This is a genomic window from Oceanobacillus alkalisoli (assembly GCF_021556485.1).
Lineage (GTDB): Bacteria > Bacillota > Bacilli > Bacillales > Amphibacillaceae > Oceanobacillus > Oceanobacillus alkalisoli.
Genome location: NZ_JAKGBW010000012.1, coordinates 57,220 through 114,516 on the forward strand (window position 1 = coordinate 57,220; position 57,297 = coordinate 114,516).

Annotated in this window: 60 protein-coding genes, 3 pseudogenes and 1 riboswitch (1 of these 64 only partly in view); of the genes and pseudogenes, 49 read left to right on the top strand and 14 right to left on the bottom strand. The window is 38.9% G+C overall.

Going from position 1 to position 57,297, the window contains the following annotated elements; genetic code table 11:
- The 9 genes and pseudogenes from LZD48_RS12290 to LZD48_RS12330 all read left to right on the top strand — a co-directional run.
- Positions 1-90, top strand: the 3' end of a protein-coding gene (locus LZD48_RS12290; RefSeq protein ID WP_200411717.1) for a hypothetical protein. Its footprint begins 120 nt before the window's first position; the window shows 90 of its 210 coding nt (coding positions 121-210); its start codon lies off the left edge, out of view; the stop codon is at positions 88-90.
- Positions 91-134: 44 nt separating this feature from the next.
- Positions 135-938: a phage replisome organizer N-terminal domain-containing protein gene (locus LZD48_RS12295; protein ID WP_235763029.1), complete on the top strand. Its 804-nt coding sequence runs from the start codon at positions 135-137 to the stop codon at positions 936-938.
- Positions 939-950: 12 nt separating this feature from the next.
- Positions 951-1,475 (top strand): hypothetical protein, encoded by a 525-nt coding sequence (locus tag LZD48_RS12300; RefSeq protein ID WP_235763030.1) that lies wholly within the window; start codon positions 951-953, stop codon positions 1,473-1,475.
- 175 nt (positions 1,476-1,650) lie between these two features.
- A complete protein-coding gene (locus LZD48_RS12305) occupies positions 1,651-2,376 on the top strand; it encodes a hypothetical protein (RefSeq protein ID WP_235763031.1) in 726 nt (241 codons plus the stop codon).
- A pseudogene (locus LZD48_RS12310) lies at positions 2,376-2,671 on the top strand (DUF4176 domain-containing protein). The gene LZD48_RS12305 and the pseudogene LZD48_RS12310 overlap by 1 nt, the downstream one beginning before the upstream one ends.
- Positions 2,672-2,795: 124 nt before the next feature.
- Positions 2,796-3,083 (top strand): hypothetical protein, encoded by a 288-nt coding sequence (locus tag LZD48_RS12315; protein WP_235763032.1) that lies wholly within the window; start codon positions 2,796-2,798, stop codon positions 3,081-3,083.
- A gap of 475 nt (positions 3,084-3,558) precedes the next feature.
- Complete coding sequence (locus LZD48_RS12320; RefSeq protein WP_310739830.1) at positions 3,559-3,936, top strand: RDD family protein; 378 nt, start codon at positions 3,559-3,561, stop codon at positions 3,934-3,936.
- 63 nt (positions 3,937-3,999) lie between these two features.
- On the top strand, positions 4,000-4,995 hold the full coding sequence (gene sppA / locus LZD48_RS12325) for a signal peptide peptidase SppA (protein WP_235763033.1): 996 nt from the start codon (positions 4,000-4,002) through the stop codon (positions 4,993-4,995).
- Positions 4,996-5,010: 15 nt separating this feature from the next.
- A complete protein-coding gene (locus LZD48_RS12330; RefSeq protein ID WP_235763034.1) occupies positions 5,011-5,472 on the top strand; it encodes an RDD family protein in 462 nt (153 codons plus the stop codon).
- A 217-nt stretch (positions 5,473-5,689) separates the two neighbouring features.
- Here the strand turns inward: LZD48_RS12330 and LZD48_RS12335 are convergent, their stop codons facing one another.
- On the bottom strand, positions 5,690-6,709 hold the full coding sequence (locus tag LZD48_RS12335) for an AI-2E family transporter (RefSeq protein ID WP_235763035.1): 1,020 nt from the start codon (positions 6,707-6,709) through the stop codon (positions 5,690-5,692).
- Positions 6,710-7,179: 470 nt separating this feature from the next.
- A riboswitch (cobalamin riboswitch) is annotated at positions 7,180-7,372 on the top strand.
- A gap of 150 nt (positions 7,373-7,522) precedes the next feature.
- On the opposite strand from LZD48_RS12335, the gene LZD48_RS12340 reads away from it, so the two are divergent.
- From LZD48_RS12340 to LZD48_RS12350, 3 genes are all read left to right on the top strand, one after another.
- On the top strand, positions 7,523-9,748 hold the full coding sequence (locus tag LZD48_RS12340) for a ribonucleoside-diphosphate reductase subunit alpha (protein WP_235763086.1): 2,226 nt from the start codon (positions 7,523-7,525) through the stop codon (positions 9,746-9,748).
- Positions 9,749-9,838: 90 nt separating this feature from the next.
- Complete coding sequence (locus LZD48_RS12345; RefSeq protein ID WP_235763036.1) at positions 9,839-10,306, top strand: flavodoxin; 468 nt, start codon at positions 9,839-9,841, stop codon at positions 10,304-10,306.
- Between the two features lie 43 nt (positions 10,307-10,349).
- Positions 10,350-11,390 (top strand): ribonucleotide-diphosphate reductase subunit beta, encoded by a 1,041-nt coding sequence (locus tag LZD48_RS12350; RefSeq protein ID WP_235763037.1) that lies wholly within the window; start codon positions 10,350-10,352, stop codon positions 11,388-11,390.
- A 269-nt stretch (positions 11,391-11,659) separates the two neighbouring features.
- Here the strand turns inward: LZD48_RS12350 and LZD48_RS12360 are convergent, their stop codons facing one another.
- The 3 genes and pseudogenes from LZD48_RS12360 to LZD48_RS12370 form a co-directional block, all read right to left on the bottom strand.
- Positions 11,660-12,577 carry an EamA family transporter gene (locus LZD48_RS12360; RefSeq protein ID WP_235763038.1) on the bottom strand — a complete coding sequence of 306 codons (918 nt, stop codon included), beginning with the start codon at positions 12,575-12,577 and terminating at the stop codon, positions 11,660-11,662.
- A 31-nt stretch (positions 12,578-12,608) separates the two neighbouring features.
- On the bottom strand, positions 12,609-12,983 hold the full coding sequence (locus tag LZD48_RS12365) for a hotdog fold thioesterase (RefSeq protein WP_235763039.1): 375 nt from the start codon (positions 12,981-12,983) through the stop codon (positions 12,609-12,611).
- A 171-nt stretch (positions 12,984-13,154) separates the two neighbouring features.
- A pseudogene (locus LZD48_RS12370) lies at positions 13,155-13,494 on the bottom strand (winged helix-turn-helix transcriptional regulator).
- A 128-nt stretch (positions 13,495-13,622) separates the two neighbouring features.
- Here LZD48_RS12370 and LZD48_RS12375 point away from each other — a divergent pair.
- From LZD48_RS12375 to LZD48_RS12425, 12 genes and pseudogenes are all read left to right on the top strand, one after another.
- Positions 13,623-13,895 carry a hypothetical protein gene (locus LZD48_RS12375; protein ID WP_235763040.1) on the top strand — a complete coding sequence of 91 codons (273 nt, stop codon included), beginning with the start codon at positions 13,623-13,625 and terminating at the stop codon, positions 13,893-13,895.
- A 272-nt stretch (positions 13,896-14,167) separates the two neighbouring features.
- A complete protein-coding gene (locus tag LZD48_RS12380) occupies positions 14,168-15,628 on the top strand; it encodes a nicotinate phosphoribosyltransferase (RefSeq protein ID WP_235763041.1) in 1,461 nt (486 codons plus the stop codon).
- Positions 15,629-15,641: 13 nt separating this feature from the next.
- On the top strand, positions 15,642-16,184 hold the full coding sequence (locus LZD48_RS12385; RefSeq protein ID WP_235763042.1) for a cysteine hydrolase family protein: 543 nt from the start codon (positions 15,642-15,644) through the stop codon (positions 16,182-16,184).
- A gap of 190 nt (positions 16,185-16,374) precedes the next feature.
- Positions 16,375-16,925 (top strand): annotated as a pseudogene (locus LZD48_RS12390) (aminomethyltransferase beta-barrel domain-containing protein); the annotation flags it as partial.
- Positions 16,926-16,961: 36 nt separating this feature from the next.
- Positions 16,962-17,096: a hypothetical protein gene (locus tag LZD48_RS18785; protein ID WP_255771021.1), complete on the top strand. Its 135-nt coding sequence runs from the start codon at positions 16,962-16,964 to the stop codon at positions 17,094-17,096.
- A 20-nt stretch (positions 17,097-17,116) separates the two neighbouring features.
- Positions 17,117-17,839, top strand: a complete 723-nt coding sequence (locus LZD48_RS12395) for a cytochrome c biogenesis CcdA family protein (protein WP_310739828.1) — start codon at positions 17,117-17,119, stop codon at positions 17,837-17,839.
- A 62-nt stretch (positions 17,840-17,901) separates the two neighbouring features.
- The gene (gene murI / locus LZD48_RS12400; protein WP_235763043.1) at positions 17,902-18,681 is read left to right on the top strand and encodes a glutamate racemase; all 780 of its coding nucleotides are present in this window, start codon (positions 17,902-17,904) and stop codon (positions 18,679-18,681) included.
- Between the two features lie 177 nt (positions 18,682-18,858).
- Positions 18,859-19,560: a response regulator transcription factor gene (locus LZD48_RS12405; RefSeq protein ID WP_235763044.1), complete on the top strand. Its 702-nt coding sequence runs from the start codon at positions 18,859-18,861 to the stop codon at positions 19,558-19,560.
- Entirely contained in the window at positions 19,557-20,534 is a 978-nt protein-coding gene (locus LZD48_RS12410) for a sensor histidine kinase (RefSeq protein ID WP_235763045.1), read from the top strand. Before LZD48_RS12405 ends, LZD48_RS12410 begins: the two co-directional genes overlap by 4 nt.
- A gap of 97 nt (positions 20,535-20,631) precedes the next feature.
- Positions 20,632-21,402: an ABC transporter ATP-binding protein gene (locus LZD48_RS12415; RefSeq protein WP_235763046.1), complete on the top strand. Its 771-nt coding sequence runs from the start codon at positions 20,632-20,634 to the stop codon at positions 21,400-21,402.
- Entirely contained in the window at positions 21,377-23,281 is a 1,905-nt protein-coding gene (locus tag LZD48_RS12420) for an ABC transporter permease (RefSeq protein ID WP_235763047.1), read from the top strand. The genes LZD48_RS12415 and LZD48_RS12420 overlap by 26 nt, the downstream gene beginning before the upstream one ends.
- A gap of 127 nt (positions 23,282-23,408) precedes the next feature.
- Positions 23,409-24,401 carry an LLM class flavin-dependent oxidoreductase gene (locus LZD48_RS12425; RefSeq protein WP_235763048.1) on the top strand — a complete coding sequence of 331 codons (993 nt, stop codon included), beginning with the start codon at positions 23,409-23,411 and terminating at the stop codon, positions 24,399-24,401.
- On the opposite strand, the gene LZD48_RS12430 is transcribed toward LZD48_RS12425, so the two are convergent.
- Positions 24,396-24,785, bottom strand: a complete 390-nt coding sequence (locus LZD48_RS12430) for a thiol-disulfide oxidoreductase DCC family protein (RefSeq protein WP_235763049.1) — start codon at positions 24,783-24,785, stop codon at positions 24,396-24,398. The two genes, LZD48_RS12425 and LZD48_RS12430, sit on opposite strands and share 6 nt — an antisense overlap.
- A 79-nt stretch (positions 24,786-24,864) precedes the next feature.
- The gene (locus tag LZD48_RS12435; RefSeq protein WP_235763050.1) at positions 24,865-25,860 is read right to left on the bottom strand and encodes a LacI family DNA-binding transcriptional regulator; all 996 of its coding nucleotides are present in this window, start codon (positions 25,858-25,860) and stop codon (positions 24,865-24,867) included.
- Positions 25,861-26,694: 834 nt separating this feature from the next.
- On the opposite strand from LZD48_RS12435, the gene LZD48_RS12440 reads away from it, so the two are divergent.
- From LZD48_RS12440 to gnd, 7 genes are all read left to right on the top strand, one after another.
- Positions 26,695-27,714, top strand: coding sequence for a C4-dicarboxylate TRAP transporter substrate-binding protein (locus LZD48_RS12440; RefSeq protein WP_235763051.1), 1,020 nt, complete (start codon positions 26,695-26,697; stop codon positions 27,712-27,714).
- Between the two features lie 42 nt (positions 27,715-27,756).
- Complete coding sequence (locus LZD48_RS12445; protein ID WP_235763052.1) at positions 27,757-28,236, top strand: TRAP transporter small permease; 480 nt, start codon at positions 27,757-27,759, stop codon at positions 28,234-28,236.
- Positions 28,237-29,517 carry a TRAP transporter large permease gene (locus LZD48_RS12450; RefSeq protein WP_235763053.1) on the top strand — a complete coding sequence of 427 codons (1,281 nt, stop codon included), beginning with the start codon at positions 28,237-28,239 and terminating at the stop codon, positions 29,515-29,517.
- Between the two features lie 36 nt (positions 29,518-29,553).
- On the top strand, positions 29,554-31,038 hold the full coding sequence (locus tag LZD48_RS12455; RefSeq protein WP_235763054.1) for a tagaturonate reductase: 1,485 nt from the start codon (positions 29,554-29,556) through the stop codon (positions 31,036-31,038).
- A gap of 3 nt (positions 31,039-31,041) precedes the next feature.
- The gene (locus LZD48_RS12460) at positions 31,042-32,046 is read left to right on the top strand and encodes a zinc-binding alcohol dehydrogenase family protein (RefSeq protein ID WP_235763055.1); all 1,005 of its coding nucleotides are present in this window, start codon (positions 31,042-31,044) and stop codon (positions 32,044-32,046) included.
- A gap of 28 nt (positions 32,047-32,074) precedes the next feature.
- Complete coding sequence (locus LZD48_RS12465) at positions 32,075-33,568, top strand: tagaturonate epimerase family protein (protein ID WP_438822765.1); 1,494 nt, start codon at positions 32,075-32,077, stop codon at positions 33,566-33,568.
- Between the two features lie 549 nt (positions 33,569-34,117).
- Positions 34,118-35,524, top strand: a complete 1,407-nt coding sequence (gene gnd, locus LZD48_RS12470) for an NADP-dependent phosphogluconate dehydrogenase (RefSeq protein WP_235763056.1) — start codon at positions 34,118-34,120, stop codon at positions 35,522-35,524.
- Between the two features lie 60 nt (positions 35,525-35,584).
- On the opposite strand, the gene LZD48_RS12475 is transcribed toward gnd, so the two are convergent.
- Positions 35,585-36,757, bottom strand: coding sequence for an ROK family transcriptional regulator (locus tag LZD48_RS12475; protein ID WP_235763057.1), 1,173 nt, complete (start codon positions 36,755-36,757; stop codon positions 35,585-35,587).
- Between the two features lie 522 nt (positions 36,758-37,279).
- Here LZD48_RS12475 and uxaC point away from each other — a divergent pair.
- The 6 genes from uxaC to LZD48_RS12505 all read left to right on the top strand — a co-directional run bounded on the left by uxaC (position 37,280) and on the right by LZD48_RS12505 (position 45,028).
- Complete coding sequence (gene uxaC, locus LZD48_RS12480; RefSeq protein ID WP_235763058.1) at positions 37,280-38,677, top strand: glucuronate isomerase; 1,398 nt, start codon at positions 37,280-37,282, stop codon at positions 38,675-38,677.
- Positions 38,678-38,955: 278 nt separating this feature from the next.
- Positions 38,956-40,224 (top strand): nickel pincer cofactor-dependent isomerase, group 22, encoded by a 1,269-nt coding sequence (locus tag LZD48_RS12485; protein ID WP_235763059.1) that lies wholly within the window; start codon positions 38,956-38,958, stop codon positions 40,222-40,224.
- A 32-nt stretch (positions 40,225-40,256) separates the two neighbouring features.
- Positions 40,257-41,027 (top strand): SDR family oxidoreductase, encoded by a 771-nt coding sequence (locus LZD48_RS12490; protein WP_235763060.1) that lies wholly within the window; start codon positions 40,257-40,259, stop codon positions 41,025-41,027.
- Between the two features lie 217 nt (positions 41,028-41,244).
- Complete coding sequence (locus LZD48_RS12495) at positions 41,245-42,729, top strand: gluconokinase (RefSeq protein WP_235763061.1); 1,485 nt, start codon at positions 41,245-41,247, stop codon at positions 42,727-42,729.
- Positions 42,730-43,067: 338 nt separating this feature from the next.
- Positions 43,068-43,742 carry a hypothetical protein gene (locus tag LZD48_RS12500; protein WP_235763062.1) on the top strand — a complete coding sequence of 225 codons (675 nt, stop codon included), beginning with the start codon at positions 43,068-43,070 and terminating at the stop codon, positions 43,740-43,742.
- Complete coding sequence (locus LZD48_RS12505; RefSeq protein ID WP_235763063.1) at positions 43,739-45,028, top strand: efflux RND transporter periplasmic adaptor subunit; 1,290 nt, start codon at positions 43,739-43,741, stop codon at positions 45,026-45,028. Before LZD48_RS12500 ends, LZD48_RS12505 begins: the two co-directional genes overlap by 4 nt.
- A gap of 480 nt (positions 45,029-45,508) precedes the next feature.
- On the opposite strand, the gene LZD48_RS12510 is transcribed toward LZD48_RS12505, so the two are convergent.
- Together LZD48_RS12510 and LZD48_RS12515 are read right to left on the bottom strand one after the other, a co-directional pair.
- Positions 45,509-45,706 (bottom strand): hypothetical protein, encoded by a 198-nt coding sequence (locus LZD48_RS12510; RefSeq protein ID WP_235763064.1) that lies wholly within the window; start codon positions 45,704-45,706, stop codon positions 45,509-45,511.
- Positions 45,707-45,888: 182 nt separating this feature from the next.
- Entirely contained in the window at positions 45,889-46,056 is a 168-nt protein-coding gene (locus tag LZD48_RS12515; RefSeq protein ID WP_235763065.1) for a hypothetical protein, read from the bottom strand.
- A gap of 217 nt (positions 46,057-46,273) precedes the next feature.
- Here LZD48_RS12515 and LZD48_RS12520 point away from each other — a divergent pair, with 217 nt between their 5' ends.
- On the top strand, positions 46,274-46,483 hold the full coding sequence (locus LZD48_RS12520) for a helix-turn-helix transcriptional regulator (RefSeq protein WP_235763066.1): 210 nt from the start codon (positions 46,274-46,276) through the stop codon (positions 46,481-46,483).
- Positions 46,480-46,872, top strand: coding sequence for a hypothetical protein (locus LZD48_RS12525; RefSeq protein ID WP_235763067.1), 393 nt, complete (start codon positions 46,480-46,482; stop codon positions 46,870-46,872). Before LZD48_RS12520 ends, LZD48_RS12525 begins: the two co-directional genes overlap by 4 nt.
- A 140-nt stretch (positions 46,873-47,012) precedes the next feature.
- Here LZD48_RS12525 and LZD48_RS12530 read toward each other — a convergent pair whose 3' ends face one another.
- Complete coding sequence (locus tag LZD48_RS12530) at positions 47,013-47,864, bottom strand: YihY/virulence factor BrkB family protein (protein WP_235763068.1); 852 nt, start codon at positions 47,862-47,864, stop codon at positions 47,013-47,015.
- Between the two features lie 318 nt (positions 47,865-48,182).
- Here LZD48_RS12530 and LZD48_RS12535 point away from each other — a divergent pair, with 318 nt between their 5' ends.
- From LZD48_RS12535 to LZD48_RS12545, 3 genes are read left to right on the top strand one after another with little or no spacing between them, the layout of a single operon-like run.
- Positions 48,183-48,680: a DUF948 domain-containing protein gene (locus LZD48_RS12535; RefSeq protein WP_235763069.1), complete on the top strand. Its 498-nt coding sequence runs from the start codon at positions 48,183-48,185 to the stop codon at positions 48,678-48,680.
- A 2-nt stretch (positions 48,681-48,682) separates the two neighbouring features.
- Positions 48,683-49,141: a DUF948 domain-containing protein gene (locus tag LZD48_RS12540; RefSeq protein ID WP_235763070.1), complete on the top strand. Its 459-nt coding sequence runs from the start codon at positions 48,683-48,685 to the stop codon at positions 49,139-49,141.
- Entirely contained in the window at positions 49,131-49,346 is a 216-nt protein-coding gene (locus tag LZD48_RS12545) for a hypothetical protein (protein ID WP_235763071.1), read from the top strand. Before LZD48_RS12540 ends, LZD48_RS12545 begins: the two co-directional genes overlap by 11 nt.
- 51 nt (positions 49,347-49,397) lie before the next feature.
- On the opposite strand, the gene LZD48_RS12550 is transcribed toward LZD48_RS12545, so the two are convergent.
- A complete protein-coding gene (locus tag LZD48_RS12550) occupies positions 49,398-49,916 on the bottom strand; it encodes a DUF948 domain-containing protein (RefSeq protein WP_235763072.1) in 519 nt (172 codons plus the stop codon).
- A 635-nt stretch (positions 49,917-50,551) separates the two neighbouring features.
- Between LZD48_RS12550 and cwlD the strand changes: the two genes are divergently transcribed.
- Together cwlD and salA are read left to right on the top strand one after the other, a co-directional pair.
- Complete coding sequence (cwlD, locus tag LZD48_RS12555) at positions 50,552-51,271, top strand: N-acetylmuramoyl-L-alanine amidase CwlD (RefSeq protein WP_235763073.1); 720 nt, start codon at positions 50,552-50,554, stop codon at positions 51,269-51,271.
- A gap of 91 nt (positions 51,272-51,362) precedes the next feature.
- Positions 51,363-52,415 carry an iron-sulfur carrier protein/transcriptional regulator SalA gene (gene salA, locus LZD48_RS12560; RefSeq protein ID WP_235763089.1) on the top strand — a complete coding sequence of 351 codons (1,053 nt, stop codon included), beginning with the start codon at positions 51,363-51,365 and terminating at the stop codon, positions 52,413-52,415.
- A 34-nt stretch (positions 52,416-52,449) separates the two neighbouring features.
- Here salA and gerD read toward each other — a convergent pair whose 3' ends face one another.
- Positions 52,450-53,100: a spore germination lipoprotein GerD gene (gene gerD, locus LZD48_RS12565; protein WP_235763074.1), complete on the bottom strand. Its 651-nt coding sequence runs from the start codon at positions 53,098-53,100 to the stop codon at positions 52,450-52,452.
- Between the two features lie 130 nt (positions 53,101-53,230).
- On the opposite strand from gerD, the gene LZD48_RS12570 reads away from it, so the two are divergent.
- The 3 genes from LZD48_RS12570 (at position 53,231) to LZD48_RS12580 (ending at position 54,870) form a co-directional block, all read left to right on the top strand.
- Complete coding sequence (locus LZD48_RS12570) at positions 53,231-53,902, top strand: KinB-signaling pathway activation protein (protein ID WP_235763075.1); 672 nt, start codon at positions 53,231-53,233, stop codon at positions 53,900-53,902.
- 256 nt (positions 53,903-54,158) lie between these two features.
- On the top strand, positions 54,159-54,371 hold the full coding sequence (locus LZD48_RS12575; RefSeq protein WP_235763076.1) for a hypothetical protein: 213 nt from the start codon (positions 54,159-54,161) through the stop codon (positions 54,369-54,371).
- Positions 54,372-54,612: 241 nt separating this feature from the next.
- Entirely contained in the window at positions 54,613-54,870 is a 258-nt protein-coding gene (locus LZD48_RS12580) for a hypothetical protein (RefSeq protein ID WP_235763077.1), read from the top strand.
- A 73-nt stretch (positions 54,871-54,943) separates the two neighbouring features.
- Here LZD48_RS12580 and LZD48_RS12585 read toward each other — a convergent pair whose 3' ends face one another.
- A complete protein-coding gene (locus tag LZD48_RS12585) occupies positions 54,944-55,231 on the bottom strand; it encodes a hypothetical protein (protein ID WP_235763078.1) in 288 nt (95 codons plus the stop codon).
- 102 nt (positions 55,232-55,333) lie between these two features.
- Here LZD48_RS12585 and LZD48_RS12590 point away from each other — a divergent pair, with 102 nt between their 5' ends.
- Complete coding sequence (locus tag LZD48_RS12590) at positions 55,334-55,708, top strand: hypothetical protein (protein ID WP_235763079.1); 375 nt, start codon at positions 55,334-55,336, stop codon at positions 55,706-55,708.
- On the opposite strand, the gene pdaB is transcribed toward LZD48_RS12590, so the two are convergent.
- On the bottom strand, positions 55,675-56,427 hold the full coding sequence (gene pdaB, locus LZD48_RS12595) for a polysaccharide deacetylase family sporulation protein PdaB (RefSeq protein ID WP_235763080.1): 753 nt from the start codon (positions 56,425-56,427) through the stop codon (positions 55,675-55,677). The genes LZD48_RS12590 and pdaB overlap by 34 nt on opposite strands.
- Before the next feature lie 290 nt (positions 56,428-56,717).
- On the opposite strand from pdaB, the gene LZD48_RS12600 reads away from it, so the two are divergent.
- A complete protein-coding gene (locus LZD48_RS12600; RefSeq protein WP_235763081.1) occupies positions 56,718-56,963 on the top strand; it encodes a hypothetical protein in 246 nt (81 codons plus the stop codon).
- The last annotated feature ends 334 nt before the right edge of the window (positions 56,964-57,297 follow it).

Genomic DNA, 57,297 nt, shown 5'->3' on the forward strand with positions numbered 1-57,297 from the left:
GGTATTGCAATTCAAATGTCTAGTAAATGGACATACCATATTTCACCAAAGTTACTCAAAGAGTATGTAGGAGGGGAAGTAAGCATCTAAATTGCCTGAAATTATTTAAACCTGTTTAATTCTGGAGGTAAAAAATGAGCAACATTAAATGGATTAAGTTAAGTACTGCCATGTTTGATGATGAAAAAATAAAACTTATAGAGAAGCTTCCAGAGGCTGATACCATTCTAATCATTTGGATTAAACTACTTTCACAGGCCGGGAGAACAAATGCCAACGGTTATATTTATTTGAACGAAAATGTCCCTTATACAGAAGAGATGCTGGCAACGATATTCGATAGGTCGCTCAATACAGTGAGGCTCGCTTTAAAAACACTAAAAGAGTTCGGGATGATTCACATTGATGACGATTCTTTTATTCGAATTTCAAATTGGGAAAAGCATCAAAATGTTGAAGGAATGGACCGTGTAAGGAAGTTGAATGCAGAGCGTAACAAAAGGTATCGCGAAAGAAAGAAACAGCAATTACTAGAAGATAAAACAGATGACGTTAGCGTGACGTCACGTGACGGTACAGAAGAAGAACTAGAAAGAGATAAAGAACAAGATATAGAAATAGAACAAGATAAAGACGTAGCGCAGATTATTAAATTTTGGGATAAAAACGGATTTGGTGTGAATAACATTCATGCAAAAAAACAGTTGTTGCTGTGGTTGGATGATTCATCATTTAAGGATCCCAGTGAAGTCATTTTAAAGGCATTAAATATTGCTTGTGAAAATGATGCTAGACGACTTAAATATACGGAAGGCATCTTAAGAAACTGGCAAAACGAATCCTTACTAACCGTTGAAGAAATCGATAAGAATCACAAAAACCGAAATAAGCAAGCTGTAAACCAAATAGATTACGATCCGAATAGAGATAGATTCTAGGAGGTGCTATCAGTGGAAGCTATTGGATCAGTTCTTAAAAAATCAATTCCTTTCAAAGAACATCATGAAAAAGAATGTGAGCAATGTGGAAGTCTATATAAATTATATGAAACTCCTAAAGGCATAGCGGGAGCATGTAAACATTGTATGGATCAACAGTTATTAGAAGAACTAAGCGTACCAACAAAAGAAGAAAGAGAAAGACTAAAAGAAAAGCGATTTATTGCCACATTTGAACGAGTTACACATGATTTGAAGCAAGCAACGGTTGATTCCTATATACCTAAAGAAACATCGCAATTCGAAGCAAAAAAAGCAGTCCTAGGGTGGGCAGGTATAGTGATTGATGCTGGATTTAATATAAAAGACAATATCCAAGAAGGAGAATCTACTCAAAGGATAGTTGGAGATGCAACGGTTGATGTGGTGGCTGGTATTGGGACAATGGCAGTAGCCGGGGCAGCTACTGCAGCGGTAGTTGGAACAGTAGGTTTACCATTATTAGCAGGTGCTGGAGTAGGGTTAGTGGCATCTTAGACAGTAGGAAAAATTATTGATTCTAACTGGGGGACTAGCCAAAGTCTAAGGGATCATGGAAAAGACTTAGTACAAGCTGGTACTAATGCTGTGAAAGGTTTCGGAAAAACAGTAGCCGGTTGGTTTAAAAAATCTATATTCGTAATATTTTAATAGTACAGGGGGATGGAAAATAGTGAAAATAGATCCCGAAACGAGATATGAGGATTTGGCTTTATATGTTAAAGATCATTTGGAATTTATTTATGTTGGTGATGTTAAATGGAGTGTGGCTGTACTAGTTTTGATAATATATGATGCCCCTTTACTTTTAGGATTTTCAATGTTGTTAAAGATAGAACTTTTATGGATCGTTTTACCATTTGTCCTTATTATTCATTTGTGGTGGATAAGACTGATGATAAAAAATCCATATTCTACTCAATTAGAGGTGATATTATTTATGGGTGTTTGGGGAGCGCTTGGAGGAATATCTTTATTCATAACCTTTGTGTGGGTGATATTTCATGTGCTTCAAATTACCTCCACGGTATTTTATATTATTATAGCTATAGTGACAATTGTATTGGTCTATATTTTAGTGAAATATCAATTACATAAATATTCCGGTGATCCGATAAAAGAAAGAAAAGAAAGTAATCAGTATAAGTATATGGGATTGGTAACCGCCTCTCCGGGGATAGGATACTTATTTTATGTATTAATAGAAAAAAATACGATGTTAGAAGATATTATTTCAATGGTTAGTATATATTTCTTTGCTATTATTTGTAGCTACACTGCAGCAAAATTTTTGCATCGTTATTTTTTCATGAAAGCCAATATGAAATATGTCATCTATCAACCACATGGAAATAAGAAAAAGGAAAAACTTATCAAACAAGGAGTGGAAATAAAATAATGGAAAAACTATTACCGAACGGATCAATTGTTTTATTGAGAGGTGGAAATAAACGTTTAATGATTTATGGAAGAAAACAAATCATTACAGAAGAGGGAATGGAAGAGATTCAAGCTAGAGGCGAAAAGATACCAGAACAATCTATGTATGATTATTTAGGAGTCTTTTATCCCGAAGGCTACATGGACGAGGAACACACTTAGTGTTCAATCATTCAGATATTATCGATATTATATTCCGAGGCTATGAAGATGAGGAGGAAGCAGAGTTTCAAAAGATTTTAAGGCAAGTTTAAATAATAGGTCGTATTAAAAATAATGCGATATTCCTAGAAGTAGAATAACTAAATTAAAATCAGAAAGGACAAATTTATATTTTAAAGTTTGTCCTTTTTGATAATCTTTAGTACGAGTGTTTCCTTGGCAAAAATTGCTTCTTTCATTGCGGATTATTCATATTATCTGGCTTTAATGCTCCGTAGCATATTTTATAATAGACAGGGAACCAAGAACATAGATGAATTTAGGTTGTTAACACGTGAGTTAGAAGATTTATTAAATGATTTTAATTCCTTGGATGAAAATGATGGAGATAAAATTGAAGTAATGCTGTTTGAATTTCATCGAATACTTACAACGTTTGAATGGCATTTTTCAGAAATTAGTGATTTAAACATGAAGTTCTTGAAAGGATTTAGAAAAGGTTAATAAAATCATTTAAAGAGAAGGAACAAAATTAGGATTTTTGTTTTGTGTGAGAAATGATAAAAGTTAAGTGTCATACTAATAATCATCTTTATAATGATGCAAAAAGATGGAAACCAAATCCATACGAATCCATTTACATCCCTATCAATCCAATTTATCCAAATGAAGATATTGATACAACGGGATTCAGACGGATAGACTATACATAAATTGATAGCCGATAAAACTCAAAACGTTAAGCGTTTATTATATCAAAAACACGCCTGTTTGGACTTTTCCAAACGGGCGTTTTTTTATAATCTATCAAATTGTACAAGCCTAAAAATAAGTATAGAAAACTTTATAATCAATGATATAATGTAATGAATTCTGGTATCCTAGTTAAAAATAGGAGGTTGTTTAAAATGGGAAGTCATAAACCAGCAGGATTTGGATAAGATTTCTAGCAAGTCTAATCGATGGTGTTTTAACTGGAATTTTAACTTGGATTATCGCTACGCTAATTAATGACGAGAGGTATTTTAATACGTTTGATATTTTTTCGGATGAATTGTATGGACTAAGTACATCGGAAACCATTTCGAATTTGATTTATACGGTCATTTTCGTAATTATATTTACAGCGAGCAAGTTTAAAGGTAGTCCGGGGAAAATGATTTGTCGCATTGAGGTTGTAAATCCAGACATGACACAGATCAGTTTTTGGAAATCACTTGGTAGAGTGTTTGCTTATATCGTTTCAGCTATTCCAATTATGATTGGTTACATGATGGCCGGCTGGAATAAGGAGAAGAGAGCATTACATGATATCATTTGTAGCACTAGAGTTGTGTATCGAAATAAGTTAGAGTAAAGTTAAATCAAAATGAGAATTGATATTTTCCATTAAAAACTATGGACTTGGGGTGTATACATATTGGATAAAAAGCGTTGGATCGCATTAATAATCGCAATTGGTTTATTCGTTGTCTCGATTGTATCACAAATTAGCACAAGCATTGCTTCGACGGATTCCGCTACACTTTTTGAAAGCTTTAATGATGAGTTTAGTGAAGAAGTAATCGAACAAGGAACTAGCTTCGAGAAAATTGCTGTGCTCGAGCTAAATGGAATTATTATGGAAGATAGTGCAGGAAGTTTATTAAGCGGTGTTACATATAGGCATCAAAGGTTTTTGGATTTACTTGATCACGCTGCTGAGGATGGAAATGTAGAGGCTATTATTTTAGACGTAAATACACCGGGTGGTGGTGTTGTAGAAAGTGCAGAGATTCATGAAAAGATACTAAACATTCAGCAAAACTATGAAAAACCTGTTTATATTTCGATGGGGAATACAGCAGCATCTGGCGGTTACTACATCTCTGCTCCAGCCGATAAAATTGTCGCTCATTCCGCCACATTAACTGGTTCAATTGGTGTCATTATGGAGTCGTTGAATTATACCGAGCTTGCTGATAATCTAGGCATTGATTTTAACACGATAAAGAGTGGCGAATTCAAAGATATTATGTCTGGTTCACGTGAGATGACGGAAGAGGAAAGAGCAATGCTGCAAACGATGATTGATGAACTCTACGGTGACTTTGTTCAAGTCATTGTAGATGGACGTGGCATGTCTGAGGAAACTGTTCGAGAACTGGGTGATGGTCGCATTTATACTGGAGCGCAAGCAAAAGAAAATGGCTTAGTCGATGAAATTGGAACGCTGGATGATACCATTGCGATGATGAAAGAGGATTATAATCTGGAAGATGCTGCCGTGATTGAGTATACAAGCGGTTTTGAATTCAATAAATTTTTAGGCATGACGCTGCAGGATAAGTTTGGCAAAGGGTCAGAGTTACTTGCAGTAAATAATATGCTGCGAGAAGCAAATGCTCCTAGAGCCATGTATTTATATTCAAGATGAGGAGGCTAGATTGCCATGAGTGAAGATTTAGTTGCATATACAGCATCGCCTACGGAAACAAGAAGGTATGCCGGATTTTGGATGCGATTTTGGGCATATTTAGCCGACTTAGTCATCGTGTTTAGTATAAATGGTATTGTGCTTAGTCCATTAAAATTTATGAACGAAGGAAAACCAATCGAGATTGGTTATTGGACGGTCGCAGGAATTCTGAGCCTTCTCGTATTGTATCTATACTTTATTTTAATGACAAAGTTTTATGGACAGACAATCGGAAAAATGATATTTGGATTAAAAGTGATTCGCAAAGACCTCGAGCCTCTGCAATGGAGCGATATTATTTTTAGAGAGTTGGTCGGACGCTTCTTCTATCGCTTTTTATTCATTGCACAATTACTGTATCTTGTCGTTGCCTTTGATACCAAAAAACAAGGGATTCACGATATGCTTGGTGATACATGGGTCGTGCATGAATGAAGGATCGCGGGAAGAGAGTTATTCATTGTCCGTATATGTCACAATAAATAATCAAGCACTGTCCCTGCTTTTTTTACAAGCTAGTAAGTGTGGGGAGAAAAAAATCTCGATACGGGTTTTTGGTTAATGTTTAGCCGCCAGTAGAATGTGTAAGATATTCTAATAGCGGCTGTTTGTGTTCTATTATCTAAATCTATTACTAGTTAAAGCCTAATCTTTACTTTACTTGCTCGTGTGTATCATTATTCGTCACATCCAGGATATCGAGCAGGAATACAAACACTGGAATTCCGATAATCAATCCCCAGACACCAAAGAAATGCTGCGAAAAAATCAAGACAATAAATGTATAAAACACTGGTAAATCTGTTTTAGAAGACATCAATTTTGGATTGAGAATATACGCTTCGATTGCATGGATAATCATAATTGCGATGAGCAGATAAAGAACAGTTAAAAATCCTCCGATTGTATAGGCAATGAGAGATAACGGGATAAGTGAGATAATCACTCCAGCAACAGGGATAAGTCCTAGGAAAAAGACCATAATGGATAATCCAAAGATCTGCGGAAATCCAAGGATCATTAATACAATCATCGTAAGAAATGTGTTAATCAGGGCAATCATGAATTGTGCTTCGATTACTTTACCAAAAGTGCGTGAAAATTTTCTGCCGAAGTACTCGATCTCCCGGTAGAACGGTGCAACTTTACTTTTTTTGAACTTACTCGTAAATGCGAGCAGGCGAGGTTTTTCGAGCAGGAAGAATAAACTGAGTACTAACGAAATTAATACCTGTACACTCACCGTACTAATATCTGTAATCGATTTTAAGAGAAATGAAAAGCCGTTTTCTATGTAGCCCGTGATTTGCTCGCTTGAAATGATCGGCTCAATAAAACTAAAAAATGGGTTATCATACGATTCGAAAGAGAAAGTTGAAATCTGCTTAATGACTTGACTGATTTCCATCGTAATAATTGGCAAGTACCTCACAGCACCTACCGTTAATAAGCTGACGATTACCGAATATAACAGTAATACGAGAATCGTTCGATTGAATTTGATCCGTTTCACCGTGAATTCAACTAGCCCATTCATTAAGAATGAAAAAATAAAAGTAAGGAGGATAATATTTATTAAACTTCTTACACTGTAAAGAATTAGAATGATTAAACTAAAAATAATAATGCGTTTTACTCCTGTTTTTCGGAAAAAGTCGACGATTGATTCCATATCATATTTCCTCTCTTATGCTGTGTGAAGCAGGATAGCCAGTTTTGTTTATACTCTTTAGTATCTACTTATAATGGGAAAAACACAAGATTAAAACGATAGTAATTCAGTAATAATATTAAACTGGGATAAATGCACTGACCGCCATGTCCCGCTAATCAATATTTGAAAATAAGTGATTGAATCAAGCGGGAGGATAAAAAGCGATATGTAGGATGAACTGCATGGAATCTAGGGTTTTAACAAATCCTTGTTCCATGCAGTTTTTGTATGTTCGTAGATGTAAGCTACTACTAGATAGAGACAAGTCCTATATATTGCAATACCTGAGGTTATAGTTTAGGATGAATATTTGAGTAAATTTCCTTCCAGATAATGAATCATTTTTCGTTCGTTATTAATTGTTGAAAACGGGTATACTCTATGATAGAATTCAATATATAGTGATTGACAATACAATTTAATACTAAATGTAGTATATGAGTAATGGTGACAGTTTATCTGTTTAAAAGGGAATCCAGTTAAAAACTGGAGCTGCCCCCGCAACTGTACGTGTGTACGACTTAGCAAACCACCGTATCGCTTGCTGTAAGGTGTCGATATGGGAAGGGCTATAGAAGGAAGAGCACGAGCCAGGAGACCTGCCATAACTTGTAGTTTTTTGTTTCTTCGGGGTGTGAGAAAGGAAAAATGATAAGAAGTTGTAGTATGTAATATTATTATGCTTTTTTGTCGTTTTTTCTTGCCGTTCATCCCGAAAGTGAACGGTTTTTTTAATGCTTATACATAAAGGGAGGAAATAAAATGCAAATAATGAATCAAACAAAAAGCCCTAAAGGGATGGAATTAATCAATGAGTGGGCCGATGGATTAAATATTCAAACAGATAAATATAAAGAAAAAGTTGAGCCGCTTTTGGTAACACAAGAAGCAAAAGACGACTTATATAATGCTTTAATTAACCATGCACTTGAAAATATAGACGAAGTAACACCAGACTGGACTTATTTTGCAACACGGATTTATTTGCATGAACTCTATCAAAAGGCTGCAGAAAATAGGGGCTATGACACTGCTCTTTCGTATGGTCCTTTCTACGATTTATTAAAGCAATTGACCGATAAAGGAATTTATTCTCCTCATCTTCTTTCAAGCTACACGAAAGAGGAAATCGATTATTTCGGTTCGTCGCTTGAACAGGAAAGGGATTTATTATTTACGTATCCGGGAATTTATACATTGGCAACTCGTTATCTCGCAATGGACCATGAAAAGAATGTTTATGAATTGCCGCAGGAACGCTGGATGGTTATTGCCATGCATCTTATGCAAGAAGAACCGGTCGCGAATCGGAAAGAACATGTTCTCGAAGCCTATTGGGCGCTAAGTAATTTATATATGACGGTCGCGACACCAACATTAGCTAATGCGGGGAAGAGCCATGGCCAATTGTCGAGTTGTTTTATTGATACGGTAAACGATAGTTTGGAAGGAATTTATGATAGTAATAGTGATATTGCCCAATTGTCGAAAAATGGCGGCGGAATTGGTGTCTATATGGGTAAAATCCGTGCTAGAGGCAGTTCGATTAAAGGATTTAAAGGGATGTCCAGCGGAGTTGTACCATGGATTAAACAGTTAAATAACACAGCGGTAAGTGTCGATCAACTCGGTACGAGAAAAGGTGCGATAGCAGTTTATTTGGACATATGGCACAGAGATATTGAAGAATTCCTTGACTTGAAACTAAATAACGGGGATGACCGCCTGCGTGCCCATGATATTTATACAGGGGTTAATATTCCAGATTTGTTTATGGAACAAGTAGAAAAAAGGGGCGACTGGTATTTATTTGACCCTCATGAAGTGCGTGAGGTAATGGGCTTCTCCCTGGAGGAATCCTATGATGAAGAGAAAGGCGAAGGAGAATGGCGCAAGAAGTATGAAGCATGTATCAACGCTAATTTAGATTCGGCAAAGAAAGTGCCAGCAATTGAAATTATGAAAAGAATTATGCGTTCCCAGTTGGAAACAGGAGCACCATTCATGTTTTACCGTGATGAAGTGAACCGCCGGAATGCGAATACGCATACTGGAATGATTTATTGCTCCAATTTATGTACGGAAATTACGCAAAACCAATCCCCGACAGAATTTGTTGAGCAATATCTCACGGAAGAAAATACCGTTGTGAAAAAATACACGCCTGGTGACTTTGTTGTTTGTAACTTAAGTTCCGTTAACTTAGGGAAGGCTGTACCAGATAATGTATTGGAACGCCTTATCAAAATTCAAGTGCGCATGCTTGATAATGTCATTGATATCAATACGTTACCATTATTACAAGCAACGCTCACGAACCAAAAGTACAGAGCGATTGGACTAGGAACATTCGGATTCCACCACCTGCTTGCAAAAGAAGGAATCGAGTGGGAATCAGAGCGAGCTGTCGAATATACCGATGCTATTTATGAAAAAATAGCCTACTTAGCGATTTCCGCATCAGCAGATTTAGCAGAAGAAAAAGGCAGCTATCAGGTATTTGAAGGAAGTAAATGGAGTACAGGAGCGTACTTTGATAACAGAGGATACGATGATTCCAAAGAGTGGATGGCATTGAAGGAGCGGGTTAAGAACACGGGGATCCGCAATGGTTATTTAATGGCTGTCGCACCAAATGCGTCTACTTCGATTATTGCCGGCTCTACTGCAGGAATCGACCCAGTGTTCAAACCTTTTTATCATGAAGAGAAGAAAGACTTTAAGATGCCTGTAACCGCACCAGATATGGACCACCATAATTACCATATCTACAGACGTTCCGCTTATATTGTTGATCAGCGCTGGTCGGTCAAACAGAATGCCATGCGTCAGAAACATGTGGACCAAGGTGTTTCCTTTAATATTTATGTGCCGAACACCATCCGGGCTTCCGTCTTACTAGACTTGCATCTACAAGCTTGGAAGAGCGGACTGAAAACAACTTACTATGTACGTTCATCTTCTACAGATATTGAAGAGTGTGAGTGGTGTCAATAATGAATAGGGGAGCGTTATGCTCTCCCCTGTTCCGAACCAATCGAAAATCGATGATAAGGGATTCGCACGTTTTAATTAGGGGTGAAATAAATGAAAATTCTTATCGCTTACCATAGTTTTAGCGGCAATACCGAAGAAATGGCAGAAATGATTCAGGCTAGGATTGAATCTTTCGGTTATCAACCGGAGTTATATGAAATCGGTATAGGTGCGTATTTTCCCGAGTTAAGTGACTATGATGTCGTTATGTTAGGGACGTTTACTTGGGATCTTGGAAGCACACCGGCTGATGTAAAAGACTTTGTAGCAGATGTCGGGTATAAGCCGAATAATATTGCAGTATTTGGTTCAGGAGAAACCCAGTTTGGTGGGGAAGAGATGTTTTGTCTTGCGGTCACGAAACTAGCTAAATTTTATAATAGCCCGTGGGAAGGTTTGAAGGTAGAGCAGTCTCCAAGGGGAAGCCAAGAGCTGAAAGTTACCAATTGGGTAGACGGAATTATAGAAGGTGTAAGAAAAGAAAAAGAGCAAAAGAGCTGGATGACGGCAGGCGTATAGGATAAGCGATAATAGAAAATAAAAAGAGGCAGGGAATATAAATATGACTGTAGTTTTAAAAAAAGCAAGAACGTTAGAGCCAAAAAATCCTAATAAATCAACGGGAATCTTTGGGGGGAAATCCAGCGGTATTTTAAATTGGAATGATATTGCGTATCCCCACTGGTATCAGATTTACAAAAAGTTACTAGGAAACTACTGGCAAGCAGATGAAATCAATATGTCTTCTGATATCAGGCAGTTTCCGGAGTTAACTGCAGATGAACAGGATGCCTATTTAAAGATTATTGGATTACTGTCTACGTTAGATGCACCACAGACACGGACGGCTTTATTATTATCTTTATATGCGACAGACGCCTCTGTACAGTCCATTATGGCTGTAATTGCTCAACAAGAGGCCGTGCATAATGAAAGCTACTCGTATGTTTTATCATCTGTCGTATCGCTGGATGAACAGAATAAATCATTTGAGTTAGGTCGGACAGATCCCGTTCTCCTACAGCGGAATGAACGGATTATCGAAGTTTATAATGAGTTTGCAGAAAATCCGACAATCGAAAACATATTAAAAGTCATGGTCTATACCTCCCTACTGGAAGGAATGTTTTTCTATTCCGGATTCGCCTTCTTTTATAACTTAGCACGAAATAATAAGATGGTAGGAACAAGTACGATGATCAGCTATATTAACCGGGACGAGCTTGAGCACGGGAGATATATTGGCGAATTATTCCGCGCGACGCTAGCTGAGAATCCTGAATATAATACGGAAGCATTCAATGAGTGGGTATATGAGGCGTTCCGTCACTCCGTGGAACAGGAGATCAATTGGTCCAGATATGTATTAGCAAATGTCGAGGGAATTGATTTGGACGAAATGGAAGGCTATATTAAATACCGGGCGAACAAGATGCTAAGAATGCTCGGCTTAAGTGAAATTTATGATGGCTACTTCGATAACCCGATGAAGTGGATTCGGGCATATGTAGATAACTTTGATGGAACAAAGACAGATTTCTTCGAGCAAAAATCTCGTGCCTATACAAAAGTAAGTGATTTGAACGGGTTTGATGATTTATAAAAAGGTGTTTTATCGATAGAAAAAAACCGAACAACCTAAGGCCAAATTTTCCTTAGATTGTTCGGATTTTTTTATGTTACTCTTAACATTTCCTTTTCTTTTCTGCCATATAAAATGAAATAGAGCACAGTCGAAGCTAATACTACAACACCCAAAATACCATAAAGCAACCTGTAACCTATTAAAGGTATAATGAACCCAAGCAGATAGTAAAAATTACTAAGATGCATAAAAAAGACATCCAAGTCATATTCCTGAATGTCTTTTCCTTATTCAAATGCAGCTTTCTCACTATCCGCTAAAGCCATAAAGACTATCATTGCAATCACACAAGCTGTTCCAAGCCATTGAAAGGATCCAAACGGTTCTTTCAGCCAAAACACGGTCGTTAAAACTGCGGCGAGCGGTTCAAGGCTTCCAACCAAGCTCGTTTCTTTTGGTGAGAGACTATTTAAACTCTCAATGAAAAACCAAAAGGCAATCATCGTTCCAAAAATCACGATGAACAATAAATAAAGATACCCTTCTAGTGGTAGGCTCGCAAAATCCATTTGCCATGGCGGATGAATAAAGCTCAGCGTAACACCGCCAATGACCATCGCCCAGCCGACAATAACGAGAGAATCGAAATAGGCGAGGAGTGAAGCAGCATATAAGGTGTAAAAAGCGAGAGCGACTCCAGATAGGATTCCCCAGATGACTGCTGGAGCAGGGACAGATAATCCTGATAAGGAACCATTCGTCAGCAATAAGAAACAACCGCTTAAGGAGAGGAAGACGGTGATCAAATCCATCCTTCTTAATCTCATCTGCCTTTGTATCAACAAATAGGCGATAATCATAATCGGTGCCTGATATTGCAATAGAGTGGCAACCGCTGCGTTTCCGTGGTTAATCGAAGCCATAAATGTATACTGGACCGCAAGCATACCAAAAAGTCCGAATATAAGGAGCTGGAACGTATTTCGTTTATTTTTCCAAACATCGAATACTTGTTTCTTATCCCTTGAGAGGTATTGAATCGTTAATAATAAGACCCCCGAAATAAGCAGCCGGACGGTAACAAGCCAATCTACTTCAATTTGGAAATCTTGAAAAAGCTTTTGGGAAACCGTACCACCGACTCCCCAGAGTGTTGCACCGATAATAACTAAGAGAAATCCTAGTTTCCTATTCTGTCTGTCCATCTCTTCTTCTCCATTACAATATTTTCATCCATTATTTTTTAATGACTGCAACCGTACAGCGTGATACACAGACCAGTTTGCCTGTTGCCTCGTCTGTAATGTTAATCTCCCATATATGGGTTGTTCTCCCGATATGGAGTGGTTTTCCAACCGCGACTACTTTTCCGTCACGCATACTGCGGATATGATTCGCATTAATTTCAAGTCCAACGGCTGCTTCCGTTTTCGCATCTACTAGATTCATACTTCCTACACTGGCTACGGTCTCTGCAAGCACTACTGATGCTCCGCCGTGAAGCAGTCCATAAGGCTGGCGTGTCGGTCCGTGTACAGGCATTGTCGCTGTTACTTTCTCCTTTTTCACTTCGACTATTTCTATTCCAATTGCATCGATGATTGTATTCATCTAGTCCACCCCTTGTAAGACACTTTTACATCATCTTAACGCGGATTAAACGATTAGTAAAATGGTAGGAAATGTAGATCATCATAATCAAACTTAAAACCCGGGATGAAGTGATAAAACTTCATCCCGGGTTTTTCTTTCCTTATACAGTTTGAAGCTACCATCGACTAATTACTCTTCAAAAGGCTGATTATCCAATCCCCATTGACACATTTCTTGAATGATAGGCCAGAGGGAGTGCCCTTTTTCAGTAAGGCTGTATTCCACCTTAGGGGGGATCTGCGGATACTCTTTACGGTGGATGATCCCGTCACGAATCATTTCTTTTAGCGTCGTACTAAGTGTTTTATGCGTGATCTTACCGATTCTGCGTTGGAGTTTTGTAGCGGATAACACCACTCCGAGATAAGTGATAAATAACTTGCATTTTCCACTTTCCATTAATGATGGAAAGTGTATATCCAAAAGCAGGCTCCTGGTTGTCCAAAACATGATTCTTATTTATTTCCATTCTACACTAACCTCTTAGAGACTATGTATCAAAAAAGTACATACTATTATTATATCTATATAAACTATATAATACATTTAGATTCATGTTAAGTTATGTTGCAAAACGCGATTGGATGAACTCGCAGCATGCAAGATCAACAATATCAAGGTTATACCCTAACCTTATTGCAAAAAATCGAAGAAGCTGAGGCGATTATAGTTGGCGGAGCGGCAGGGATGTCTGCGGCAGCTGGACTGAACTGGTATGAGGCAGATGAAACCTTCCAGCAGTACTTTGGTGAATTTGCAGATAAATATGGAATTGATAGTACTATAAGACGTATTGCCGCGAGTCCGACCTGCCTTATCATGAAGCGACCTACTATATTACCGCCTACCATGATTAGGATGCTGCATTAGGTTTATCTGAAATTGAAAAATCCTCAACACTCAGTGAGCGTGATGTGCTCCTATATCAGATTTTCAAAGATGCGGATGCACTCGATCGTTTCCGCTTGGGTTCTGATGGTTTAGATGTTAATTTTATCCGGACAAAAGAAGCACATGAACTTGTTGAGTTTGCAAAAGAACTCTTACAAAAAAAGTGAAGAAACAATTGGATAAACAGTTAGGGTAAAGATGGTTTATAATGGTAATGACAAAGACAGTAGTAAGCTTAGGAGGAAATTGTTATGAACAGCTATCTTGATGACAGTTTCGCCCTTCATACCGACCTGTACCAAATTAATATGGCAAAAGCTTATTGGGAAGATGATATTCATCATAAAAATGCGGTTTTTGAATTGTATTTCAGGAATCTGCCATTTGGAAATGGGTACGCGATATTTGCTGGGTTAGAACGAATCATCGATTATCTCCAGACCTTTCATTTTTCTGAAAGTGACTTGAGTTATTTAATAGAGCTAGGTTACAAGCAAGACTTCATTGATTATTTACGAACGGTACGCTTTACAGGGAATGTCCGAGCGATGAAGGAAGGAGAGGTTGCATTTGGTAATGAAGCCATTCTTCGTGTCGAAGCTCCGTTAGTCGAAGCGCAGTTAATTGAAACAGCTTTGTTAAATATTGTGAACTACCAGACCCTTATTGCAACCAAGGCTTCACGGATTAAGCAAGTTGCAAAGGACCAGCTTGTCTCCGAGTTTGGTACGAGACGTGCTCATGAATTTGATGCTGCACTATGGGGAACGAGAGCAGCTTTTATCGGCGGATTCTCCGGTACGAGTAATGTTCGAGCAGGAAAACGCTTTGGTATTCCTGTTGCCGGGACACATGCCCATTCCTATGTTCAAGCATATGAAGATGAATATATCGCATTCCACAAGTATGCAAAATCTGATAAGAATTGTGTTTTTCTAGTGGATACCTACGATACATTAAAATCAGGTGTTCCAACAGCGATTAAAGTTGCAAAAGAACTTGGTGACGATATCAATTTTGCAGGTATTCGGTTAGACAGCGGAGATCTGGCTTATCTTTCCAAGGAAGCAAGGAAAATGTTAGATGAAGCAGGATTTGTTGATACGAAAATCATCGCTTCAAATGATCTTGATGAATATACCATTATGAATTTAAACGCCCAAGGAGCGAAAATTGATGCGTGGGGAATTGGCACGAAAGCAATTACTGCTTTCGATCAACCAGCTCTAGGCGCTGTGTATAAGATGGTATCCATGGAAGATGAGAGTGGAAAGATGACAGATCGAATCAAAATTTCTTCAAGTCCTGAAAAAGTTACAACACCAGGTTTGAAAAAGGTATACCGCATTATTAACAAACTGACGAATAAATCAGAAGGGGATTATATCGCCCTTGATTTTGAACAACCTGAAAAAGAATCTAAACTTCATATGTTCCATCCCGTGCATACGTACATCGGAACGTTTGTCACCAATTTCATTGCGCAGGATTTGCATGAGGAAATCTTTACGGACGGTAAGCTTGTGTATGAAAATCCGTCAATCGAAGAGATTCAATCTTACGCTGAGGAGCGATTGGATCTTTTATGGGAGGAATACAAGCGTTCTTTAAACCCGGCTGAATACCCGGTTGATTTAAGTCAGGCGTGTTGGGATAATAAGATGAGAAATATCGAAGAGGCGAAAAAACACAGTTTGAAAAATATTAGGTAGGAGTGGGTTTAAAGTGGTAAAAGAAGCGTTATTAATTGTTGATATGAGTAATGATTTTGTAGCAGATGACGGACCGTTGACTGTCGGAAAACCAGCACAGAAAATTGTTCCATACATCAAGGAATTAGCAACGGAATTTTTAGAAGCAGGAAAGATGGTTGTTGTATCCATGGATGCCCATCAACCAAATGACCCTCACTTTGAATTATGGCCGCCTCATAATATTGTGGATACGGAAGGCCAACAACTGTATGGAGAATTAAATGACTGGTACCAAGCGAATAAGGATAATGAAAATCTAATTTATTCACCAAAGACAAACTATAACGCATTCTTTAAAACAGGTCTTGCCGAAATTTTCAGGAATGCGGGGGTGGAAAAGGTTCATACCGTTGGAGTGACGACCGATATTTGTGACTTTTTAACCGTTTCAGGAGCGGATGCAGAAGGTTTCAAAACAGCTATTCACAAACGTGGCGTAGCGACATTTACGGATTTAGGAGAAACAATGATAAACCATATGGTACGTTGTTTCCATACAGATGTTATTGAATAATCATGAAACAGAGTAAGGTTGGTGAAAATGATGATTGAATTGTTGCCAAGGATTAATGAATTAGCGAAAAAAGTGCGGGAAGCCGGATAGACAAAAGCCGAAAAGGTCGAACAACTAGCACTTCGAGAAGATTATTTACGTGCCATCCGCGGTCAAGTGCTTCATACCTTTTCTAGCGAAGACGTGATTCGCGTCTGCATCTAAAAAAGACAGTACAGGCATTTGCTTCATCGGTGAACGCGACTTCAAGGAGTTCCTAAGCAGTTACCTGCCGGCTCAAAAAGGAACGATTGAAACATTTGATGGTCAGGTTGTCGGAGAACATGATGGCTTAATGTATTATACAATCGGGCAAAGACGGAGACTTGCAATCGGTGGAGATGCGAACCTTGGTTTGTAATTGGAAAAGACATGGATAGGAATGTTCTATATGTCGGCCAAGGATCAGATCATGAATTGCTTTACTCGGATAGCATTATAGCCGATCATGTCAGCTGGATTTCAAGCAGTGATATTCCGGATAAATTTGAATGTACAGCTAAATTCCGCTATCGTCAGCAAGATAATAAAGTAACAGTAGAAAGATTGGATGATTCAAAGGTTAAAGTCATTTTCCATGAGCCAATTCGTGCGATAGCCCCGGGACAAGCAGTTGTTTTCTATCAAGGAGAAGAATGCCTTGGTGGGGGAACAATCAATCAAGTGTATCGTGATAACAAACACTTATCCTATGTAGGATAAGGATTAGCGAAGACATTTGTGAAGGGGAAGATTGACATGTGTGCACCTGAGACGATAAAGACGCTTTCTGAAGAAGAAAGAAATCAAATAAAGTCGCTGCTTATGAATTATTCTAAAGAAGAACTTGCATTGGCACTATATCAATTAAATCAATGTAAAGAAATGAAATAGAAAAGCAAAGGAGATGGAGCATGCTGACGGAAGTTTCTATTATTCTAGCATTTGGAGCAGGTGTATTATCCTTTGTGTCACCCTGTGTATTTCCGCTCTATCCAGCATTTTTATCCTATATTACTGGATTAAGTGTGTCAGATGTACAAAGCGGTAAAGTGGGAAGACAACGTAAAGCGTTATTTCATACCTTATTCTTTTTATTAGGGTTTTCAATCATTTATCTTGTACTCGGACTAGGATCGACTGGAAGCGCCACTTTAATCGAGACGTGGTATATGCAATACGGAGATATCATACGTCAAGTCGGTGCGATCTTCATCGTATTTTTTGGTCTAGTAACGATTGGGATATTTAACCCGACTCTTTTGATGAAAGACCATAAACTGAACGTGAAAAACAAGCCCTCTGGTTATCTAGGCACCGTGTTGATTGGCTTAACCTTTGCACTGGGCTGGACTCCTTGTATGGGACCGATATTAGCAGCTACGTTAGCACTTGTGGGTGCGAATCCGTCTCAAGGCATTTGGTATATGGGGGCTTATATTTTAGGCTTTAGTATTCCGTTTCTGTTAATGGCATTCTTTATTGCGAAGTTTACGTGGATTAAAAAATATAGTGGTGCCTTCATGAAAGTCGGCGGGAGCATCATGATCGTGATGGGAATTATATTGTTTTTTGATATGTTCACCATTTTTAATTCCCTCTTCACACCAATCTTTGGGGACTTCCAAGGCTTCTAGTCTTATGAGGCAAGAGAGCTATTTTTGATTCGGGCGTGCAATAGAGAGAAAGAGTGAAAACAGTGAGAATAGGCATATTGGATTCTGGAGTAGGCGGGTTGGCCGTTCTTCATCAAATATTGAAATGGTTACCGAAAGAAGATTATATTTATTACGCAGATACCTCAAACGCTCCATACGGTGAAAAATCAAAAGAAGAGGTAAAGGAATATATTTTTAATGCTGTTGATTTTATGGTTGGACAAGGAATTAAAGCGCTGGTGATTGCTTGTAACACGGCAACAAGTATTGCAGTCGACGACCTTCGTGAAAAGTACGATATCCCTATATTAGGGATTGAACCAGCCGTTAAGCCCGCTGTCCAAAGATGTGAGGGAAAGCGAAAAAAAGTATTAGTACTCGCAACGAATTTAACGCTCAAAGAGGAAAAGTATCATAACTTAGTAGAGCGAATCGATCATCAGGATATTGTGGAGAGTCTACCTCTTCCCAAGCTCGTCGAATTTGCGGAGCGCTTCGAATACCGGGAAGAGAAAGTGGTACCATACTTAAAAGAAGAGCTTGCTTCGTTTGATTTAAAACAGATTGGGACAGTCGTGCTTGGGTGTACCCATTTCCCGTTTTTTCAAAAGAGTATGAGGAGCATATTCCCTGAAGAAGTCGATATTATTTCTGGAAGTATTGGTACGGCGAAAAACTTGAGACGAATTCTCGAAGCAAGGAATCAGATGAGCAGTGGAACAGGAGATATATTATATTTTAGTTCCGGTGTTAAAATTGAAGATAAAGAAACATTATCTAATTATAAGAATCTGTTGGTCATGCTAGACAAGATAGAATAACGTACAAGTTTAAGAAAGTGATGGAACCTCTACAAAAAGGCAGTGAATAATAACACTGCTTTTTTGTGTTGCTTGGATACTCCCTCGTCTCTATCTTTGAGAGAGCGTCTTTTTCCTATTTTGCAAACATGCGTTATACTGGAGATAATCAAAATCTGATGAAAAGGACGATTGCCAATGGCGAAAATCTTAATTATCGAGGACGACCCGAAGATTGCCACCCTTCTGCAGAACCATTTGCAAAAATATGGCTATGACGCAGTAATTGCAGAGCAATTTGATGCAATAACGGAAGAGTTCCAACAAATTCAGCCAGATCTTCTATTATTGGATATTAATTTACCTAGCTTTGATGGTTTCTACTGGTGCAGACAGATTAGACAAATCTCCACTTGTCCGATCATATTCATTTCCGCTCGTTCAGGGGAGATGGATCAAGTCATGGCACTGGAAAATGGTGGAGATGATTATATTACGAAACCATTCGCCTACGAAGTCGTCGTTGCGAAAATTAAGAGCAACTTACGGAGAGCCTACGGGGAATATGCACCAAAAGTGGAAGAACGAACAATTGAGCTGGAAGGATTAACTCTTTACGTGGAACGGCTGGAATTAGTGAAGAGTGGAGAAGTAATTACGCTCACCAAGAAAGAAGCTGTGCTGCTTGAGGTGCTGATGAGTCGTTCTCCAAGAGTCGTATCAAGGGATTTACTTCTTGAAAAGCTGTGGGATGACCAAGCCTTTGTTGATGAAAACACACTGAACGTGAATGTTACCCGTGTCCGAAAAAGATTGCAGGAGTTAGGAATTCAAGGTGCAATAGAAACGATCCGGGGTGCAGGCTACCGGCTCATCGTGAATTGGGAGCAGGGTTCATGATAAAACTATTTTTTCGTGACCAGTTTCCGCTCATTCTAATTAATGTTATTCAACTAGCAGTTATCGTGACTGTGCTTTGGTTAAGCGACTTTCGTGAAGTATCCTTAATCTATTATATTTTATTTTTAGGCATCTTTTTCTTAACAGGCTATTTAGTATATCGTTACATCACATTACGGAAATTCTATCAAGTCTTGACAAGTCCTATCGCCCGGCTGGAGGAAGTGTTTGACACGTTCGACGCTGCACCACTTTCTGCTGCCTTAAGCAATCTCTTAAAAGCACAGCATCGTTTATATATCGAGGAAATAGCCGTTGCAAACAGTAAGAAAAATGAGCATATGACATTCATTAACCAATGGGTGCATCAGATGAAGACGCCATTATCCGTCATTGAGTTAATTATTCAGGATTATGATGATGAGCAGATCCATAGTATCCGTGAAGAAACAGATAAGCTTGAAAAGGGACTGGAAATGGTATTATATGCTGCACGCCTAGAAGTGTTTGCACAAGACTTTCATGTGAAGCTCGTTCCGTTAAAACAGGCAGTCGAACAAGTGATTCGTGATAATAAACGCTTATTCATTAAGAACAGAGTTTACCCAGAGCTTAATCTTTCAGAAGTTGCCGTGGAATCAGATGGAAAATGGTTAGCTTTTGTTATTAATCAAATCATGACAAACGCTGTAAAATACTCAGCAGGCAAATCCGATAAGATTTATATATCCGAAGCTAGAACGAAAGCAGGTGTCCAATTACTGATCGAAGACGATGGAGTCGGTATTCCCAAGTCAGATATCAAACGGGTGTTTGACCCATTTTTTACGGGAGAAAATGGAAGGGTTTATCGGGAATCGACCGGGATGGGGCTTTCGCTCGTTCGGGATATATGTGACAAACTGGGCCACACGGTTGAAATCGAATCCACGCATGGAAAAGGGACATTATTCAAATTAATATTCGATAAATAAGGAACCTTACAGAAATGTAAGCTAATTGAAAGCTATACCGATGTTTAAAATTCCTCTTTTCTTTTACACTAGTTGTAGAAGGAAAGGGGTTTTTAACATGGATATTTTAAAAACGGAAAAGTTAAGTAAGATATATGATGGAAAAGTTACGCATAAGGCGCTTGAAGATATTGATTTAGTTATTGAAGAAGGAGAGTTTGTTGGAATCATGGGTCCTTCCGGAAGCGGGAAGTCGACATTGCTCAATATGGTTGCAACAATTGATCAGCCGACTTCAGGGTCGATACTTATTAATGGCAAGAACCTGCTAGAGATGAAGCATAATGAAATGGCAGAGTTCCGCCGCCGGGAATTGGGTTTTGTGTTTCAGGACTTTAATTTGCTGTCGACATTGACCGTGGAGGAAAATATTGTCCTGCCGCTTACACTTGAGGGAACAAAGGTCAAGGAAATGGAAAAGCGTGTCGCAGCAGTTGCTGACAAGCTCGGCATCTCGGAAATTTTACAAAACCGTACCTACGAAATATCCGGCGGACAGGCACAACGGACGGCAATTGCCCGGGCGATTATCCACCGGCCGAAAATGGTGCTCGCGGACGAGCCAACAGGTAACCTTGATTCGAAAGCGTCTCGGACGGTAATGGAAATGCTTGAGCAGATTAATCGAGAGGACCGGACAACAATGATGATGGTGACCCATGATCCGATTGCTGCAAGTTTCACGGAGCGGATTGTCTTTATTAAGGACGGGAAGTTATATAACGAAATTCAGCGCGGGGATAATCGTCAAACTTTCTTCCAAAAAATAATTGACGTGTTATCGCTGTTGGGAGGGGATGCAAGTGACCTTTCGTCAATTCGCGTTTAATAATGTCTTACGAAATAAACAGATCTATGCTGCATATTTCCTTAGTAGCTTATTCTCGGTAATGGTTTTCTTTGTCTATGGAATCTTTGCCTTTCATCCGGCATTAAAAGAAGTACATCCGAGCGTTACGGTAGGTCTGCACTTTGCTGAAGGAATTATTTATGTTTTCTCCTTTATTTTTGTGCTCGTATCGATGAGTGCCTTTCTCCACTCACGGAAGAAGGAGTTCGGCTTAATGGTCATGCTCGGAATGACGAACAAGCAATTGCGTAAGATGGTCTTTTTAGAAAATGTGTTGATCGGTTCCATTGCGACCATTTCCGGTGTGGGGATCGGGCTTGTGTTTGCGAAGATTCTCTTGATGACGGCAGAATCGGTCCTGGAATTAAAAGAATCCTTACCGTTTTATATGCCATGGGAAGCGATCATTCTTACTTGTGGTGCATTTTTACTTCTATTTGTTGTGATTTCCTTTTTTACAGTGTTCATCTTAAAAGGGAATAAATTAATTGATTTAATCAAAGGAAGTGCTGTCCCCAAGAAGGAACCGAAAGCTTCTGTTGTGCTCTCGCTATTAGCTGCTGTGTTACTTGCGGTTGGCTATGGTGTCGCTTTAACGGTGAAAGGGGATAAAGTGGTCTTCGCCATGATTCCTGTAACAGTTATCGTCATTATTGGGACCTATTTCCTTTTTACCCAATTAAGTGTCTTTATCATCAATCGGTTGAAAAAACGAAAAGGACTGTTTTGGAAAAAGACGAATCTCGTATTGTTTTCCGATTTGGCACACCGGATGAAGGATAATGCGCGAACCTTCTTCTTTGTTGCGATTGTATCGACGGTTGCGTTTACGGCGATAGGTACGCTTGTCGGTTTCCGGTTTATGCTTACGAATAGCTTAGCGGAAGAGCGTCCATTTGCAATTGAATATTCCTCCAGTGTTGAGAACGAGCAAGAAGGAGAGCATATCCAACTTATTGAAGAGAAATTAGATGGTCTTTCGTATCAGAAATTACCTGTTCATATTAAAAATGTTTCGATACCGAGCCTGGCCACTGAATATGTTCCGCTCACAGGTGTTATTTCGGAATCGGAATTCAATGCAATTGCAGAAGCAGGCGGACGGAGCGAGAAGCAGGTTGCGTTAGATGGGCAGGAGGCGGCTTACCTTTATTATCAGAGTACGATGATGGAGGCGGAGGATATAGAAGAGGTACGCACGATTGACTTTGCTGGTAAGGAAATTAATCAGAAAACGGCATTTGGTTCGGTTCTGATGCGTACGTTTGACGATTATTTAATTGTCGACGATGCGTTTTACGATGCAATCACGGACTTTGAGCAGGAAACCTTCTATGTTTTCCAGGTAGATGACTGGAAGGCAACAGCGGATATGGGAGAACAGCTCCTGGAAGACTTAGGCGTAAGTGACACGAATGGATACGGGGAGCACTTTACCTTTAGTAATCTCGGTTATGATTGGTATGTTATCAATCAATCTTACGGTACAGTTCTGTTTATCGGATTGTTTATTGGTGCTGTGTTTTTCGTAGCAGCAGGTAGCTTCTTGTACTTCCGCTTGTATGCTGATTTAGAAAATGAACAGCAGAAGTTCGCGATGATTAGCAAAATCGGACTGACCGATAAGGAGTTATCCAAGGTACTAACAACACAGCTGGCATTACTGTTTTTTATCCCTATCATCACTGCGGTCATTCACGGGGCTGTTGCGTTAACCGCACTTAAAAACATGTTTAACTATAGTATGCTGGAAAGTTCTGTTCTTGTACTTGGAAGCTTTACTCTTATTCAAATCATTTACTTTATTTTCATCCGGCATAATTATATACGGAGAATAAAGAGTTATATTACGAATTAATAGAGCAATCCTAAAGTGGTCCTTGCGGCTGCTTTAGGATTTTTTAATGTAGGCATATGAATGGCATTGAAAAAGTGATGTATTATACTAGGTTATAGACTAGAAATATTGGAAAGGGATCGATTGAATGAAGTTAAGTATACTGGATCAGGCTCCAATTACTAAAGGAAACCGAGCACCTGATGCCTTAAAGAAAGCGGAAGAATTGGCTGTTTTAGGGGATGAGTTAGGGTACCACCGCATGTGGATGGCTGAACACCATAATACGGACACGCTCGCAAGCTCCGCACCGGAAATCACTGCAGCCCACTTAGCTGCAAAAACGAAGAATATCCGAATCGGAACTGGTGGGATCATGATGATGCATTATTCCCCATTGAAGATGGCCGAAGTGTTTAAAACATTAAGTGCTTTTTCCCCAGGGAGAATTGACTTCGGAGTAGGAAGAGCTCCGGGCGGTGATAATTATTCCATTTACGCGTTGTCGGAAGGAAGGCAGCCGATGGTCCATAATATGTATGAGAAATTAGAAACCGCACTTCAGCTCATCAACGACGAGATGCCGGACGATCCGTTATATCACCGGATGATTGCTTCACCTTATCAGGTCACTTTGCCGGAAGCATGGTTGCTCGGTTCAACGGGTGACAGTGCAACACAAGCAGGGCGCAATGGTATGGGATATTCTTACGCTCAGTTTTTCACCGGAGAGATGGAAAAAGAAGTATTTGATATCTATAAGAATAGCTTTGAACCTTCCAGTTTCATGGATAAACCCGAAATTAATGTTTGCTATATGGTAACGACTGCGGAAATGAGGGAAGAAGCGGAGTTTGAAGCGAAACCGCAGGATATTTGGCGTCTGCTCTTCATGAAAGGGAAAAACATGCAAGTTTTGACACCAGAAGAGGCAAAGGATTTTCCATTAACAGAAGTGGACAAGATGAAAATTCAGGATAATCGTAAATTGCACCTTGTCGGTAGTGCAAAGGAAGTGGCGGCAACGTTAAGGGAGCAGCAGGAGCAATATGGTTTTGATGAAGCGATGATTGTGAGTATCCCGCATTCACAAGAGAAGCGGTTGGATGTGTATCGGTTGTTGGCGAAAGAGCTGTTATAAAAATCTTTTTCTCACATCAGGAGAAGGGATTGTGCAGATTACCTTTTTCCCAAACCATTTATATCTGTTTCGCGCGACAAAATCATAAAACAAGTCTCGAACGGGATGTGGCACAAAGATGAAGGCGTAAGCTAATTTCCATATCCCAGATAACTCCTTGGCAATCCGTAGTGCAGCACTGGATTTGATGTGGGCTCTCCCGTCTGTAATAAGCACCATGCTGTCGATATTCCCAGAGAGTTCGTATGCAGCTAAAAGTTGTTTTCCTATATCACTTTGGAGGGAAGCGAATGAGAAAACAGCTTTTGGATCTCTTTTTATAATAAACTGGACGCTTGCATCACAAAAGTTGCATTCCCCATCAAATAGAATGATGTTATTCATACCCATTCCCTCCAGTCTTAATCAATAATTTTAAAACTCTATGAATTATCTACATGTGATTGGGTAATACGTTAAGTAGTCAACTTGGTGTTCCGCAGGATTCTCTTTCAACAAGCACAGGGCTCATCTTTTTATTAAATTGTTTTGGATTTGATATTACATTATTCTCCACGAACTTAATCATAGAATGTACAATTTCAGTTGCTAGTTGGTCAATAGAAACTCCTATGCAGGTTAAAGGGACTTCTGTATTTTCCATTTCAGGGATATTATCGTAGCTGATTACTGAAATATCTTTAGGGATGCTTAATTTTTTTTCTGAGATGGCTCGGATAATCCCGGAGCTTAAATCATAACTTCCACCAACTATAGCAGTAGGTCGGTCGTGCAGATTTAATAATTTACTTGTAGCTGTATATCCGTCATAAAAGTTAAATCCTTCTGTATCAATTATATACTCATCTTTTATGGAAAGACCATGGAGTTGCATCGCTTTACGGAAGCTTCTATTTTTTTCAATTTGCATCGGATCAGGTGATGAAAGATTGCTAATATATGCTATCTTCGTGTGTCCTAAACCGAATAAGTATTTCACTGCCTTATTCATGGCTTCTTCATAATTCGGATCGATAGTCGGGTAATTTTTTCTAGCGTCATTTATTACCCCATATGATAATATTGGCAATGATTCGGTTTCGATTGGATTACTGATGTTTTCTTCAAATAATATAATGCCATCAACCTGGAAACGTTTGAAAGTTTCAATTGATGTTTCAACAGGATCAACGGAAAGTACCATCGAGTAGTCAGTATTTCTTATTTCATTGCTTATTTTAGTTACTAATGTGGATAAAACAATTCTATCAATCGTCGGCCAGATCAAACCAATAACCATTGTTTGATTCGATACCAGGCTTCGAGCCGCAAAGTTTGGTTTATACCCCATTTCTTGTGAAAGTTTGATAATTTTCCTTTTAGTTTTCTCCTGAACAAGGGGACTGTTATTCAATGCTTTCGAAACGGTGGAATAGCTTACTCCAGCAACAGCTGCAATATCTTTAATAGTAACCTTCATATTTGTTCACCTGCTTCTAAAATATTATTAAATGAATGAATTTCCTCATTACCAAAGTCGGCTTTTCCATCACCATATGTAGTTGGGAACGAACCAACTACTTATGGTGATGATGAAGCATTAAATATGTATTATGAAATTCATTAAAATAAATGTTTTTTCCGATGGGTGCTACACAATTTAGTAAAAGGATAATTAAAGTTATAGCACATTGTTATTAATTCCATTTAAAATAAAGATATAATTCATTTAGATAACCTATCTCTGTATTCAAAAAAATGCCAAACGAATAATGTTTGCATTTTCTTAGAAACTAGTATACCATAAAATTAACAACGTTGTTAATTGATTTGAAAACGCTATATTCTATATAATTTAAAGTTGTACTTACTTAATTAACTAGATTGATTTTCTATACATTTTATTCCGCTTTCACTAAAATAACAACGTTGTTATTTGATGAAAGCGTGAAGACGCTTTATATAAATCATTGTTAAGCGTAAGTGCTACTATCTTTTCTTGAATGATGAAAACGGTATATTGATTAATTATTCGGGTTATTAGGGCTAACTGACGTGTAGATATAGGAGGATAAGCAACTCAATAAACTAGTAATTTTCTATAACAAAGGGGAAAGTAAGTGTTTAATAAGTTTAGGTAAAAATCTTCGAGTTTGAATGAATTTCATAATCACCAAAGTCGGCTATTCCATCACCATATGTAGTTGGGAACGAACAAACTCAACTACATATGGTGATGGTGAAGCATTAAATACGTATTATGAAATTCATTAGTTTATCAAAATAATGATATTTATCTGAGGGGGAAGCCATCATGCATTCAATAAAAAGAGGTATATTATTTTGTTTATTAGCAGCCTGTTCCCTGTTGATAGCGGGATGTGGAGAGAATATTAGTTCAGCAAGCAGCAAGGACGGGGAAGAGCCAATCGTAATTAATATTGCACATGGGAATAATCCAAATGAACCAATAGCACTTATGGCGGAAAAATGGAAAGAATTAGCCGCTGAAAAAAGTGATGGCATGTTGGAGTTGAATATTTATCCGAGTTCACAATTAGGTTCTGAGAAAGATGTTGTGGAGCAAGCAATCATGGGGAATAATGTTGTTATTTTTACGGGTTATGACTTTCTGATGGATTATGTTCCGGATGCAGGAATTTTAACAGCACCATATTTAACAGATGATTTTGATGAGCTTATTAACTTAACAACTACAGATTGGTTCGCTGATTTAGAAAATCAATTAAACGAGGAAAACATTGAAATTATTAACACGACTACGATATATGGGGAGCGTCATTTAATGACTGTTCGCCCGGTGAATACTCCAGAGGATTTAAAGGGTAAAAAAATTCGTGTTCCAAACAATAGTATGTATATAAATACGTTCGAAGCACTTGGTGCATCACCAACGCCTATGCCTTTATCAGACACCTATACGGGGTTGCAGCAAGGACTGATTGATGGTGCAGAAAATCCATTGCCTGTATTAGCCGGTTCAAAAACAAATGAGGTCGCAAAACACTTGACATTGACAGGGCACACGAAAATATTGAGTCCGTGGATTGCAGGTACAGAGTTCATGAATACGCTACCAGAAGAAACGGTGGACATTTTAAAAGAAACAGGAATTGAAGCGGCAGAGTATGGCAGAGAAGTTCTGGGAGAATTGAATGAACAAGTGTTAGAAGATTTTGTAGATCAAGGTGTTGAAATTCATGAAGTAGATCTTGAGCCGTTCAGGGAGAAAGCTGAAGCAGTTTATACATCCTTCCCAGGTTGGTCAGATGGCTTATATGAAACAGTCAAGTCGTTGTTAGAAGAGAATTAATAACATCAATGTTCGTACGCAACTGATAAGGGGGTTTCTATGATGAAAAAATGGATTCATAATGTTGACGATTTCATTGCTTCCATTGCTTTGGTAGGAGTAATCAGTATTACAATTGTCAATGTCATCTTCCGTTATATATTTAACATGCCAATTCTTTGGGCAGAAGAAGTATCGTTAGCACTATACGTTTGGTTAGTCTTTGTCGGGGCAAGTTCAACGATGAAAAGACAAGGGCATATAGGTATTGATTATTTTGTAGGAAAGTTGCCTGAAAGGATTAAAAAGGCGACAAAGATTCTTCGGTCAGCGGTGTTATATTTTGTTTTCTTTTATGTGTTTATTTATTTGGGGTTTGAACTGGCTGCCAATGCAGGGGCTAAAGTTACGCCGACTTTAAGAATTGGCTACACGTGGATAGATATTGCTGTGCCACTCGGCGGGGTCTTAATTACGTATCATTATACCAGACATTTGATCAAATCCTTTCAAAGAGATTTGCCTATGAAAGGGGACTTATAAATGGCTTTAACAATTATGCTTGTAGCTTTAATCTTTCTAATTTTTATTAATGTCCCGGTTGCATTTGCAATTATTGCAAGTGTGGCACTCTACTTCATATTTGCCAATGACTTTAATGCAATGGTATTAGTGCAGAGAATGATTAGCGGCTTGGAATCTGTACCATTGATGGCGATTATATTCTTTATGGCTTCGGGGATTTTACTCAACTATACAGGAATTACAAGACGGCTGCTTGCTTTTGCTGAAATTATTACAAGGCCACTGCCGGGTGCCTTAGGACAGGTTAACATAACGCTTAGTGTTTTAATGAGTGGACTATCTGGCTCGAATATTGCGGATGCTTCGATGCAGTCAAAAATGCTTGTGCCGAGCATGGTGAAAAAAGGGTATGACAAAGCCTTTTCCACTGCATTAACAGCAACTGCAGCAATTATCACGCCTATCATTCCGCCGGGTATTGCACTTATTATGTATGGATATGTTGGGAATGTTTCTATTGGTGATTTATTTATGGCGGGTATTCTTCCTGGACTTACACTTGCTGTATTACTGATGATTTACGTTCATTTCTATGCGAAAAAGCATAACTTGGAAACGGAGAAGAAAGAGAAGGCAACAGCGAAAGAGTTCTTTTCTGGTTTAAAGGATGCTGCTTTAGCAGTCGTTTTCCCGATTATTATTATAGGTGGTATTCGTTTTGGTATATTCAGTGCTACGGAAGCAGGAGCAATTGCTGTTCTATATGCTTTAGTCATTGGATTATTTGTTTATCGCGAAATGGGATTAAGAGATTTAAAGAAAGCGATTGTTGAAACCGTACATACCGGTGCTGGAATTTTATTGATTATTGCCGCTGGTACTGCATTTGGATGGGTGCTCACGTTAGAACAAGTTCCACAGATGTTGGCTGGTTCCATAACAGAAATAATTTCATCAAGATTTGTGTTCTTTGTTGTTATTTTACTATTTCTGTTAATTCTAGGGATGTTCATTGAGGGGAACGTTGCAATTATTATTTTGACACCTTTATTCCTGCCGTTGTTATCAGAGTATGGCATTGACCCGGTACACTTTGGGATATTCTTTATTTTGACATTAAGCATTGGTACAATCACACCGCCAGTAGGTACGATCATGTTTGTTACGAGTTCGATAACGGGAACGAAAATTGAAGATTTTGTAAGGGCGAGTATTCCATTTATTATTATTTTAATTATTGCAAGTCTATTAATTGCTTATATCCCACAAATTTCCTTGTTGCTACCAACGCTGTTTTAACGAATTGGTCTTAAACTATCCTTGTGAGGTGTTAACATGAGTGAAATGAAAAGATTGAACAAAGAATTAGTTGGTAGATTACAAGGTGATCGGGTAGATGAGGCGTATCCTGTTAAAGTGCTGCAAATAGGTGATGGAAACTTCATTCGCTCATTTATCGACTGGATGATCTCTGTCATGAATCAAAAGACAGATTTTAATGGAAGGGTAGCTACAGTGCAAGCTCTTCCTAGTGACCTGGCAACTCCACTCATTAATCGGCAGGACGGATTATTTACATTGCTCTTAGAAGGTAATGTCGACGGGGAATTTGTTAAAGAAACACATTTGGTAGATTCCATTGCGAAGGGTTTTAATCCATACGAAGAGTGGGAGTCTCTTTTAAAATTAGTTCAAGAGGAACAGGTTGAATTCCTATTCTCGAATACAACAGAAGCAGGTATTGTTTATGTGAAAGAGGGGTTTGACCCAAAACAATGCCCGAAATCTTATCCAGGCAAAGTTACCTCCTTACTTTACCATCGCTATAAGTACTTTGAGGGGGATAAGCTTAAAGGTTGGACGATAATTCCTTGTGAACTCATTGAAGATAATGGAAAAAAGCTAAAGCAGATTTGTATTCAAATTGCGACTGATTGGGATTTGCCGGATGATTTTGTTAAATGGCTGAATCATGCATGCAGTTTCTGTAATACGCTTGTTGATCGTATTGTACCCGGATATCCAAAGAGTAAGGCAGAAGGAATTTACCAAGAGCTCGGTTATCGTGATGATTTACTGACAGTAGCTGAGCCTTATCATTTGTTTGTGATTGAAGGTGAGAAAGAGTTGGAGTCTAAACTGCCGCTCAAAGAAGCCGGATTAAACGTAAAGTTTGACTCAATAAATATGTACCGGGAACTAAAAGTGAAGTTACTTAATGGAGCGCATACCATGCTTGCTCCACTAGGAATATTGTGTGGTATAGATATAGTCAGTAAAGGAATGAAGGATAAAGGTATTTTCCAATTTATTAATCTAACACTTCGGAAAGAGATAGCGGTGACACTGAATCCTGAAATAGAAGCAATATCGGAAAAATATATCGAGCAAATGTACGATCGTTTTTCCAATCCCTATTTGGATCATAAACTAACAGACATTAGCTTAAACAGCTATTCGAAATATAAAGCAAGGGTTTGGCCAAGCTTATACGCATATATGAAGAACCATGAAAGAATTCCTCAACGACTGACATTCTCTTTTGCAACGCTACTTTACTTTTATAGAGGCGTAGCAGAAGAAGTTGAATATAAAATTACCGATGATGAATGGACGATTATGTCGTTTCAAGAGTTTTATAAAGTGAAAAATCAGTCAAGAAATCAAATAGTAAACTCTATAAAAAAAATGATAGAGCGGGACTTTCTGACAACAAATGAGGAATTGCCGGAACTCTATGAAACTATCGCTAATTATTTTATATTAATTGATAAATTAGGCATGAAAAGAGCTTTAACAAAATTAGAAAGTAGGTTTTAAAAAGTGAAAACGATTGTATGTGCAGAACCAAATGAAATGAAAATAATAACTCAGGATATGGATCATACAGTAAAAGAAAAAGAGGTACTTATTTCAATTAAGAAAATTGGGATTTGTGGTACGGATATTCACGCTTATGGCGGAAATCAGCCATTTTTCGATTATCCTCGTGTATTGGGACATGAATTATCCGGGGTAGTTGAAAAGGTGGGGGAGCGTGTAGAATCTGTGAAGAAAGGGGATGTCGTGACAGTAATCCCTTATGTACATTGCGGGGAATGTATCGCATGCAGAAATGGAAAAACAAACTGTTGTACAAATATGGAAGTAATTGGTGTCCATCGGGATGGAGGGATGACCGAGTTATTCAAGCTTCCAGAGGAAAACATCTTAGCCGTGAATGATTTATCTCTAGAGGAGGCTGCGATTGTTGAACCGTTGAGCATAGGGGCGCATGCTGTACGAAGAGCTGATATTAAAGAGGATGAGACCGTGCTCGTGATTGGTACTGGACCAATTGGAATGGGAGTTGCTCGGTTTGCGAAATTGGCAGGTGCCAAAACAATCATTATGGATTTGAGTGAAGAAAGGTTAAAAACATGCAAAGCTTGGTCAGGAGCTGACCACACCGTAATTGCTGGGGATACAGCTTTAAAGAACATTCTTGAGTTGAATGATGGAGAACTCCCATCAATCGTGTTAGATGCTACTGGAAATAAACAATCCATGACCCAGGCATTTGAATATGTTTCCCATGGTGGAAAACTTGTTTATGTTGGACTTGTGAAGGACACGATAAGCTTCTTTGACCCTGATTTCCATGCAAAGGAATTAACCTTAATGGGCAGCAGGAATGCGATGAAGTCAGATTTTGAATATGTGATTGAATGTCTGGAAAAAGGTTTAATTAAGGATTCTTATGTAACAAATCGGATTGATTTTGACGAAGTACCGGAATTTTTCAAAGCTGGTAATTTCAGAACGAATAAAACGATTATTTCTTTGTAAGAAAGACTTTAAACAAGGAGTTGTAGAGATGAAAATGTTAGAAACAGTTCTTGGGCAAATGAAAAATGAAAATATCGATTTAGAAGTTACAGGTGTTAAAGTATATCAGAAGTCTTTTACAAAATATGACGAGGTACGCTTGTTGATGATACATGATTCTGAAGGGAAAAAGCTTTTAGCTGCAGGTGAAGGAAGCTTGTTTGATGAATTATCTGGTGAAGTTATGGAGGGAAAAGGCAAGGTTTGCCCGTTATCCCATCAAAACCGCCTTGTTTTAAATCGCTATTTTGATTACACGGTTCCACAGGCATTCGGAAAAAAAATAGCAACAATGGGCCTCGGCGATAGACTGGGACTGGCGTCGCCCGGTCATATCGAGACGATAAGAAATCGCAATATAAAACCGATTCTTGCCCAACAAAGTATTCGTGAATTGAATCTGACCAATCGATCAATGACTGATATTGTAGATGCTGCAAGTTTTGCAGTTTTTCAAGAAGGATATAAAGGCGGATTTGGAGCAGACGGGGACCATTTGAAAGAAGAGGAAGATATCAAACATGCGCTTTCTATTGGCATGTCCATGCTCACCTTAGATTGTTCAGATTTTATTGTGAATGGAGTCTCGAATTTAACTGAGAGTGAGATTCGGCAAAAGTACGAAGCATTATCAGTAGAAACGAGACAGCATTTTGAAAGTAATTATTTAAATAAAACGTTCGATGTCGATGGTATCTCCATCGTATTTGATGAAACAGAATTAATGAAGAATGTTCTTGTATACGAGAAGGCCATTGATTACATGGTGCATGTTTATAATGCGTATATCCGCACGAAAACGAGGGCAATCGACTTTGAAGTTTCAATTGATGAAACAGAAACAATCACCACACCAGCAGAACATTTCTTTGTTGCAAAAGAATTGTTAGATCAGGGAGTAGAAGTAACTAGCCTTGCACCAAGATTTTGCGGTGAATTCCAAAAAGGAATCGACTACATTGGAGATTTGGAACAATTTGAATCGGAACTAGAGAAACATGCGAAAATCGCTGATTACTTCGGCTATAAGCTCAGTATCCACTCGGGCAGTGATAAATTCTCGGCGTTTCCAATTATTGCAAAGTATACAGGTGATGTACTCCACGTAAAAACAGCAGGTACAAACTGGTTGGAAGCTATTCGCGTAATTGCCAAAACAAATCCAAAATTATATCGAGTAATGCATCGATTTGCTCTGGAGAATTTCAATGAGGCATTGAATTATTATCATGTGACCCCAGATCTAACTAGTATTAAACCGTTAGATACTGTTTCAGATGAGGAATTGTCGAGTTACATGGATAACGATGCAGCAAGACAAGTATTCCATGTCACTTACGGCCTCATTTTAACTGCGAAAGATGAAAATAATGCTTACTTATTCAAAGATGACTTTTTCACAGAACTTATTAAACATGAAGATGAATATCGTGTCGGTCTTGAAAAACATATTGGTAAGCATTTAGATTTATTAGGGTTTTAAAAGATAAAGATAAATCAGACTGTTATCTTATGTAAACAATTTACAGGGGTAGCAGTCTTTATTTGAATACCCATATACAACGTTAATTTGATATAATGATTATATGATGAATCTGTAATTTCTACAATTTGTCACGCATTAACGGTCTGTAATCCCCCCAACTCTAACATGAGGGAAGCCTAAAAGGTGAAGGAGGAGGATAAACAGTCCGTAAATTCCTGATTCTGTTCAACTAACATTTGGTGGGGTAAGGAATCCCCCCATTTAAATGAAGTTTCACTTTGTATTCCCATACATTATTACTTGTAAAATCTGTACTAGTTCGATATGATGTATTTATAAAACACTTAATTTGTTTGACCAGTCAATTAATTGGTGTGGGAGAGACAGGAAGGAATCCTTATGTTTTTGAATAAATAGGAAGGGAAATCGTCCCTTTTTGGTTCTCGATTTAATCTTGAATACCGATTAAAGTAATGGTAATTATGTTTATATAAAGCTTTATTGATGATATAAAAAACCACAATCTATGAGAGGAATGGGATTAATATGGCACAACAATTTGGTGTAATTGGCCTAGCAGTCATGGGTAAGAACCTTGCAATGAATATTGAGAGCAGAGGTTATTCCGTTGCGGTGTATAACCGTACGTACGCGAGAACAGAAGAATTCTTAGCAAACGAAGCAAAAGGCAAAAATTTCGTTGGTGCAGAAACAATTGAAGAATTTGTAAACTCTCTTGAAAAGCCACGTAAAATCATGCTGATGGTTCAAGCAGGTCCAGCTACGGACGCAACAATCGAATCCTTACAACCATATTTAGAAGAAGGCGATATTCTAATTGATGGCGGAAACACGCTTTATGAAGATACAATGCGTCGTAATAAAATGTTGGACGAAACAGGTATCCACTTCATCGGTACGGGTGTATCCGGCGGAGAAGAGGGTGCATTAAACGGCCCATCACTCATGCCCGGCGGACAGAAGGAAGCGTATGAGCTTGTTGCCCCGATCTTTGAGGCAATTTCTGCAAAAGTAGATGGCGACCCATGTGTTACGTACATTGGACCGAATGGAGCAGGTCACTTTGTGAAGATGGTTCATAACGGAATTGAGTATGGTGATATGCAATTAATCGGTGAATCATATTTCATTCTGAAACACGTTCTTGGCATGGAAGCTGACGAATTAAGTGAAGTATTCGCTGAGTGGAACAAAGGCGAGCTTGACAGTTACTTAATCGAAATCACAGCAGACATTTTCAAGAAGAAAGATGACGAAACAGGCAAAGCACTTGTTGAGGTAATTATGGATAAAGCTGGTCAAAAAGGAACTGGTAAATGGACAAGTAAGAACGCGCTTGACCTTGGAGTTCCACTACCGCTTATTACAGAGTCCGTGTTTGCTCGCTTCATCTCTTCCTTGAAAGATGAGCGTATTGCAGCAAGCAAAGTATTATCTGGTCCAACTCCATCCCAGTTTGATGGCGACCGTAAAGAATTGATTGAAAAGGTACGTAAAGCTCTATACATGAGTAAAATTGTTTCATATGCGCAAGGTTTCGCACAAATGCGCGCAGCATCTGAAGAAAACAATTGGGATCTCCAGTATGGTGACATCGCAATGATCTGGCGTGGGGGATGTATCATCCGTGCAGACTTCTTGCAAAAGATCAAAGATGCGTATGATAACAATGCAAACTTAGCGAACTTAATGCTGGACCCATATTTCAAAGAGATTGTGGAAGGCTATCAAGATGCATTGCGTGAAGTTGTTGCACTTGCAATTGAGCATGGTATTGCAGTACCAACATTCTCAAGCGCAATTGCTTACTATGACAGCTACCGTGCGGAAGATTTACCAGCAAACTTAATCCAAGCACAACGCGACTACTTTGGTGCTCATACGTATGAGCGTAAAGATAAAGAAGGAACGTTCCATACAAATTGGTTCTAATCAAAAAAGACGGAGACATTCAAAAAGAATGTCTTCGTTTTTTTGTGCCAAAACATATAATTAATCTAACACTTCTTCTCTAGAAAATACGACTTCTTCAACTTGGAAGAAGTTTTGGATAGCAAGCGCACAGGCCCCTAATACACTTGCATCTTTTCCAAGGTCAGATAAAACGATTTGTCGGTAAACACTGACTGATGATTGAAGGTTTTCTTCAATCTCTTCAATCGCGTTTGGATAAACCTTCAATAGTTCACTATTAATAATCAACGTTTCGGGATTATAAGAATTAATCATATTATTCAAGCCGATAGATACGTAACTGATAAAGGTTTTCATAACTTCGCAAGTAGTTGGGTCCGATACAGCCAATAATTGCTTAATGTCGTTATAACTTAAATTCGGTCGGTCAAGTCTTTCCATTAATTGTGAAAAGACAACCGGCTCTGCTGCATAAAGTTCCCAGCAGCCGGAATTCCCGCAGCGGCACTCTTGACCAAAAGGGGAAATAATCATATGACCAATTTCACCAGCATAGCCATCATGCCCTTTTACTAGCTTACCATCATTAATAATCCCTGCTCCAATTCCCGAGATCAGTACGATACCGAGCATATTGTCACTTTCTGGATATTTATAAACTCTTTCAGCGAAAATCGATAGGTTCGCTGTATTTTCAATTGAAACTTTAACATCAACTTCCCGTTCAATATCTGACTTTAAGTCTTTGTTGCTCCAGTGAAATCTTGGAATGAATTGAATCCATTCATCATTATTTACTGTGCCATGAACACCGATAATTGCCTGAACGAGTCCGTAATGACACGTAGAATACTTTTCTTTATAATCACGAATTTCTTCGATAAGAATATATAGTATTTCTTCATATACTTCTGTATTGATTGCTATTGTATTGGTTTCTACTATGTTTCCTTGTAAATCGGAAATTTGAAATTTAATTTCTTTAAAGTCAAGATCAATACCGAGAACATAACCCGCACTTTCATTAATGGAAAGCATAATTGGTCGTCTGCCGACTGTATTATGCTCTTGCTGTGTTTCTTGCACAAGTTTTGCATCCAGCAAATCAGCAACTTGTACGGAAATTGTTGCTTTGTTTAACCCTGTTATCTTAGCAATTTCTGCACGCGAAATAAATTCATGTTCAATAATCTTTTGCAAAATCAGCGATCTGTTCAATTTTTTAATATAGGCGCCATCCCCAATAACCATTCCGGTTCCCCCTTTTAAATAAATAAAAACTTCTCACTTTTTTCATAAGCTGAAGAATTTTAATGGTTTGTCTACAGAACAAACTATAAAAACCAACATGCTTTACAATATAGACTGTAAAGGCTTTTAAATTTACTGTGCTTTTACTTATCTATTATATCAAACCGTTTATAGAACGTTAAAAGACGATGATAGATTTAATGATAGTTATGTGTTGTCTATATTAATAAATTCGTAGGTTAATATAAATGTTAAAAATTAATTATGGGAATGAATTTCATAATTACCAAAGTCGGCTTTTCCATCACCATATGTAGTTGGGAACGAACCAACTCAACTACATATAGTGATGGTGAAGCATTAAATACGTATTATGAAATTCATTAATGGTTTTTACTTGAATTGTAAAGCGTTTACATGCACTATTAAGTATAGTGCATTTTTGTTTGTTTGGCAAACAAATAATGAAAGTTATTTAAAAAGCGTAGAAATACTTAATTATAAAGGAAAGTAGGTTAAAAAATGAAAACGTTTATCACAGACGACTTTTTACTTTACAATGACACTGCCAGTGAGTTATATCATGACACGGCCAAGGATTTACCGATTATCGATTACCATAACCACTTGAACCAGTATGAGATTCTTGAGGACAAGAATTATGATAACTTAGCAGATGTTTGGTTAGGGGAAGACCATTATAAATGGCGTTTAATGCGTGCGAATGGGATTTCAGAAAGTTATATCACTGGAGACAAGCCTGCTTACGAGAAGTTCTTAGCTTGGTCTAAAACGGTTCCGCATGCAATTGGAAACCCGCTCTACCACTGGACCCACCTTGAATTATTACGTTATTTCGGTATCGATGAATTGTTAAATGAGAAATCTGCACCAGCAATTTGGGAAGCAGCGAATGCCAAATTAAAAACGCCTGATTTATCGACAAGAGCTTTGCTGAAAAATAAAAAAGTCGAATTTGTTGGAACGACAGATGACCCGACAGATGATCTGAAAGCACACCAAGCTTTAGCGGAAACAGATTACTCTGTTATGGTGTCTCCTTCCTTCCGACCAGATAAAGGTTTAGGTATTGAGAATGATGATTTCGTAGCTTGGGTGGAAAAGCTGGAAGCAGTAACAAACAGTTCGATTGAAAATTATGATGCGTTTTTACAAGCGCTAGAAAACCGTGTGAACTACTTTGATGAAAATGGCTGCCGCAGCTCGGATCATGGAATTAATGTGATGTTTTATGAAGAGGCAACGAAAGATGAAGTCGCTCAAATCTTCGCGAAGCGCTTAAAAGGCGAGGTATTAACGGAGAAAGAAGTCGAGCAATTTAGAACATATACATTGGTAGTGTTAGGTGAACTTTATGCGGATAAAGGTTGGGTCATGCAGCTCCATATTAACCCGCTTCGTAACAACAGTACGCGCATGTTTAAACTAATAGGACCGGATGCCGGATTTGACTCTGTAGGTGATCATCTGCTTGCAAATAAATTATCGAACTTACTCGATGCAATGGATCTCAATAACAAGCTTCCGAAGACGGTTCTTTATAGCTTGAACGCACGCGATAACAATATAATTGCTGCAACGGCAGGGAATTTTCAGAGTGATGAAATACCAGGAAAGGTGCAATTCGGAACAGCTTGGTGGTTCAACGATACAATTGATGGAATGGAAGATCAGATGAAGACGTTAGCTAACTTCGGTTTAATCAGTAACTTCATCGGTATGCTGACGGATTCCAGAAGCTTCTTATCCTTCCCGAGACATGAATATTTCCGCAGAATTTTATGTAATATTCTCGGAACTTGGGTTGAAGAAGAAAAAGCGCCGAAAGATATGGAATTATTAAGCACATATGTAAGAAATATCAGTTATGAAAATGCCAAACGTTACTTTCAACTTTGAACCTAAATAAAAAAGAAAAAAGCAATAGTTTTAACAAGCCTAAAGCATAAGAATCGATATGTTTAGGCTTGTTCTTTTTCTTGGGTAATTTTAAAATTGACGACCATACAAGGAAGTGTTATTCTAGAGATAGACATTAATTTACCCGTCAAACTAATTAAGTCTTCTTTTTTCATGCTGAATGAAAGGGATTTCAATGAATCCTTATAAAGTGTTTGCCATAAGGGTATGAAGTAATAACAAGTTAAAAGAATATAAAAAATTGGAGGCGACAAAAGATGAGTATTCTCCATGAATTGTTAAAGGATATTCCGATTCCAAAGATGGCTAAAGTGCGGCAAACCTTTAATGACACAAAAATTGAAGATGTGCCGGGAGCAATTCGAGCGGAATTGGACAAGGAAAAAGTTGCAGAATTCGTCAAACCTGGGATGGAAATTGCGCTTGCTGTTGGGAGCAGAGGGGTTGACCGACTTGTTGATATTACAAAAGTAACGGTTGACTTCTTAAAGGAACTTGGAGCGACTCCTTTTATCGTGCCGTCTATGGGAAGTCACGGGGGCGCAACAGCACTAGGGCAAAAGGCAGTACTTGAACACCTTGGTGTAACGGAGGGAACAGTAGGAGCAGAAATCCGTTCATCAATGGAAGTAATCAAAATCGATGAACTCGAGAATGGTCTGCCAGTTTATATCGATAAACTTGCTTCTGAAGCGGACGGAATTGTTGTCATTAACCGGATTAAACCGCATACCGCATTCCGAGGACCGGTTGAAAGTGGAATCATGAAGATGATTAGTATCGGTTTAGGGAAGCAAAAAGGTGCGGAAGCTTGTCATCAGATGGGCTTTAAGCACATGGCGGATAATATTCCGAAGATGGCTCGCGTTGCATTAGAGAAGATGCCGATTCTTTTTGCAGTAGCGACCGTAGAAAATCCATTTGATAAAGTAGCAGAAGTTGCTGTGATGAGGCCTGAAGACATTGAGGAGCGGGAAATTGAACTTCAGAAGAGGGCGAAGGAGTTGTTGCCGAAACTTCATTTCGATCAAATTGATGTATTGATCATTGATGAGATCGGCAAGAACATTAGTGGTGATGGGATGGATCCGAACATTACGGGGAGATACCCGACGCCATATGCTCATGGCGGGCCAGATGTATCGAAAATGGCCGTTCTTGACTTAAGGTCAGAGTCAGAAGGAAATGCTAATGGGGTCGGAACAGCTGACTTTACAACCGAGCGGCTCGTTAATAAAATGGATCGACACGGAACATATGCGAATGGTCTAACATCAACTGTCGTCGGACCAACTCATATTTCCACAACATTGGAAAACGACAAGCAAGCTTATCAAGCGGCGATCAAGACGTGTAACATTCTTGATTTTACAAAAGCAACAGTTGTTCGGATTACGAACACGTTAGAGCTCGGCGAAATTGAAGTTTCAGAAACCCTTTTGGAACATGTGAATAAACATCCTGACCTTGAACAGGTATCGGATGTATATGAGCTTGATTTTGATGAGAATGGTAATTTATTTTAGGGTAGCATAAAAACAAAAGTGAGGGGACTATATTGACTAATTTATTTGATTTAACAGGTAAAACAGTAGTCGCATTTGGCGGGAATAGTACATTAGGAAGTGCAATCTCTAAAGGTTTAGTTGAACAAGGCGCACGTGTAGCGATTGTTGGACGTAACTTGGACACAGCTAAAGAAGTTGCTGAAGAAATTAAAGCAAACGGTGGGGAAGCAGAAGCATTTTACGGTGACGTAGCTAAGCTCGACACAATCTCCAAAGCTGCTGAAGAAATTGAAGAATGGGCAGGCGGCTGGGATATCTTATTGAATGCACCTGGCAGAAACAGTTCGACACCATTTTTTGAACTTACCCCGGAAGAATGGGATGGTATCATGGATGTCAACTTAAAAGGAATCGTGTTCACGACACAATTGTTTGCTAAGAAAATGGTTGATCAAGGGAGAAAGGGAAGTATCATTAATATTTCTTCTGTATCTTCTGATCCGCCATTATCACGTGTATTCACATACTCAGCATCTAAAGCGGGTATCAACAGTGTGACACAATACTTAGCTCGCGAGTTCGCGCCAAATGGTATTCGTGTGAACGCAATTATTCCTGGATTCTTCCCAGCGGAACAAAACCGTAAAATTTTAGATGATGAAAGAATTAGTGATATTATGCGCCATACACCAATGAACCGTTTTGGTGAAGCGGAAGAGTTAATTGGTGCAGCGGTTTACCTAGCATCTGATAAAGCATCTTCCTTCGTAACAGGTACATTCCTCCGTGTTGACGGTGGGTATGGAAGCATGACAATATAATAAGAGTTAACGGACGACAGGGAGCGATAGAGACAGGTTTCCTCTCACGGAGGAAGACAAGCTCCTGACCCGGAAAGAGAGAAGAGGTTTTGAGGGAAGCGTATTCCTTCAAAACTTTTTTCCGTTCAATCATGATTAATGAAATGGTATACTTTTAAAAAATGGGACAACGCCTCTGACCCTGTGTCCCATAATTATTGCTTAAAGGATGAGGATTTTGAAGGGAAAATTAGTGGTTGGTTTAGATATAGGGACGACGAGTGCGAAGGCGGTTGTTTTTGATGCGAAAGGGAAGTTGTATGCGGAAGCGGAAGAGATGGTGACGACGCATTATCCGGAGTATGGTTACGCGGAGCAGGATCCGAAAGAGGTAGAAACTGCAGCAAGAAAGGTAATGCGGGATGTACTCGCTGCGGTTGATGAGGAGAAATATGAGCTTGTAGCTACTGGGCTTTGCACAGCGATGCATTCATTGATCTGTGTTGATGAAGTCGGAAATCCCTTATCAAAAATGCTGATATGGTCGGATGGCCGTGCGGGCGAACAGGCAGAAAGATTGCTGGATAGTGGTAAAGGTGATGAGATTTATTCACGGACGGGAACACCGATTCATCCGATGACTCCATTTACGAAGCTAATGTGGATGAAGGAAAATGAAGAACCTGCTTATAAACAGGCGAAAAGTTTTATGACGATGAAGGAATATCTCGTATATCATTGGTTTGGTGAACGTGTGATTGATTACGCGATGGCATCATCTACCGGGATGTTTGATGTGAAGAACCAGGTATGGGATAAGGAAGCCTTAGAACTTGCAGGTGTTGAGGAATCCCAGCTCGCTCCCGTTGTTGAGCCGACTTATGAGTTGACTGGGCTTATTCCTGAAGTGAAGGAAAGTCTAGGAGTTCCAGCTAACCATCGATTCATCATCGGTTCTGCAGATGGACAGCTTGCGAACCTTGGGAGTGGGGCAACGTCTCCCGGAGAGGTTAATATTTCTGTTGGGACGAGTGGTGCGATTCGTCAGTTCATCGACGGGGCGCCGATTAACGATAAGATGGAGACATTTACTTATGCCTTCTCGAATGATACGTCGATTATTGGCGGACCGACGAATAATGGTGGTATCGTTCTGCAATGGTTCAAAGACCTGATTAAATTCCCAGGCAACTTTACAGCTATTATTGAAACAGCAAAAGATGTTGAGCCAGGAGCGAATGGCATTCTCTTTTTACCATATGTAAACGGCGAACGTGCTCCATTATGGGTGCAGAAAACAGCTGGAAACTTCTATGGTCTGCAGGTGGAGCATACACAAGCAGAAGTAACCCGTGCGGTATTAGAGGGGATAGCGTTTAATATTTACCAAATTAGCCAATCACTTGAAAAACTTGCCGGAGCACCGAAAAAAATTACGGTGAACGGTGGGCTGACGCGTTCTGAAATCTGGGTTCAGATTTTAGCTGATATTTTCGGTGAGGATCTATACTTTTCAGAAACACACCATAATGCAGCGTGGGGTGCAGCATGGGTGGCACTTGTTGCGGCAGGTGAAGCGAAGGCTTTCCAAGATATTAAAGAGAATCTGCCGACGGAGAAGAAGATTACTGCAAATAAAGAAAATCACGAAGCTTATCAAAAGGTTTATAAGAAGTATGAGAAGCTTGCTGATGCTGTTACTGTCTTATTTGATGAAATCTAATCGAAGCTGCATAAAAGAACTGGCACCGTTCATTACGTCTGCCGGTTTTTTGGAGATAGATAAGCGGGAATTCTTTCTTTTGCAGCAGCGCTACTAAAGCATTCGCCGTAAAGCATTGACGAATGTCAAGTTTTCTAATGATATACATAGAAATTATTCGGTACATGGGTTAAAATGTAAGTCACTACTAATGAATTTCATAATACGTATTTAATGCATCACCATCACCATATGTAGTTGAGTTGGTTCGTTCCCAACTACATACGGTGATGGGAAAGCCAACTTTGGTAATTATGAAATTCATTCACTACATATAAACTATAAAAGGAAGTCGAATCATGCTCTATCGTGTCCAGTTGTTTAAATTTTTCACATCAATCTATGATCATATCTTTCGGATTAGACAAGCAGAAAGACTATCCAACGTAAGAAAAACTAGTACTCTATTGATTCTCGTTGCGGTACTTATTTACGGGTGGATGGCTTATTTGGGAATCGGCAGCTCAATGCTTGCAGGAGGAGCCGCGGAGCTAAGTGCAACTGAATATGAAACGAGTAAATTATGGTTTGTCATTGGCAGAATGATTTATGGTGCTTTATTTGCTGCATTCATTCTTTTCATTCCCAGTCTGATTTTCTATTTAATTACGGAAATACCTTATGGAAAGCTCGTCATTATGCAGCAGGTTGTGCTCTCGGTTATGCTGATCGAAAGACTACTGTGGATTCCTCTTGCATTATTTGCGGGACTGGACTGGTTTGCATCACCGCTCTCCTTTGGGATTATCGCTTCCTATATTACGGAAATGGATTGGTTTATTTATTTCTTTGGTGCAATCACATTGTTTCAATTTTGGATTATTTGGTTCCAATACCGGTTCTTACATACGCTTTCAGAAATCGGAAGCCGGACGTTATGGGCATTTATCTTGTTGCTCCATGTGCTCGGCTGGGTGCTTGCGGGAACCATAGCATTCGCTGACTCTTATATGATAAGTGGGTGGTTTGAATGAGAAAGAATCGCTTTATTCAATTAGGGATACTTGTGTTCATCGCGTTGAATTTACTTCTTGTATATTTAGACGATGAAGCACGAGTAGACAGAGTTTCTTACGTGAATAAATGGTCGGAAAGTGTGACTGCTGATTTAAAGAAAGAGTTGTATAAACCAGTTGTCTTAGAGGCTGCAGATGAAGAAGAAATTTACTTTGACCGGACGGAGGGAGTCTTCCAGCAGTTCCTCGTTGCGGTTGGGGAAGAAGTAACACCAGGTTCAAGTTTATTCACCTACCGAGTGGAAAATTATTATGAAACGGAATCAGATTTACTTCAGCAGATGGAACGTGTACAAGGGGAAATGGCAGCAATTGAACAAGCGATATCTCAAATGGAGGCATATCATATTCCTGCGGATGAATTTAATCCAGCGAGCTCGGTTTTGATTACGGAAGAAGATATTTTCGTTGAACTTCCAGAATCCCCGGTTGAAGCAGAACTAATGAAAGAACAATTCATTGCAGAGAAAGAGCAAGAATTAGCTGCGAAAACGACGGAATTAACGACAGTGGAAAATCAACTGTCAGAGCTCCGGGATACGGGTGACATGATTACATATGAAAGTCCTTTCGCAGGGAAAATAAAGCAGATTTCTACAGATCTCGGTAATCCTTTAATTGTTATCGAAAGTACGGATCTTCACGCAACAGGTGATTTAAGTGAAGCAGAGCGATTAGAAGTAGAGACAGGTATGCCCGCTATTTTACAGTTAGAAGAGACAGATGTTCTTTTAGAAGGTTCTGTTGATTCACTCGATGATTCTCCGGTCGAACTTGATGTGGAAAAAGAAAGTATTTACCCATTTACTGCAAATTTCCCAGAAGATACGCCAGAGGAAGATGAAGAAGGTGAAGAAACAGAAACGGAAAAGGAAACTGGGGCCGAAATGGAATCAGAGTTATTACCAGGTTATCACGGGACACTTACCATTACGCTGGAAGAATCGATGAATGCGACGACTATTTTTGATGGTGCTTTATTAAATGGGGGCGTATGGCAAATGACAAGTGCTGGGAAGCTGGAACAGAAAGCCGTTGAGACCGGGTTATATGAAGATAACCAGTTTGAAATAACTTCCGGGCTTGAAGTAGATACCTCACTAGCTGAAGGACCTGTTCGCCAACTTAGAGAAGGGGCAACGTACATTACCCCGCTGAAATGGAGGCAGGTAACGAAGGAATCATTCCATATGAAGGAGAATGACTGGTTACAGCCATTTGTTAGTGGGTTATTATCCAGATAATATTTTCTTAACTATTACCGAATATCCTTCTATCTGTGGCAATTATTCGAACTCAAACATGGACTCAAATATATCTATAGGTGCATTCTGCGTATCTTCTACATTTACTAGAATTTGTTTCGTTAATTCAGCTGTTTTCCTTTTCGCTTTGATTTAGTCGATAGAATAAATTCCCAATCGTTATAACATTGGTCTGGCAATAAAAAACTAAACTGTGAAGTAAGATTCGTACGCTCTTTTACTTACACAGTTTAGTTTACACTCACCAGCTAATGAGGAAATTGGTTTATTATTTTTAATGTACTCTTATATTTTAGTTCCAACTTCAAGTTAAGACTTTTTCACAAAATTAGCATGCAGCTCCACTAGCAAGGGCACCACATAGTAATGTACATGCTGGATATCCCCCAGGTACACCAATTAAAGCTAGACACCCCAATGAACAAGAACCGCTAGTTGCCAAACCGCAATAACCTTAAACTAGTAGCTGTCTCGATCAATTTCGCTTAGACTATTAGATTCTTCTACTTCTCCCTTTTCATTTAGTGTATTCTGCATTAGAATCTCTCCAGATTCACCATTATACTCAGTAATTACTAAATTGCCAAAAAAGTTTTCTGCTTCAGTCATTGTTGTTACCGAGTATACTTCTAAAGTATCTTTATCAACTAATCCCAAAATTCCTATGTGTTCCTTGGAGTTATCTACCTTCGTTTGAACAATTACAATATCATTAGCAAAGGTATCATTTTCCGAGAGAGAAACTACTTGAGCCTCAGCTTGATTTCCATTCGCGTCTTTTCTGAGTAACTTCTTAGAAGAAGAAAGTTCTTTATAAATCTTATTTTCTTCAATAGCAGTTATATTTTTTCCATAGCATCACCAGATAAAATTTCGTCTTTTGGACTAGTTTTATTTTTGCTATCAACATTATTAGCGCTTACAGAATTTAGAGAAAATGAAATCGACAACATCAGTATCATGGCTAAAGCGAATATTTTCTTTTGGCCCTTCTTTGAAATGTTCAAAAGATCACTCTCCTATAATTTTTATTTAGTAAAAAAATATATAACTAAACTATCTCCCTTTTCTATTTCTTGGAAATATAAAAATTAATGTATACTTACCATATTTTAATATACTCTTACTATTTTTACGGAAAAATGTAAAGACATCTTTACTTTTTTCTGTAATATGATATAAATCTAAATAAAACTTCAAATTTTATAGGAGGAGGGATAATGTGTGGCTGTTAAAAACAACATACGAAAAATAAGGAAGCAAAGAGGTATTAAGCAATTAACGATAGCCGAAGAATTACAGGTGACCCGGCAGACATTTACTGCGATAGAAAACAATAAGTATAATCCTAGTTTAGAATTAGCTCTTAAAATAGCCAAATATTTCAATTTAGACTTTAATGAGATCTTTATTTTGGAGGAGGATGAGAAATGAAAGGGAAATGGACATTAGCGTATGGCGGAATTGCTATTTTATTAGGAGTTTTACTAGCTCAATTCATAAGAGTTGTCATTCGTGGGGATGGGTTCACAGTAGCGCCATTTATAGGGACGTTGCCTGTTTCAATAATATTAATTGTAGTAAATATAATTCAAGTTAAACGAAAATCTGACAGTACACCTAATATGGATGAAAGAACGTTAAGAAACATATTGAAGTTTCAGATATTTGCATCTCAAATATTTATAGGTCTTCTCTTTCTATCATTGATAATTACAACTTTTTTAAGTATTGAGAGTGTTCCTACATCTTTATTGTGGATTATAGTACTTATATATATGTGTTTGTACGGAATTGGAACTTTAATTGTTAAAAGTAAATAATAGACCAAAAAGATAAAAATAAGCGTTTTACTCTGAGCCAGCTTGTAGGTGTTGTTTCACTACAAGCTTTTTTATTAAAAGAAATAAATAGGCTGCCGAGGGTTTCGCGACAGCCTGAGAATCCTCCACAGGTTCTTTTTCTAAATATTTGCTGCTTTATGTAGCTCTGCAGCGTTCTGGATTTTATGGCGATGATAAATAACCGTAATACTTGCACCAAGCATTAAGATAAGACCTGTCAAGAAGAACCATGTCATAAGAATAATCACTCCACCGAGCGTCCCGTACGTCGCTGAATAATTACCAAAGTTACTGACATAAATTGAAAAACCGAATGAAATAACCTGCCAGAGCAAACTGGCAAGTAAAGCTCCGGGAATGATGTGCTTAAAAGGTATTTTCTTATTCGGTGCAAAGCGGTATAGTAACATGATAAATGTGGTGAGCACAATAATACTAATCAACCAGCGCAAGACATGCAGTAAAATTCCCATCCCAGCCGTTATTCCAATGATGGATCCAACAAGTTGTAAAATAACATCTCCGAGGACCGGTAATAGAATTGCGACAATGACTGAGATAATCAGTCCGATTGTCAGTCCGAGGGAAATTAAACGAACGACGATAAACGACCTCGTTTCTTCCACATCAAATGCTTCGTTCGATGACTTGATGAACGCATCAATTCCATTGGACGCTGACCACAACGCACCGATAATCCCGATGGTCAGTAACCCGCCCCTTGGAGTGTCAATCAGATTAATAATATTTTCTTCAAATAAAGTTGCAATCTCTCCAGGTAAAACACTTGAGAAGAAACCGAGCGCATCATCTGCGGAAATATTAAAATATGGAATGATTGCAAAGCCGACAATCAATAACGGGAAAATTGCCAACAGAAAATAATAAGCTAGAGCAGCTGCCAGAAATGTTATGTTATCTTCCTTGAATTTTTCTAATAGTTCTTTTCCAGTTGTTTTTATTTTACCCATTATCCTTTAACCTCCACTAACATTACCAAGATATTGTACAGACTATATACCCTACTTGTTTTAAATTAATCTTTTTTAAAAAATGGGAAAGAATATTTTTGTAAAACGAATGAATTTCATAATTACCAAAGTCAGCTTTTCCATCACCATATGTAGTTGGGAACGAACCAACTCAACTACATATGCTGATGGTGAAGCATTAAATACGTATTATGAAATTCATTAAAACGTTAAAAGTTTTATTTACGCCATCTAGTGGTATAATATCTCTATAATAGATGCCTGAGTATGTGGATGCTAAAGGAGGGAACAGTACATATGGGACTTATATATCTTAGTATTTTACTTGTAGCCATTGCCTTTCTAATTGCAACAGTTTATATTTGTTTCGTCCTGAAGCGGTTGACGAATACAATGAGGTCATTAAGTGTTACATTAGGCAGTGCTGAGGAACAGGTCGGGAAAATGACCCCTGTGCTTTCGCAGACGATAAAAGAGACAGATGAATTAATCGGTGACGTGACGGAAAAGGTCCAAGCAACGGATAGTATGTTTGATTCTGTCCAATTACTTGGTGAATCTGTTCAATCTGCCAATACTGCTCTGCAAAATGGGCTAGGTAATTTAACGGATGCGGAAATGGACCGTAAAGTGAAGCCGTTTATTGAAGGGATCAAATGGAGTGAGGTAGCAGTACAATTATATGGCACGTGGAAAGGTCAGCAACCAAAGCAAAAAAATGAGCTGATGATTAAAAATGAACTTAAAATTCGTGAAAAGCATGATATCGTAAAAGTAACAGGGAGAGAGGGATAGATATGACATTAGTAGGTGTTGGAGTATTATTAATTGGAGTTGCATTTCTTGTATTAGCCGTATTCGTAGCACATGTGTTGAATAATTTAGCCGGTGTACTTGATGGTGTGGATAAGACGGTGCAGCAGCTTCCTGGACAACTCGATGATATGTTGAATGAAACCTCAAATATCATTCGTGAAAGTAATCAGACCTTAGCGGATGTGAATGAGAAAATGGAACAATTAAGTCCATTATTTTATATTGTTGGAGATGTTGGAAATGCGACGAGAAAACTGACATCGTCCCTTGTTGATGTAACGGAGTCGATGAAAGAGAAGAGTGAGACAGGTAAAGGTATTGCCGATACGAATAAACTAGGTGGTATATACGGCTCTTTCGCCCTCGGTTATTATTGGTTAAAGCGACGCCAGCAATTGAAAAATGATTATGCTGAAGGGGAATTTACTGGTGGAAACTAAAAGTCTAATTATTTCGATTGCTAGTGGCGTTGTAAGTGGCGCGATGCTTGCTGTTTTTGCGAATTATCGGGACGAGCATGCGGGTGGCCCTTCCTTACTCCAAAAGGCGCAAGCGTGGGAAAGGAAGTTCTATCAGGACGGTGAGAAACGGGCTGACCTGCTTGAAAAGATAAAACAAGATGCACGTTTAGCTGCAAAGAAATAAAAAAATGCATGGTAACTGTTTTTTTGCAGTTACCATGCATTTTTTTCAAAACTATTCATTGTCGATTACATTTCTCTCATTATTGAACTCTCTTGCCTTCTGAAAAATCATCATCCCTAAGGTAGCAGCACCGTATAATGATTCTAAATTTTTCCTTGTAGCAAAGGTGCCTGTTTCTTTCTGTTCAAACTCTTCCACCGCATTTACCATATTGGAGGAGAGTTCATGTGTTGCTCTTCCTACATCTCCAACAAGGTAAAAGATAGGAGTGAGCTCCTTTAATTGTACATTTATTTGCTGAAGCGTATCTACACCAGTGTGGAGTGCTTCATTTGCTTGGCCGCTGATATCCTTGACCGTTTCTGGGAGTTCTTTCGTCGTTTCTTTTACATCAGAAAGAATAGCAGCTACTTTATTAAGTGGTTTAATTAAGATGCCGGTTAGTGCAAATAGGGCAATTCCGATGATGATTAATCCAATTCCTACCCAAATCATCACAAAACTCCTCTCCATCATTATATATTTTTCATACCACATTTCTTTTTGTGATAAACGTTCCTTTCTTAGCATACCACATTTCCCTAGTCATAATCCTCTCCTGTCTCCCATAAAATTTTAATAACATACTCAACTTTCACAGTCCAAAACACTCGAGTGTCGTATTCATTCAGCGTAAGTATTTGCTCATTCTCTTGAAAGTATCTCTAGTCGCCGTTCAGTTGCCCGGTGGACGGATGCGCATCCTTGGGAACTGCCGGAGCTCCTCGGGCTGAGCACTAAGGGGTCTCCAGACTCGTGCTGTTCCCGCAGAAGTCACCGTCCACCGGGCAACTGAACTGGTTGGGATGATTATTTTAAATACAAATTATTCCTGCCTCTTTCCAGTACATTAAATAGTGAGCCCGATTTGGTCTTTTCTGGTAGCAGTCCAGACACCTCGAGACTCCTGCGGGAGGCCGGCTAAAAACGGTCACGTCCTGTGACCAACGCCGGCATTAGAACTTCCTGTTCGGAGGTAAGCCTGGCGAGACCCCTTAGTGCTCAGCGCGAGGAGGCTTGACGTTCGCTCAGCAGTGCGAGAGGTGTCTGGACTGCGGATCTCCAGAAGAGAGTTTCGGTTTCGGATACTTACGCTGAATGAAAGTGATTCGTAGTGAATTTTTTCAGGTGCGAAGGTTGAGTGACATAGTAAAGGTGGCGACGGGATGGAACGTCTTTTTAAAATGGGTACGTGGGCCTTTGGCTTGATCCTGTTAGTATATTTAATTCAGATGCCGATTAAGGAAACAGATACGACTTGGGCGTCTTGGTCACTCCCCTTATCTGGGAAAGTGATTGTACTTGATCCGGGACACGGTGGGTCAGATGGAGGAGCGGTTGGGAGAGATGATACAGTGGAAAAGGATATCGCGCTAAAGGTTACGAAGCAACTGCAGCGCTATTTACAGCAGGCAGGTGCGCTTGTTTATTTAACCCGCGAAACGGACGAGGATCTCGCCGATGAAGATACACAGGGACTCTCACGAAGAAAATCAGAGGATATCAGAAATCGCCTGCAGTTTATTGAGCATAAGCAGGCAGATCTGTTTTTAACGATCCACTTGAATGCCTTGCCTTCTGAGCGTTGGCGGGGTGCGCAGGCTTTTTATTATCCATCATTTGATGAAAATGAGCATCTTGCTCGCATGGTTCAAGAGGAAATAAGGAGTAATCTAGAGAATACAGACCGGGAAGCGCTGGAGATAGATGGAATTTATCTTCTGAAACACGCTGAAGCACCAGGAGCATTAGTTGAAATTGGCTTCTTATCGAATGAGGAAGAAAGAGAATTGTTAAAGCAGGATGACTATCAGGAACAAATGGCAGCAAGCATTTACCGAGGGGTATTACGCTACATTACAGAGCCGGCAGAGGAGAAAGAGTGAAACCGTCATCAAAATGCATTTCGCTTAGGTTTTCAGTCATTTGTGTTATACTTGAGGATGTACATAAATGCAAATAAGGATGGTGACAACATTGCTAACAAAAGAACAGGTGATGGAACTCTTGGGTCCAGTGCGAGATCCGTTTATACATACTACTTTGGCAGAAACTGACGGGGTGAAGAGCGTTACCATTAGAGAGGAAAAGAATCACGTCAGTGTGAAAGTCGGAATTTCCAAGATGAATACCGGTGAACAGATGCAGATGCAACAGGAAATTGTCGGAATTCTAAAGAAAAATGGTGCGACTACCGTGGGGCTCCGTTTCGAGCAGCTGCCAGATGAAATCATCCGGAAACATCAACCAGCTGTTGAAAAAGCAAAAGAAGCCTCTCTCATGGGCGGATCGAATCCGAATTTTATTGCGATAGCTTCCGGAAAAGGTGGAGTCGGTAAATCGACGGTCACAGTTAACCTTGCAACAGCTCTCGCAAGACTCGGAAAAAAAGTCGGGGTCATTGATGCTGATATTTATGGTTTCAGTGTACCGGATATGATGGGAATTGAAGAGCGTCCAGTTGTTCGTGGCAAGAAAATCATACCAGTAGAACGGTTCGGTGTAAAGGTTATTTCCATGGGATTCTTTGTTGAGGATAACTCGCCGATCATTTGGCGTGGTCCTATGCTCGGTAAGATGCTGAATAGTTTCTTCTCAGAGGTTGAATGGGGTGACTTGGATTATCTATTGCTCGACTTACCACCGGGTACAGGAGATATTGCAATGGATGTGCATGAGCTCCTTCCGACATGTAAAGAAATAATCGTCACCACCCCGCACCCGACTGCAGCATTTGTTGCTGCACGTGCTGGTCAGATGGCGATGAAGACGGATCATGAGATTCTTGGTGTTGTGGAAAATATGTCCTATTTTGAAAGTAAAGTGACTGGCGAAAAAGAACATGTTTTCGGTAAAGGCGGCGGGAAAAAGCTAGCCGAAGTACTGAAAACGAAAGTACTTGGCCAACTTCCGCTCCAACAGCCATACATGGATGAGGAAGAATTTGCACCGTCGGTTTATCAGGAAGACCATCCAACTGGACAGGAATTTCGCCGCATTGCTGCAAAAATTGTTGCCCAAGTGGAGTAGGTAAGTAAAAAGAGCCCAGGGCTCTTTTTTATTTTTACCCACCTCCACCACCTCCACCTTCACTTCCTCCGCTTTGTTCTTCGCCACCTTGCTGTTCACCACTACCTCCGCTGCTTTCTTCGTCTTCGCCACTTTGTTTTGCTTGTTCTTCAGCAGCTTTCAGAAGTATCTCTTGGATTCTTGCTTGAAATAGCGGTGTTTCTAATGTTTGTTGAATTGTTTCTTCCAAGTGGGCACGAAATTGCTGACTTTTCAATGTTGCTAAAATCAATGCCGTAACTTCCGGATTTTGCAGTAATTCAAGCATCTGTTTTTGATATTCTGCATCATTCATTAAATCCTTCATCCATTTTGTTTGCTCTTCTTGAATAGCTTCTGTATATCCTTTGACAAAACTCGGATCCTTGAAGAGTGATTGCCACATTTCCTTTCCCTTGTCACTTACTAAAACTTCATTTATCGCAGATTTCACGACATCGGATTGGATGGTTAGTTCTTGCTTCACTTTCTCATCTTGGAATAATTCGGTCAATGCCTTTTTGCCATCTTCTGTTTGCAGGATATCGACCACCATTTTTTTTGTCTGTTCATAATCTGCCTGCTCCTTTCCTGCCTGATTACCGCCACAAGCTGTTAAAGCTGTTAGGAAAACGAGGAAGAAAATGAAGAAGAAAAGCTTTTTCATGATGCACCACCTTTCTTGCTATTTATAATTTGTATGACAAACTTCCTAACTATACAGTTAAAATGAGGAAAAAAGCTGCTGTTCGTGTTAAAATACAATCATACGCATGGAAAGTGTAGGAGGATTTACAGTGAATATTCGTAAACTGATTAAGTTTTTATGGAATACGCTCGTAATTGGCGGAGCTACCGGTATTATCATTAGCTTTATTATTAAATGGGATACATATGTTGCCTATCTTAATCCCATCAATTGGATGGAATTATTAGGATTACTGACGTTTTTCGTCGGTTTAGGCCTTACCTTTGCCGTTGTCAGTATGACCGGTTATTTTGCTTATTTATATATTCACCGATTCGGAATTAGCTTATTTCGTTCCTTTTGGCCGGCGGTGCAGATTCTGTTGATTGCATTTATATTATTTGATTTAATTTATTTCCCATACAGAGGGTCAGATGGTGGAATAGGAATATATTGGTTGATTTTCGGCACGTTACTCTTCTTCCTTTATTCTTGGTTCGTCGCCAAGTGGAAACAGAAGGAAACAAATACATCTGCCTTTATTCCAACATTGTTTTTTATGATTGTGATTACAACGTTAGAGTGGACACCAGCACTCATGGCGGAAGGTTCGGATTACGTCTGGTTAATGTTTGCACCGCTACTTGCGTGTAACACCTACCAGATCATTGGCTTGCACCGCATCGCAAATCGAGTAGACGGCAAGTCCAAGAAAGACCCAGCAAGAAATGAAACTGCAACACCGAAGAAGGGCAAACAAAGCGCTACAACGAAAGCATAAAAGACTGAGTCTATAAGGGAAGTCTCAATTCATTAATACAAGTATAGCCTGGCTTTTCCACGTGTGTAAGTCTTTTCTGGAAAAAAAGAGGACGATATCAAGGAGGAATGTCAAGATAAGTGTAAAACAGCCCAATTTGGAATTAAGAAGAAAGCAACTTATTAAGGTAGACGGATTACAATTTAAAGATATTGGAATGGAAAGTTCGATCCTTATGAAGACCGGCGTCTAAGTCCGGAGGAGCGAGCAGAAACTTGTGTCATTAATGGATATTGACGAAAAAATTGGGATGATGCTTATTAACTCCCGAAGAATGGGGCTTTATCAAGAGGATAAAAGTAAGACAAGCCATGATGGCATCCTTGATGAAGAAATTGTAGAAAAAGGTGAAAGTATCTTTGCGACGAGTAAAGTATACGGTACGACGCACACTATTGAAGAGAGACATCTTCGTCATTTTATTTTATGAGATAACTTCAGCACGTCCGATACAGCGGAATGAGTTAATAAAATGAATGAGCTGGCGGAAGGAACCCGTGAGTACTGTCCAAGAATTCGAAGGGAAAGATATTCCGTTTGAAGAAGTTGGCTTTGCTTTCAACTATTATTTCTTAAATGATTATTTTACGCGAACGAACGATTAGATTTTAAAGGCTAATATTAATGGTAACAGCGGTATTGTGAATAATATGAGCTGGGGCGTGGAAGAGATGAGTATCCCAGAGTGTTTTGCGAAAGCTGTCAATGCTGGAACAGATATTGTTGCGGATTCGAATGATATCGAGAACTTAAAAGCAGCATATGAAAATGGCTGGATTAGTGAGAGACGAATTAATGAAGCAAATGTGAAGTTGCTAACGGAAATGTTTGAAACGTATAGAAAACAAGCAGCCGAAGCAGTTAGTGAATTAGAAGAGTTTACGTTAACCGATAACTATGAAGAAGCAGATATTGCGCTTCTCTTCTAACAGCCGAAGTCAGGTACTTACGTTGATGTGACGCCTGGTTTGCTTGAGCTTGAAATCACAGAAGATAAGCCGCTTAAAGCATTAGACGAGAAGCCTTATAACTGAAACGAAGTAAAATCCTGTAATAAATCGCCTCTGTCGTCCTGTCTAATGAACCTGGGAGAATACCGCTCGCTGCAAGTGATTTTAGAGCGTTGTCTTTTGTACGGATGAAGACACCGACCGCACCGGCTTTTAGTCCGCTTCGGTCACTCAGGAAATTGATCGTTGCTCCCAGTCCCTCACCAATCAGGTTTCCAAATGGTCCATATACAAGAAAGTAACTGGGACTAAGTAATGAAATGAGAGGATTGATGAACATCTGGATGTCTTTATAAATGATTTTTCTTAAAAGCTTATCCAGGGCAGCATAAACGAAGATGGCGATGAAGATTGGGAATACGGTGGATGAGCAGAATTGAGAATGGAAAGTGCAGCTTTCAATAGTCCTGCGTCTGCAAGCACTCCGCTGATAGGTGCAAAGCTTCCAGAAATAACATTTAATAATTTAGAGAGGATGGATTCCTTTTTTTCGTCCCATTTTCACTCATTTTTTAAACTCCTTCCTATTTGTATGGTCTTTGCAGCAGATATAGTAAGTTCTAATTTATACTATTATAGTGAAATGTTTAATAAATTTCTAGTAAGAAGAAAGGGGATGTCAGAAAATAGTGGAAGAAATATGGGAGTGCTTTATATGAGAAGCCGGGGTATCGTAACGACTTTTACTATCGTTCATTATCCCGGCTCTCGTATTTGTAAAACTTATTCCACCAATTCAATATCGGCATGGGCTTGACTGATTAACTCGCTGATTGGCACAAAGTTTAATCCTTTCCCTTTCAATCCTGGCAGAATCGTTTCCAGCGCTGCGGCCGTCTGTTTGACCCTGTCGGAGGCGTGAAGTAGGATGATATCTCCATTCGTCGTGTCATTCATGACGACATTTACAATATTTTCTGTACCTGGATTTTTCCAATCATTCGGATTAATATTCCAATGCACGACTTCAAAGCCCATTGATTCGGCTAAATCTAGTATCTCTTCATTAAACCGCCCACTAGGAGTCCGAAGTAAGTTGATATCTTCAAATCCGAGTTTTTCAAAAGCTTCTTGAGCAAGGAATAAATCCCTTCTCACTTCTTCCAAATCCTGTTCTACATAACTTTTGTATCTATACCCAAGTATTCCAATTTCATGTCCACCCTCTGTTATTTCTTCAACAATTATCGGATGACGCTCTGCCCACTCTCCGCTCAGGAAAAAGGTAGCTTGTACTTCTTCTTTTGCCAATGCATCGAGAATATCATGTACTTTCTCCTCTCCCCAACTGATGTTGAAGGTAAGTGCAATGTTCGGTTCTTCCACGCTCCCCCTTGTTAGTGCAACATCATCACTTGCATTACTGCCAAGTATGCTGGATTGGAATATGAAAAAACCAGCGGCTAATAGCAATATAAGACTAAGCGTAAAATATCTTCTTCTCTTTTTAAAGCTGAATACATAGAAATGATCCATTTTCGTTCCTCCTTGGATAACTTGTCCTTACTTCATATATATGAGGGAGAACTTCAAAAAATGAAAAACATCCTGGAGTAGCGATAGGTTTAGAAGAAAATTAAAAAAACAGGTTGTATATGGATGGAATTCGGGAATAGTAAATCAACATGAAAACAGAAAATCTATAAATAACCGACGGAATTATGCTTTTCCTGCGTATATTTATGATAGGTGTTAAGTTGTTTTGTTCTTGTATCTTGTTTTAGATGAAGGAAGTAGAAGAAGTTAATATGTTTGGAGTGAACAGTATGTTGGGATTATTAATAAATGAAATGGAACAAAAGGAAATCGAGTATTTAATCAAACGAGAATTAGAAGAGCTATTATTGGATTTGGAAGACAATCGTATCGATGCATTACTAAAGAAATCGATGAGAGAAAGATATGAAAAGCTTTTTCAACTTTTATTACGCGTAGCTAGCACAGAAGAGTGCCTCCCTTATCTACCGGCAAGAGGTTTGTGTAAAAAAAGGCTAAGTGACAGCATTTATTAAGATGAAATAAAGAAATGTAAAATTTCTCTTGCATGAATAAAAATACTATGGTATAGTTAATTCTGTTGTGATTTTCAGCGGTTCGTCAATCCGAACGATTACTTGACCGTTCTGAAAGAAAATTAAAAAAGATTTAAAAAAAGTGTTGACAGCCAATTGGAAACATGATAAATTAAAAGTCGTCGCAAAAAACGACAAGAAATTCAATTGCTCTTTGAAAACTGAACAAAACAACCAGTATGAAAAAGAGGTAAGAAGTAAAACGTTGGATTGATCTAACGAAAGCTTTTTATCCCTGAATCAATTTTTGAAGCTAAGAATAGATGACGGTGTC

What these genes read in the sequence shown, in the direction of transcription:
- LZD48_RS12295 (WP_235763029.1), top strand. Translation starts at nt 135, where the DNA reads ATGAGCAACATTAAATGGATTAAGTTAAGTACTGCCATGTTTGATGAT.
- LZD48_RS12330 (WP_235763034.1), top strand. Translation starts at nt 5,011, where the DNA reads ATGAGTGAAGATTTAGTTGCATATACAGCATCGCCTACGGAAACAAGA.
- LZD48_RS12335 (WP_235763035.1), bottom strand. Translation starts at nt 6,709, where the DNA reads ATGGAATCAATCGTCGACTTTTTCCGAAAAACAGGAGTAAAACGCATT.
- LZD48_RS12340 (WP_235763086.1), top strand. Translation starts at nt 7,523, where the DNA reads ATGAATCAAACAAAAAGCCCTAAAGGGATGGAATTAATCAATGAGTGG.
- LZD48_RS12345 (WP_235763036.1), top strand. Translation starts at nt 9,839, where the DNA reads ATGAAAATTCTTATCGCTTACCATAGTTTTAGCGGCAATACCGAAGAA.
- LZD48_RS12350 (WP_235763037.1), top strand. Translation starts at nt 10,350, where the DNA reads ATGACTGTAGTTTTAAAAAAAGCAAGAACGTTAGAGCCAAAAAATCCT.
- LZD48_RS12360 (WP_235763038.1), bottom strand. Translation starts at nt 12,577, where the DNA reads ATGGACAGACAGAATAGGAAACTAGGATTTCTCTTAGTTATTATCGGT.
- LZD48_RS12365 (WP_235763039.1), bottom strand. Translation starts at nt 12,983, where the DNA reads ATGAATACAATCATCGATGCAATTGGAATAGAAATAGTCGAAGTGAAA.
- LZD48_RS12375 (WP_235763040.1), top strand. Translation starts at nt 13,623, where the DNA reads ATGCAAGATCAACAATATCAAGGTTATACCCTAACCTTATTGCAAAAA.
- LZD48_RS12380 (WP_235763041.1), top strand. Translation starts at nt 14,168, where the DNA reads ATGAACAGCTATCTTGATGACAGTTTCGCCCTTCATACCGACCTGTAC.
- LZD48_RS18785 (WP_255771021.1), top strand. Translation starts at nt 16,962, where the DNA reads ATGTGTGCACCTGAGACGATAAAGACGCTTTCTGAAGAAGAAAGAAAT.
- LZD48_RS12395 (WP_310739828.1), top strand. Translation starts at nt 17,117, where the DNA reads ATGCTGACGGAAGTTTCTATTATTCTAGCATTTGGAGCAGGTGTATTA.
- LZD48_RS12405 (WP_235763044.1), top strand. Translation starts at nt 18,859, where the DNA reads ATGGCGAAAATCTTAATTATCGAGGACGACCCGAAGATTGCCACCCTT.
- LZD48_RS12410 (WP_235763045.1), top strand. Translation starts at nt 19,557, where the DNA reads ATGATAAAACTATTTTTTCGTGACCAGTTTCCGCTCATTCTAATTAAT.
- LZD48_RS12415 (WP_235763046.1), top strand. Translation starts at nt 20,632, where the DNA reads ATGGATATTTTAAAAACGGAAAAGTTAAGTAAGATATATGATGGAAAA.
- LZD48_RS12425 (WP_235763048.1), top strand. Translation starts at nt 23,409, where the DNA reads ATGAAGTTAAGTATACTGGATCAGGCTCCAATTACTAAAGGAAACCGA.
- LZD48_RS12430 (WP_235763049.1), bottom strand. Translation starts at nt 24,785, where the DNA reads ATGAATAACATCATTCTATTTGATGGGGAATGCAACTTTTGTGATGCA.
- LZD48_RS12435 (WP_235763050.1), bottom strand. Translation starts at nt 25,860, where the DNA reads ATGAAGGTTACTATTAAAGATATTGCAGCTGTTGCTGGAGTAAGCTAT.
- LZD48_RS12440 (WP_235763051.1), top strand. Translation starts at nt 26,695, where the DNA reads ATGCATTCAATAAAAAGAGGTATATTATTTTGTTTATTAGCAGCCTGT.
- LZD48_RS12445 (WP_235763052.1), top strand. Translation starts at nt 27,757, where the DNA reads ATGAAAAAATGGATTCATAATGTTGACGATTTCATTGCTTCCATTGCT.
- LZD48_RS12450 (WP_235763053.1), top strand. Translation starts at nt 28,237, where the DNA reads ATGGCTTTAACAATTATGCTTGTAGCTTTAATCTTTCTAATTTTTATT.
- LZD48_RS12455 (WP_235763054.1), top strand. Translation starts at nt 29,554, where the DNA reads ATGAGTGAAATGAAAAGATTGAACAAAGAATTAGTTGGTAGATTACAA.
- LZD48_RS12465 (WP_438822765.1), top strand. Translation starts at nt 32,075, where the DNA reads ATGAAAATGTTAGAAACAGTTCTTGGGCAAATGAAAAATGAAAATATC.
- gnd (WP_235763056.1), top strand. Translation starts at nt 34,118, where the DNA reads ATGGCACAACAATTTGGTGTAATTGGCCTAGCAGTCATGGGTAAGAAC.
- LZD48_RS12475 (WP_235763057.1), bottom strand. Translation starts at nt 36,757, where the DNA reads ATGGTTATTGGGGATGGCGCCTATATTAAAAAATTGAACAGATCGCTG.
- uxaC (WP_235763058.1), top strand. Translation starts at nt 37,280, where the DNA reads ATGAAAACGTTTATCACAGACGACTTTTTACTTTACAATGACACTGCC.
- LZD48_RS12485 (WP_235763059.1), top strand. Translation starts at nt 38,956, where the DNA reads ATGAGTATTCTCCATGAATTGTTAAAGGATATTCCGATTCCAAAGATG.
- LZD48_RS12500 (WP_235763062.1), top strand. Translation starts at nt 43,068, where the DNA reads ATGCTCTATCGTGTCCAGTTGTTTAAATTTTTCACATCAATCTATGAT.
- LZD48_RS12505 (WP_235763063.1), top strand. Translation starts at nt 43,739, where the DNA reads ATGAGAAAGAATCGCTTTATTCAATTAGGGATACTTGTGTTCATCGCG.
- LZD48_RS12525 (WP_235763067.1), top strand. Translation starts at nt 46,480, where the DNA reads ATGAAAGGGAAATGGACATTAGCGTATGGCGGAATTGCTATTTTATTA.
- LZD48_RS12530 (WP_235763068.1), bottom strand. Translation starts at nt 47,864, where the DNA reads ATGGGTAAAATAAAAACAACTGGAAAAGAACTATTAGAAAAATTCAAG.
- LZD48_RS12535 (WP_235763069.1), top strand. Translation starts at nt 48,183, where the DNA reads ATGGGACTTATATATCTTAGTATTTTACTTGTAGCCATTGCCTTTCTA.
- LZD48_RS12540 (WP_235763070.1), top strand. Translation starts at nt 48,683, where the DNA reads ATGACATTAGTAGGTGTTGGAGTATTATTAATTGGAGTTGCATTTCTT.
- LZD48_RS12550 (WP_235763072.1), bottom strand. Translation starts at nt 49,916, where the DNA reads ATGCTAAGAAAGGAACGTTTATCACAAAAAGAAATGTGGTATGAAAAA.
- cwlD (WP_235763073.1), top strand. Translation starts at nt 50,552, where the DNA reads ATGGAACGTCTTTTTAAAATGGGTACGTGGGCCTTTGGCTTGATCCTG.
- gerD (WP_235763074.1), bottom strand. Translation starts at nt 53,100, where the DNA reads ATGAAAAAGCTTTTCTTCTTCATTTTCTTCCTCGTTTTCCTAACAGCT.
- LZD48_RS12580 (WP_235763077.1), top strand. Translation starts at nt 54,613, where the DNA reads ATGAGTATCCCAGAGTGTTTTGCGAAAGCTGTCAATGCTGGAACAGAT.
- LZD48_RS12585 (WP_235763078.1), bottom strand. Translation starts at nt 55,231, where the DNA reads ATGTTCATCAATCCTCTCATTTCATTACTTAGTCCCAGTTACTTTCTT.
- LZD48_RS12590 (WP_235763079.1), top strand. Translation starts at nt 55,334, where the DNA reads ATGGAAAGTGCAGCTTTCAATAGTCCTGCGTCTGCAAGCACTCCGCTG.
- pdaB (WP_235763080.1), bottom strand. Translation starts at nt 56,427, where the DNA reads ATGGATCATTTCTATGTATTCAGCTTTAAAAAGAGAAGAAGATATTTT.
- LZD48_RS12600 (WP_235763081.1), top strand. Translation starts at nt 56,718, where the DNA reads ATGTTGGGATTATTAATAAATGAAATGGAACAAAAGGAAATCGAGTAT.